We start from the raw sequence: 57,155 nt of genomic DNA, 5'->3' as shown, positions 1-57,155 counted from the left end.
CACGGCCCGGCGCTCCCCTCCCGCGCCGGGCCGTGGGCGCGCGTCGGGGCGCGCGCCGGGCAACGGGGGTGGCGGGGGTCGCCGTTGACGGAGACGGGTGCGTTGACGGGCGCGGGTGCGCCGCGTTCGTGGGCCGGGCCCGGGGCGGGTTCGCGGCCGGGCGGGCACCGGCCCGTCCGGGGGCAACCACCGCCGCGCCCGGTCCGGGGTGCGGCGCGCCGAACCGGCCCGGCCCGCCCGGACTGTGACGCGCCGTACGGCCCACCACGACCGACCACCGCCCCGGGCGGCACGACCGCGACCGAGACCACGCCCGCCGTCCCGCCCCGGGCCGGGCGGCCCACGACCGAGACCACGACAACCGCCCCGCCCCGGGGTCCACGACCACAACCGCCCCGCGCCCCAGATGCAGCACGGCCACGACCACCGCGCGCCCCGCGCCGCACGACCACGACCGGGGCCACGACCCGCACACCCCACCGCGACCACCACCGCCCGGCGCACACGCCCGGCGCGACCAGCACCCGACGCGCGCCCGCCACGCGGCGCGCCCCCGCCCACGACCGCTCGCCCGCGCCCCGCGCGGACCCGCAACTCCCGGAAGGAGACCACGAGGTGGACGACCACGTGCCCCACGAGGTGAAGGGACGGACCCGCCCATGACGTACACCGCAGCCGTGGCGGGCGCCAGCGGGTACGCCGGAGGGGAGATCCTCCGGCTGCTCGCCGCGCACCCCGGTGTGACCGTGGGCGCGCTCACCGCCCACAGCAGCGCGGGCCGCCCCCTCGGCGAAACGCAGCCGCACCTCGCCTCCCTCGCGGACCGGGTGACCGTGCCGACCACGCCCGAGGCCCTCGCCGGGCACGACGTGGTCTTCCTGGCCCTCCCCCACGGCGAGTCCGCCGCGCTGGCGGAGCGGCTGGGCCCGGACACCCTGGTGGTGGACTGCGGCGCCGACTTCCGGCTCCGGGACGCGGCCGCGTGGGAGCGCTTCTACGGCACCCCGCACGCGGGCAGCTGGCCGTACGGCCTCCCCGAACTACCAGGTTTCCGGGAGGAGTTGCGCACCGCGCGCCGGATCGCCGTGCCCGGCTGCTACCCGACGGCGGTCACCCTCGCCCTGTTCCCCGGCTACGCGGCCGGGCTGCTGGAGCCTGAGGCCGTGGTGGTCGCGGCGAGCGGGACCTCCGGCGCCGGCCGGGCGCTCAAGCCGCATCTGCTGGGGTCGGAGGTGATGGGCTCCGTCACGCCGTACGGCGTCGGCGGCGGCCACCGGCACACCCCGGAGCTGGTCCAGAACCTGTCGGCGGCGGCGGGCGAGCCGGTGGGCGTCTCCTTCACGCCCGTCCTCGTCCCCATGGCGCGCGGCATCCTGGCGACCTGCTCGGCCCGGGTGCGGCCCGGGACCGGCGCGGCCGAGATCCGGGCCGCGTACGAGAAGTTCCTCGGCGCGGAGCCCTTCGTGCGGCTGCTGCCCGAGGGGCGCCAGCCGTCCACCGCCTCCGTCCTCGGCTCCAACAGCGCGCGGGTGCAGGCCGTCCTGGACCCGGTGGCGGGCCGGCTCACCGCCGTCGCCGCGATCGACAACCTCGTCAAGGGCACCGCGGGCGGCGCGGTGCAGTGCATGAACCTCGCCCTGGGCCTGCCCGAGACCCAGGGACTTCCCGTGGACGGAGTGGCCCCGTGACCGTGACCGCAGCCCGAGGATTCTCCGCGAGCGGTGTCGCCGCGGGCCTCAAGACCTCCGGCGCGCCGGACCTCGCCCTGGTCGTCAACCACGGCCCCTCGTACGCGGCGGCCGGTGTGTTCACGGCCAACCGGGTCCAGGCCGCGCCCGTACGCTGGTCCCGCCGGGTGCTGGAGGACGGCCGGCTCACTGCCGTGGTCCTCAACTCCGGTGGTGCCAACGCCTGCACGGGCACGGCGGGCGCCGAGGACACCCGGATGACGGCCGAGCGCGCGGCCTCGGTGCTGGACGTCGAGACGGAGGACGTCGCCGTCTGCTCCACCGGCCTGATCGGCGTCCGGCTGCCCATGGACACCCTGCTGCCGGGCGTCGACGCGGCCGCCGCCGCGCTCTCCCCGGACGGCGGCGAGGCGGCGGCGATCGCCGTCAAGACCACCGACACCGTGCACAAGACCGCCGTGGCGCACGGCGACGGCTGGTGCGTCGGCGGCATGGCCAAGGGCGCGGGCATGCTCGCCCCCGGCCTCGCGACCATGCTGGTGGTCCTGACCACGGACGCCGAGGTGCCCCCGGCCGCGCTGGACACCGCGCTGCGCGAGGCGACCCGGACCACCTTCGACCGGCTCGACTCGGACGGCTGCATGTCGACCAACGACACCGTCCTGCTGCTCGCCTCCGGCGCCTCCGGAACCGCCCCGTCCGCCGGGGAGTTCACCTCCGCGGTGCGGGCCGTCTGCGCGGACCTCGCCCGGCAGCTCCTCGCGGACGCCGAGGGCGCGTCGAAGGAGATCACCATCGAGGTGGTCGGCGCGGCGAGCGAGGAGGACGCGGTGACCGTGGGCCGCTCGGTGGCCCGCAGCAACCTCCTCAAGTGCGCCCTGCACGGGGAGGACCCCAACTGGGGCCGGGTGCTGTCCGCCGTCGGCACGACCGACGCGGTCTTCGACCCGGACCGGATCGACGTGGCCGTCGCCGGGGTGTGGGTCTGCCGGGGCGGCGCGGCGGGCGAACCGCGCGAGAAGGCCGACCTGAGCGGGCGCGAGATCACGATCACGGTCGACCTGGGCGCGGGCGCCGCCTCCGCCACGGTGTGGACCAACGACCTCACGGCCGCGTACGTCCACGAGAACAGCGCGTACAGCTCATGAGCGCGCACCAGGAACCCGCGCACCAGGAACCCGCGCATCCGGAACCCGCGCATCCGGACGCCGCGCCCGTGCCCCGCGACGCGGCCAAGCCCGCCTCGCCCCCGCCACGCCGCCGCTCGGCGGACCGGCCGCCCCGGGCCCGTACCGTCATCGAGGCGCTGCCGTGGCTGGAGCGGTTCCACGGGAAGACCGTGGTGGTCAAGTTCGGCGGCAACGCGATGGTGGACGAGGAGCTGAAGCGGGCCTTCGCCCAGGACGTGGTCTCGCTGAAGTACGCCGGGCTGCGGCCCGTGGTGGTGCACGGCGGCGGGCCTCAGATCAGCGCCGTGCTCGGCAGGCTGGACCTGGAGGTCCGGTTCGCCGCCGGGATGCGGGTGACGACACCCGAGGTGATGGACGTCGTCCGGATGGTGCTGGCGGGCAGTGTGCAGCGGGAGATCGTCGGACTGCTGGGTGCGCACGGCCCGTTCGCGGTCGGACTCACCGGTGAGGACGCGCATCTGCTGACCGCGGTGCGCCGCCCGGCGTGGGTGGACGGCGAGCCGGTGGACATCGGCCTGGTGGGGGAGGTCGTCCGGGTCGACCCCGAGATCCTGCTGGCGCTGATGGACCGGGGCCGTATCCCCGTGGTCTCGCCCGTCGGCCGGGGCGCCGACGGCCAGATCTACAACATCAACGCGGACCTCGCGGCGGCGGCGGTCGCCGAGGCGCTGGGCGCGGAGAAGCTGGTGATGCTCACCGACGTGGCCGGCCTGTACGCCAACTGGCCCGAGAGCACGGAGGTCGTCTCCCGGCTGACGGCGGGGGAGCTGGAGGAGTTGCTGCCCCGGCTGGCGAGCGGGATGGCGCCCAAGATGGAGGGCTGTCTGCGGGCCGTCCGCGGCGGGGTGGGCGCGGCCCATGTCATCGACGGACGGGTGCCGCACTCGCTGCTCCTGGAGGTCTTCACCGACGACGACACCGGCACGACCGTGGTCCCCGACACCCCGGGCGACCGGGTGCCGGCGGGGACGCACAGGACGGAGACAGCACGATGACCGCATCCGGCACGACCGCGTCCGGTACCACCTCCGGCACCACCCCGCCCGCGCGCACCGGCGCCCCGGGCGCCGCCACCGACCCGCCGCCCGCGCCCGGTGTGCGGGAGCGCTGGCAGTCCGTCATGGCCGACACCTACGGGACTCCCCCGCTGGCGCTGGAACGCGGCGCGGGCAGCACCGTGTGGGACACCGGGGGCCGCGCCTATCTGGACTTCGTCGGCGGGATCGCGGTGAACGCCCTCGGCCACGGCCACCCGGCCGTGGTCGAGGCGGTGACCCGGCAGGTCGGGCGACTGGCCCATGTGTCCAACCTGTTCGCCGCCGAACCGCCCGTCGCCCTGGCCGAGCGGCTGCTCGCGCTGGACGGGCGGCCCGGGCGGGTCTTCTTCGCCAACTCCGGCGCGGAGACCATGGAGGCGGCGTTCAAGATCGCGCGCCGCACCGGCCGCCCCCGGATCGTGGCGGCCGAGGGCGGCTTCCACGGGCGGACCATGGGCGCGCTGGCGCTCACCGGCCAGCCGGCGAAACGCGAACCGTTCCTGCCGCTGCCGGGCGAGGTGGTCCATGTGCCGTTCGGCGACGCGTCCGCCCTGCGGGCCGCGGTGGACGAACGGACCGCCGCCGTCGTCCTGGAGCCCGTACAGGGCGAGGGCGGGGTGGTCCCCGCGCCGCCCGGCTATCTCCGGGCCGCCCGGGAGGCGACCCGTCAGGCGGGCGCCCTGCTGGTGCTGGACGAGATCCAGACGGGCGTCGGGCGCACCGGGCACTGGTTCGCGCACCAGGCGGAACCGGGCACGGACCCGGATGTGGTGACCCTGGCGAAGGGCCTGGGCGGGGGTCTGCCGATCGGCGCCGTGCTCACCTTCGGCACGGCGGCCGGTCTGCTGACGCCGGGTCAGCACGGTTCCACCTTCGGCGGCAACCCGGTCGCCTGCGCGGCGGGTCTCGCCGTCGTCGACACGATCGAGGCGGAGGGGCTGCTCGCGCGGGTGCGCCGGGTGGGCGGGCTGCTGCGCGCGGGCGTCGAGGCGCTGGACCACCCGCTGGTCGCACGGGTGCGCGGCGCCGGGCTGCTGCTGGGCGTGGTGCTCACCGAACCGGTGGCGGCACGCGTCCAGTCGGCGGCGGCCGGGGCCGGGTTCCTGGTGAACGCGGTCGGGCCGTCGGTGATCCGGCTGGCGCCCGCGCTCACCATCACCGAGGACGAGGTGGCGGCGCTGCTCGCGGCCCTGCCGTCAATTCTCGGCTGAATCAACACAGTTGGGCCCGCCGGCGACGGTCCGGCGGGCCCGTGACCGGCCGGGGCCGACTTGACACCGCCGGGCACCACAGGGCAACTTAGGCAAGCCTTACCTAATTAGTTGAGGTTTGTACGGTCCGGCACCCGGTGTCCCGACCGTCCCGGCACCGGCCCGACCACCGGCACCGAGCAGGACCGAGCAAAGGATGAGCATGTCTGCAGGGCACGCAGGCGCGAGAGCGCAGCAGGGCGACACCGCCACGGAGGACCTGGTCGGCATAGGCTTCGGCCCCGCCAACCTCGCGCTCACCATCGCGATCGAGGAGCACAACGCCCGGTCCGGGCCGGGCGGCGCGCTGCGGACCGCGTTCGTGGAGCGCCAGCCGGAGTTCGGGTGGCACCAGGGAATGCTGCTCAGCGGCGCGACCATGCAGGTGTCGTTCCTCAAGGACCTGGCCACCATGCGGGACCCGGGCAGCCGCTTCACCTTCCTGCGCTATCTGCACGAGCAGGGCAGACTCGCCGACTTCATCAACCAGAAGTCCTTCTTCCCCACCCGGATCGAGTTCCACGACTACTTCCGCTGGTGCGCGGCGATGCTGGCGGACCGGGTGCGCTACGGGCGCGAGGCGTACGCGGTGCGGGCCGTGGCCGGTCAGGAGGGCGCCGACACGCTCGACGTCCTGACCCGCCCGGCCGGAGCCGGCCTCGGTGCTCCCGCCGACAGCCCGGACGCCTCCGGCGAGGAGACCCTGCGCACCCGCAACGTCGTCCTCGGCACCGGGCTGCGGCCCCGCCTCCCCGAGGGCGTCACGGCCGGCCCGCACATCTGGCACAACCGGGACCTCCTCTTCCGGGCCGCCGCCGTGACCGACCGCCCGCACCGCCGCTTCGCCGTCGTGGGCGCGGGCCAGTCGGCCGCCGAGACCGCCGACTACCTCTACCGGGAGTTCCCGGACGCCGAGGTCTGCGCCGTCTTCAGCCGCTACGGCTACAGCCCGGCCGACGACAGCCCCTTCGCCAACCGGATCTTCGACCCGGACGCCGTGGACGCCTTCTACGACGCCCCCGACGAGGTCAAGCAGACCCTTCTCGGCTACCACGCCAACACCAACTACTCGGTGGTGGACGGCGAGTTGATCGAGCAGCTGTACCGCGCGGTGTACCAGGAGAAGGTGGCCGGCACCGAGCGGCTGCGCATCCTCAACACCACCTCCCTCGTCGGGGTCGAGGACCTGCCCGACGGCGTACGGGTGGCCGTCCGGTCGCTGACCACCGGCGAGCGGTACGCCCTCGACTGCGACGCCGTGGTGATGGCCACCGGCTACCGCCCCACCGACCCGCGCGAGGTGCTGGGCCCGCTGGCCGAGGAGTGCCTGACGGACGGCCGGGGCCGGCTGCGGATCGGCCGCGACCACCGGGTGGCGACCACCTCCCGCGTCCGGGCCGGCATCTACGTCCAGGGCGCGGCGGCCGAGCACACCCACGGCATCACCGCCTCGCTGCTCTCGACCCTCGCCGTGCGCTCGGGCGAGATCTGCGACTCGCTGCTGCTGGGCGAGGCGGAGCGGCAGGTGCTGACCGCCCGCTCCGTGCCCGCGCCGGCCGGGGCCGACGGCGTCGCCGTCCGCACCGCCTGACCCCGCGCCGCGCGATGAGACAGCCCACCGAGGACACCGGCGACCGGACGCGCCCGGCGCCGCCCGCGACGGAGACCGCGACCGGGGCCGCGGGCGCCGCCGGGGCCGCGGCCAAGGCCGACCCCGGGGCAAGCGCCACGGAACTGACGGCCGCCCAGCGCGAAGTGCTCGCGGCCCAGCGGGCGGACCCCGCGAACACCACCTTCAACGTGGGCCAGTACGTGGACCTGCGGGGCCCGCTGGACACCGGCCTCCTCCAGGAGGCGGTCCGGCGGACCCTCGCCGAGGCCCCGGGCCTGCATCTGCGGCTGCGCGAGGAGGACGGCCGGCTCCGGCAGGAGCCGGTCCCCTTCGACGCCCCGGCGTGGCGGCTGCCCCGGCTCGACACCTCGGGGGCCGCCGATCCGGTGGCCGCCGCCGTCGGCCTGGTCCGCGACCAGCTCGCCCTGCCGCCGCGCCTGGACGCCCTGTTCACGGACGGCGGCGGGCCCGCCGGGTCCGCCGGCACCTCCCTGTCGGGGACGGTCCTGGTCCGCGTGGGCCCCGAACGGCATCTGCTGTTCCAGTACTTCCACCATCTGGCCGTGGACGGCTACGGCGTCTCCCTGCTGACCCGGCGGATCGCGGAGCTGTACACCGCGCTGGCGCACGGAACGCCCCCGCGTCCCTCGCCGTTCGCGCCGGTGGCGGTGCTGCTGGCCGCCGAGCGCGCCTACGAGGGCTCGGCCCGGCAGGAGGCGGACCGCGCCCACTGGGCGGCCCGTTTCGCGGACCGCCCCGCGCCGGCCGGCTTCACCGGCCGCCGGGCGCCGGCCTCCAACCGGGTGCTGCGGGAGACCGTGACCCTGGACCGGGCGGCCACCGCGCTCCTGGAGACGGCCGCCCGCGGCGCGCGCGCCACCTGGGCCGAGGCGGTCACGGCGGCCCTGGTCGCCCTGCTGCACCGGGAGACCGGCACCGGCGACGCGGTGCTGCGGATGTACGCGACCGCGCGCACCGCGCCCGGCACCCTCCGCGTCCCCGGGATGGCGGTGAACGTCCTCCCGGTGCGCGTCCCGGTCGGCGGCGCCTCCTGCTTCACGGACCTGCTGCGCCTGACCGCCGGGGAGTTCCGGGACGTCCGGGCCCACCAGCAGTACCGGGGCGAGGACGGGGAGCGGCTGCCCGGACTGCGCCCGGCGGGCGGACCGCTGCTGAACCTGCGGCCCTTCGACACCGAACTCGACTTCGCCGGCGTGCCCGGACACGTCCTCACCCTGGCCTCCGGGCCGGTGGAGGACCTGTCGCTCTCCGTCGTCCGCCCGGCGGACGGCACCCTGCGGCTCGATCTCGACGCCAACGGCGCCCTGTACGACCCCGGCACCCTGCGGGACCTCGCCGGGCGCTACGAGCGTCTGCTGCGGCTCCTCGCCGCGGCCCCGGACCGCGCGCTCTCCGCGCTCGGCCCTCCCTCCTGACCTTCCGCCACCGCACCGGTTCCCCAGTGCGCCGATTCCCCTACGCAAGGAGCACGACATGACCGCCACCAACCCGTTCGAGGACGAGGACGCCCGCTACCTGGTGCTCGTCAACGCCGAGAACCAGCACTCCCTGTGGCCCGCCTTCGCCGAGGTGCCCGCCGGCTGGACGAAGGTCCACGGCGAGGACTCCAAGGAGGGCTGCGCCGCGTACGTCGAGGAGCACTGGACCGACATGCGGCCGGCGTCGCTGGCCGCCCGGTCCTGAGAAGCGTGCGCCGGGCCGGGGACGGACGTCCCGGCCCGGCGCGCACCGTGCCGTCAGCCGCTCGCGGGCAGGCGGCGGGAGAGGATCCGGGAACCGCGCCGGGGGTCGAGCGCGGCCAGCCAGGCGGCGGGGGCGCCCTGCCCGTCGCCCGGTACGAAGCCGTGGCGCAGGAACAGCTCACCGCCGCCCGCGGTGGCCGTGAACACGGCGGAGACCCGGGCCAGGGCGGCGTCGGCCAGCAGCGCGCGCAGCAGGGCGGTGCCGATGCCCCGGCCCTGACTGCGGGGCGCCACGCAGACGTTGTAGACCACGGCCACGGGGCCGTGCCCGGTGCCGTGCCCGGCCTCGGTCGGCCGCGGGTACGTCCGCAGCGCGGCGCAGCCCTGGAGCCCGCCGCCCGCGGGGTCCTCGGCGACCAGGAAGTCGCCGGCGGCCCGGACGTAGGCGTCCGCGGGGCGCTCGCGCAGGGCCCCGCCGGGCACGAACAGGCGGGACAGCCGGTGGAGTGCCGCGCCGTCCCCCGGGCCGGCGGGTCGGACCACCGGTACCGGCGCGGCCGCAAGGCCCGGTCGGGACATGGCCGTGGTCAATGGCTTCTCGCTCTCGTGGAGTTGAGGGCCGGAGGCGCCCGTCGCGGGCGCGGGATCCGGCTTGACTTCACACAACAATAGATAGTTAGGTAAGCCTTACCTAATCGATGCAATCGCACAGTGAACGGGGAGAGGACACCACGATGGCCGAAACGGCCGCGCAGCAGCCCTTCGCACTCGAACGGCTCGTATCGGACGTCGCCGAGGTCCTGTACCTCGACACCGACGAGGTGGAGGTCGACGAGAGCCTGCTCGACCAGGGCCTCGACTCCATCCGCCTGATGACCCTGGTCGAGAGGTGGCGGGCCGAGGGCGCGGAGATCGCCTTCGTCGACCTCGCCGAACGCCCGACCCTCACCGAGTGGGCGGCCCTGCTGGACCCGGCAGGAGCCTCTCGTGCGGATGCGTGACCTGCTCATCGACATCGAACCCCTGCGCACCAGCAGGGAGTTCCGGGCGATCTTCATCGCCCGGGTGGTGTCCCTGTTCGGGCTCGGCATGGCGATGGTGGCCCTCAACCTCCAGGTCTACGAGCTGGCGGGCAGCGTCCAGATCGCCGTCGTCAACACGATCATGGGCATCACGGTCCTGCTGGGCTCCCTGTGGGGCGGCTGGATGGCGGACCGGACCGACCGCCGCAACCTGATCGTCTGCGCCCGCGCCGCCGCGGCCCTCGCCTTCGCCGGGCTCGCCGCCAACTCCTTCGTGGACGAGCCCCAGATGTGGGCGATCTACCTCTGCGCCGCCTGGGACGGCCTCGCCACCGGGGTCAGCGTCACCGCCCTGATGGCCGTCGCCCCCACCCTGGTCCGCCCCGACCAACTCCCCGCCGCCGGGGCCCTGATCTCCCTCACGGGCGAGATCGGCTCGATCGCCGCGCCCTTCCTCGGCGGTGTCCTCCTCGCCCTGAGCGGCCCCGGGCCGGTGTTCGCGCTCGCCGCCTTCACCACCGCGATCACCACCCTCCTCATCTCCCGGATCCGCTCCCTGCCGCCCGTGCGGGACGAGGAGGAGGACGAGGAGGACTCCGGTTCGCCGCTGGTCGCCTTCAGGTTCGCGCTGCGCAACCGGGTCGTCGGCGGTCTGCTGCTGATGGGCTGTGTCGTCGCGGTGTTCAACCTGCCGATGGTCCTCATCCCCGAGATGGTCGACAAGGTCTTCGAGGGCGGCGAGATGACCGCCGGCCTGCTCTACACGGCGCCCGCCGTCGGCGCGGTCCTCGTCTCCGCCACCAGCGGCTGGATCAACCGGGCCGCCAAGCCCGGACTGCTGCTCCTCGCGGCCGGCTTCGGCGGCGGCCTGGCGACCGTCGCCCTCGGCCTCAGCGGCCATGTGGTGGTCGCCTTCGCGGCCCTCGCGATCGCCGGCGCGGCCGGCACGGTCTACGAGATCCTCGAATACGCCCTCGTCCAGCACAACACCCCGGACCGGCTGCGCGGCCGGATGGTCAGCGTCCTCACCACCCAGGGGACCACCGGCGGCATGGCCGGCGACATGGAGGCCGCCGCCGTCGCCCGCTGGTTCAGCCCGGCCGCCGCGGCCGTCCTCAACGGCGCGGTCGTCGCCGTGGCCGCCGTCCTGATCGCCGTCCTGGTGCCCGGCCTGCGCAACGCCGTCCTGCCGCAGGACGCGGACGAGGACGAGGACGACACGGCGGACGAGGACGACACGGCCGGCGGGCCCGGCCCGCACAAGGGCCCGGCCCCCGGCGCCGGTCCCGGTTCCCCCGGCGGCGGCCCGCCCGCCGCCGCCGTCACGGCCGGCCCCACCGCCGGCTGACCCGCCCCGCGCCCCTCGGCGCGGCTCCCGGCCGACCACCGGCAGCCGCGCCCCACCGCCTCTCCCCCGCGGCCGGTCCGACCCGATCCGGCGCAAGCCCACACTGGAGCAACATCCCATGACCGATCGTGCTGTGCGGCGTCTCCCTCTGACCGGGGCCCAGACCGGTGTCTGGTACGGCCAGCGGCTGACGCCCGACTCCCCGGTCTACAACGTCGGCCAGTACGTCGCGATCGACGCGGCCGTGGACCCCGCGCTCTTCGAGGCGGCCGTGCGCCGCACGGTCGGCGAGTGCGAGGCGCTCACCGTCACCTTCGCGGAGGACGCGGACGGCGAGCCGTGGCAGACGCCCGCCGAGGGCCCCTGGACCGGCCCGGTGCTGGAGGTCGTGGACCACACGGGCGCGGCCGACCCCGAGGCGGCCGCCCTGGCGCGGATGCGCGCCGACATGGACCGGGCCACCGACCCGGCCCGGGACCCGCTCTTCGCGTTCGCCCTCCACCGGGTGGGTCCGGAGCGGGTGCTCTGGTACCAGCGGGCCCACCACATCGCGCTGGACGCGTACGGCTTCTCCCTGGTCTCGCGCCGGGTCGCCGAGGTGTACACGGCCCTCGCGCGCGGCGAGGAGCCCGGGGACTCGCCGTTCGGGCCGCTGGCGGCCGTCGTCGACGAGGAGCGGGAGTACCGGGGCTCCGAGCGGTGGGCGGCGGACCGGGACCACTGGCTGGGCCTGCTCGCGGACCGGCCGGAGCCGGAGCCGCTGGCCGGGGCGTCGTTCCCCGCCTCGCCCGCCTTCCTGCGGGAGGGCGTCACCCTGTCCCGGGAGACCACGGACGGGCTGCTGGCCGTCGCCCGTGCCGCGCGCGCCAGTTGGGCCGACGCCGTCACCGCCGCGTTCGCCGCCTTCCTGCACCGCTCGACCGGCGGGCGGGACGTGCTGCTCTCCCTGCCCGCGATGGCCCGCCTCGGCTCGGCGTCCCTGCGGGTGCCCGCGATGGTGGTCAACGTGCTGCCGCTGCGGGTCGGGGTGCGCCCGGACGCGACCCTGGCGGAGCTGACCTCGGACGTGGCCGGCCGGATCCGCGACCTGAGACGCCACCAGCGCTACCGCGCCGAGGACATCCGGCGCGACCTGGGCCTCGTCGGCCGCGACCAGGGCCTGCTGGGCCCCATGGTGAACGTCAAGGCCTTCGACAACGCCCTCGACTTCGCGGGCACGCCCGGCGCGGTGCACAACGTGGCCGCCGGCCCGGTCGACGACATCACCCTCGGCCTGTACCACGACGCCCGGGACGGCCGGATCCGCTTCGAGTTCGACGGCAACCCGCGCGCCTACGACAGCGGCGCCCTCGCCGCCCGCTGCGCCGAGTTCGCCCGCTTCCTCGACGGCGCGGCCGCCGCCGGACCGCAGGCCCCCGTCGCCCGGCCCGACCTGCTGGACGCGGACGCCCTGCGCGCCCTCACCGACGGCGTCAACGGCACCGCCCGTACCGTGCCCGCCGGTTCCGTCGTCGACGCCTTCGCCGACGCGGTCCGCGCGCACGGCGAGCTGCCCGCCGTCGTCGCCCAGGGCGCCGGTCTGACCTACGCCGAGCTGGACGCGCGCGCCAACCGGCTGGCGCGGCTGCTGGTGCGCCGCGGGGTGGGCCCCGAGACCTTCGCCGGGATCGCCCTGCCGCGCTCCGCGGACCTGCTGGTCGCCCTGCTCGCCGTCCTGAAGGCGGGCGGCGCCTATCTGCCGCTGGACCTCGACTACCCGGCCGACCGGCTGGAGTTCATGGTCCGCGACGCCCGCCCGGTGTGCACCCTCACCACCCTGGCCGCCGCACCCGCCGCCCCCGATGTGCCCGGCACCGAGACCCTGGTCCTGGACGCCCCGGACACCCTCGCGGAGCTGGCGGACCTGCCGTCCGGCCCGCTGGAGGCCGCCGAACTGCGCGCCGAGCCGCACGGCGACCACCCCGCCTATGTCATCCACACCTCGGGCTCCACCGGCCGCCCCAAGGGCGTCGTCGTCCCGCACGCCGCCCTCGCCAACTTCCTGCGGATGCAGGCCCATGAGCTGGCCCCGGTGCCCGGGGACACCCTGGTCGCCGTCACCACGGTCTCCTTCGACATCGCCGCCCTGGAGCTGTACGTCCCGCTGATCAGCGGCGCGACCGTGGTCCTCGCCGACCGGGACACCGTGCGCGACCCGGCCGCCCTCGCCGCCCTCGTGGCGGCCCACCGCCCGGCCGTGATGCAGGCCACCCCCTCACTGTGGCACGCCCTGCTGGAGGACGGCGGCATCCCCGGCGTGCTGCGCGGCACCCGGGTCCTGGTCGGCGGCGAGGCGCTGCCCGCCGCCCTGGCCGAACGCCTCGCCCGCGCCGCCGCCTCGGTCACCAATGTCTACGGGCCGACCGAGGTCACCGTCTGGGCCACCTCCGTGGTGCTGCCGCCGGACCACACCGGCACCCCGGACATCGGCACCCCGTTCTGGAACACCCGCGCCTATGTCCTCGACAGCGCGCTGCGCCCCTCCCCCGCCGGACGCCCCGGTGAGCTGTACCTCGCGGGCGCCCAGCTCGCCCGCGGCTACCTGGGCCGGCACGCGCTCACGGCGGAACGCTTCGTCGCCGACCCGTACGGCCCGCCCGGCACCCGGATGTACCGCACCGGCGACCTGGTGCGCCGCCGGCCGGACGGCCGGATCGACTACCTGGGCCGCACCGACGACCAGGTGAAGGTGCGCGGCTTCCGCATCGAACTCGGCGAGATCGAGAGCGTGCTGACCGCCCGGGAGGGCGTCGCCCGCGCCGTGGTCACCGTCCGCGAGGACGTGCCCGGCTCGCAGCACCTGGTCGGCTATGTGACGGCCACGGCCGGCGCGGCGCTCGACCCGGCCGCGCTGCGCGCGGCCGCCGGTGAGCGGCTGCCCGAGTACATGGTGCCGTCGGCGGTCGTGGTCCTGGACGCCTTCCCGCTCACCGCCAACGGCAAGATCGACCGCCGGTCGCTGCCCGCGCCGGACCTGTCCGGTCTGACCACGGCGGGCGGCCGGGCCCCGCGCGACGAGCGCGAGGAGATCCTGACGGGCATCCTCGCCGATGTGCTGGGGCTCGCCTCGGTCGGCCCCGAGGACGACTTCTTCGCCCTCGGCGGGCACTCCCTCCAGGCGGCCCGGGTCATCGCCCGGGTGCGCGCCGCGCTCGGCGCCGAGTGCGGTATCCGGGACGTGTTCGAGGCACGGACGGCGGCCGCCCTCGCGGAGCGGCTGGCCGGGCGCACGGCCGCGGGCCGGCCGGCGCTGACCGCCGCCGCGGTGCGCCCGGAGCGGCTGCCGCTCTCGTACGCGCAGCAGCGCCTGTGGTTCCTGCACCAGATGGAGGGCCCGAGCGCCACCTACAACATCCCCTTCGTCGCCCGCTTCGAGGCCGCGCTCGACACCGGGGCGCTGGACGCGGCCCTGGGCGATGTCGTCGCGCGGCACGAGGCCCTGCGCACGGTCTTCGGCGAGCGGGCGGGCGAACCGTTCCAGCGGGTGCTGACGCCCGGGGAGGCCCGGCCGCTGGTGCGGCTGCGGGTCGTGGAGGCGGCGCGGGAGCGGTTCGACGCGGAGGCGGAGGCCGCCCTCGGGCACCTCTTCGACCTGGCGGCCGAGCCGCCGGTGCGGGTGACCGTGCTGCGGGACGCGGACAGCGGGGCGCACGCCCTGGTGGTGCTGCTGCACCACATCGCGAGCGACGAGTGGTCCATGGGCCCGTTCCTGCGCGATCTGGAGGCGGCGTACGCGGCCCGGCAGGCGGGCGGCGAACCGGACTTCACCGGACTGCCGGTGCAGTACGCCGACTTCGCGCTGTGGCAGCGGGAGCTGCTGGGCGAGGCGCGGGACGCGGAGTCCACGGCCGGGCGGCAGGCGGCGCACTGGCGCGAGGTCCTGGCCGGGCTGCCGGCGGAGTCGGCGCTCCCCGCCGACCGGCCGCGCCCGGCGCGCGCCACCCACGCGGGCGGCATGGTGCACCGGGAGGTGCCCGCCGAACTGGCCGCCGGGGTGCGGAAGCTGGCCCGGGAGAGCGGCACCAGCGTCTTCATGGTGGTGCACGCGGCCGTCGCCGCGCTCCTGCACCGCCTCGGCGCGGACGAGGACCTGCCGCTGGGCACGCCCGTCGCCGGACGCGGGGACACCGCTCTCGACGAGCTGGTGGGCTTCTTCGTCAACACCCTGGTCCTGCGCACCGATCTCTCCGGCGACCCGGCCTTCACCGAGCTGCTGCACCGGGTCCGGGCCACCGACCTGGCCGCCCTGGACCACGCCGATCTGCCGTTCGACGCGGTGGTGGAGGCGGTCAACCCCGAGCGGGCCCTCTCCCGGCACCCCCTGTTCCAGACGATGGTCGCCTACAGCACCGTCACCCAGGACGTGCGGCGGCTCTTCGGCCTGGACGCCTCGGTGGACCGGGTGGACCCGGGCGTCACCAAGTTCGACCTGGACATCACCTTCTCCGACACCGCCGACGCCGACCGGCTGGAACTGGAGGTGTTCTACGCCTCCGACCTGTTCGACCGGGAGACGGCGGCGGCCCTCGCGGACCGGCTGCTGCGGCTGCTGGCGCAGGCGGTCGCGGAACCGGAGTGCCGGCTCTCGGAGTTCGGGCTGCTGGACGAGGCCGAGCGGGCGCTGCTGGACCGGTGGAACGCCACGGACCGGCCGGTGCCGGCCGGGACCGTCGACGCCCTGCTCGCCGAGCGAGCGGCGGACACCCCGGAGGCGACCGCCGTCGTCCTCGGCGCCGAGCGGCTGAGCTTCGCCGAGCTGGACGCCCGGGTGGACGCCCTGGCCCGGGTGCTAGCGGCGGACGACGTCGGCCCGGACACGGTGGTGGCGCTGGCGCTGCCCCGGTCGGTGGACTCGGTGACGGCCGCGTTCGCGGTGCTGCGGGCCGGGGGCGCGTATCTGCCGCTGGACCTGGACCACCCGGCCGAGCGCCTGGAGTTCATGCTCCGCGACGCGGCCCCGGTCTGCGTGGTGACGGCCACGGCCACCGAGCCGGCGGTCCCCGAACTGCCGGGCGCCGCACGGCTGGTGCTGGACGACCCGGCGACCGCCGCCCGGATCGCGGCGGCCGGCGCGCTGCCCGCGCCCGCCCCGGCCTCCCCCGCCGACCTGGCCTATGTCATCTACACCTCCGGTTCCACCGGCCGCCCCAAGGGCGTGGGCCTGCACCACGCCGGTCTGACCCATCTGTTCCGGGACCACGAGCGGGAGCTGTACACGCCGGTCGCCGAGCGTCTGGGCCGCCGGGTGCGGGCCCTGCACACCGCCTCCTTCGCCTTCGACTCCTCCTGGGAGCAGCTGCTCTGGCTGGTCGCCGGGCACGAGCTGCACCTGCTGGACGAGTACGCCCGCCGGGACGCGGACGCCGTGGTCGCGTATGTACGCGAGCACCGGATAGACACCCTGGACGTGACCCCGTCCTACGGGCGTCAGCTCCTGGACGCCGGGCTGCTGGCGGGCGAGTGGAAGCCGCCGCTGTTCCTGCTGGGCGGCGAGGCGGTGCCCGACGCGCTGTGGGCGGAGCTGCGCGCTGTCCCCGGGGTGGAGACCGTCAACTACTACGGGCCGACCGAGTTCACGGTGGACGCCCTGGTCGCCCGGGTGACCGACTGCGCGACCCCGGTCGTCGGCCGGCCTCTGGACAACACCCGCGCCCATGTGCTGGACGCCGCGCTGCGCCCGGTCCCGCCGGGTGTGCCGGGTGAGCTGTACCTCGCGGGCGAGCAGAACGCGCGCGGCTACCTGGGCCGGGCGGCGCTGACGGCGGAACGCTTCGTCGCCGACCCGTACGGCCCGCCCGGCACCCGGATGTACCGCACGGGCGACCTCGCCCGGTGGCGGACGGACGGGCTGCTGGAGTTCCTGGGGCGGACGGACGATCAGGTCAAGATCCGGGGCTTCCGGGTGGAACTCGGGGAGATCGAGCGGGCGCTGACGGCCCGTGCGGACATCTCCTCGGCGGCGGTGATCGTCCGCGAGGACGTGCCGGGGGTGCCGCGTCTGGTCGCCTACGCCACAGCGGTGACCGGGGGCGCCACGGCGGGCGCGGTCGCCGACGAGGCGGAGCTGCGGCGGGCGCTGGCGGCCGAGCTGCCGGAGTACATGGTCCCGGCGGCTGTCGTGCTGCTGGACGTCCTGCCGACGAACGTCAACGGCAAGCTGGACCGGGCCGCGCTACCCGCGCCCGCCCTCACCACCGCGCTCACGGAGCCCTCGCGGGCGCCGCGCGGGGCGGCTGAGGAGCGGCTCGCGGAGGTCTTCGGCGAGGTGCTGGGCCTGGAGCGGGTCGGCGCCGAGGACGACTTCTTCGCCCTCGGCGGCCACTCCCTGCTGGCCACCCGCGTGGTGGCCCGGGTGCGCGCCGACGGCGGGGCCTGCTCGGTCCGGGACGTGTTCGAGGCCCGGACGGTCGCGGCCCTGGCGGCCCGGCTCGCCGAGCGGACGGCCGCCGAACGCCCGGCCCTCACCCGGGCCGTGGAGCGTCCGGAGCGGCTGCCGCTCTCGTACGCCCAGCAGCGCCTGTGGTTCCTGCACCGGATGGAGGGCCCGAGCGCCACCTACACCCTGCCGAGCGCCCTGCGGCTGCGGGGCGCGGTGGACGAGGAGGCCCTGCGCGCGGCCGTCGCGGACGTGGTGGCACGGCACGAGGTGCTGCGCACGGTGTTCGCGGAGAGCGACGGGGAGCCGTACCAGCGGGTCCTGGACCCGACGGCCGTGGCGGTGCCGTTCGCGGTGCGCCGGGTCGCGGACGGGGAGGACCTGGAGCGGGCGGTGGAGTCGGCGGCGGGCGAGGTGTTCGACCTGGCGGCCGAACCACCGCTGCGGGTCACCCTGCTGAGCGCGGCGGACGACGACCACGCCCTGGTCCTCGTCCTGCACCACATCGCGACGGACGAGTGGTCCACCGGGCCGCTCCTCGCCGACCTGGACACGGCCTACCGGGCGCGGATCGCCGGGCGGGAGCCGCAGTTCGCCGAACTGCCCGTGCAGTACGCGGACTTCGCCCTCTGGCAGCGTGATCTCCTGGGCGACCGCGCGGACGAGGACTCCCTCGCCGCCCGGCAGACCGCCCACTGGCGGGAAGCCCTGGCGGGCCTGCCCGAGGAGATCGCCCTCCCCACCGACAAGCCCCGCCCCGCCGTCCCGTCGCACACGGGCGACACCGTGGTGGCCGAGCTGCCGGCGGAGCTGGTGGCGGGCCTGGACCGGCTGGTGGCGGAGTCCGGCGCGACCATGTTCATGACGGTGCACGCGGCGGTCGCCGCCCTGCTCCACCGCCTCGGCGCCGGGGACGACATCCCCCTCGGCAGCCCGGTCGCGGGGCGCGGGGACACCGCCCTCGACGAGCTGGTGGGCTTCTTCGTCAACACCCTGGTCCTGCGCACCGATCTCTCCGGCGACCCGAGCTTCACCGAGCTGCTGGGCCGGGTGCGTACCGGCGATCTGGCCGCGCTGGACCACGCCGATCTGCCGTTCGACGCGGTGGTGGAGGCCGTCAACCCCGAGCGGACCCTCTCCCGGCACCCGCTGTTCCAGACGATGGTCGCCTACGAGGGCGGCGGTCCGGATCTGAGCACGCTGTTCGGGGCGCGGGCGGAGGAGTTGGCGACGCTCTCGGGGGCCGCCAAGTTCGACCTGGAGATCCTGTTCCGCCGCACTCCGGGCCCGCGCCCGGGCATGACCTGCGGGGTGCGGTATGCGACGGACCTGTTCGAGCGGGCGGGCGCGGAGCGTCTGACGGCCCGTCTGGTCCGGCTGCTGGAGAGGGTGGTGGAGCGGCCCGACGCCCCGCTGTCCTCGGTGGATCTGCTGGACGAGGCCGAGCGGGAGTCGGTGCTGCGGGGCTGGAACGACACCGCGCGTCCGCTCGACGGCCCGGCGAACCTCGCCGACCTGGTCGCGCAGGGGGCTGATGTCTCGGACGCGCCGGCGCTGGTCTTCGAGGGCGCGGAACTGTCACGTGTCGTGTTCGAGGAGCGCGTCAACCGCCTCGCCCGACTCCTCACCGACCGGGGCGTGGGGCCCGAGAGCATCGTCGCCGTCGCCCTCCCGCGTTCGTTCGAGCTGTTGGTCGCCCTGCACGCGGTGGTCCGCGCAGGCGGTGCGTATCTGCCGCTCGACCTCACCCTCCCCGCCGACCGCATCGCCTATATGACCGCGACGGCGGCCCCGGTGTGTGTGCTGACCGATCTGGCCTCCCTGGGCGCGCTGCCCTCGGACGGCGGCGCTGTGGAGCCGCTGGTGCTGGACGCGCCCGAGGTCGTCGCGGAGCTGGCGGAGCTGCCGGCCGGTGCGTTCACGGACGCGGACCGGGTGGCGCCCCTGCTGCCCGCCCACCCCGCGTACGTCCTCTTCACCTCCGGGTCGACGGGACGGCCCAAGGGTGTGGTGGTCTCGCACGAGGCGATCGTCAACCGGCTGCTCTGGATGCAGGACGCCTACCGGCTCGGCGATTCCGACCGCGTGCTGCAGAAGACGCCGACCAGTTTCGATGTGTCGGTGTGGGAGCTGTTCTGGCCCCTCGCGCAGGGCGTGCCGCTCGTCGTGGCCCGGCCCGAGGGGCACAAGGACCCGGCGTACCTCGCGGAGCTGATCCGTGAACAGGGCGTCACCGTCCTCCACTTCGTGCCCTCCATGCTCGCCGCCTTCCTGGACGAGGTGACGGTCGCGTCCTGCCCGTCGCTGCGGCTGGTGGTGTGCAGCGGGGAGGCCCTGCCGGGCGATCTCGTCGCCCGCTTCCACACGTCAACCGGCGGGGCGACCGTCGCCTTGGAGAACCTGTACGGGCCCACCGAGGCCGCCGTCGACGTCACCGCCGCCGCCTGCACCCTCGACACCGCTTCCGACGGGACCGCCTCCATCGGCGCACCCGTCTGGAACACCCGGACCTATGTGCTGGACGGCTCGCTGCGGCCGGTGCCGCCGGGTGTGCCGGGTGAGCTGTATCTCGCGGGTGTGCAGCTCGCACGGGGGTACCTGGGACGCGGTGCGCTGACGGCGGACCGTTTCGTCGCCGACCCGTACGGTCCGCCCGGCACCCGGATGTACCGCACGGGCGACCTCGCCCGCTGGCGCGCCGACGGCCGGCTCGACTACCTCGGCCGCACCGACCACCAGGTCAAACTGCGCGGCCTGCGCATCGAACTCGGCGAGATCGAAACCGTGCTGGCCTCGGCCCCCGGCATCACCCGGGCCGTCGTCCTTGTGCGTGAGGACGTGCCCGGAGTGCAGCGGCTGGTGGCCTACACGGTCTCCGCGCAGGGAGCCGTCCTCGACGCGGACGCCCTGCGCGCGCACGCCGCCACCCGCCTGCCCGAGTACATGATCCCGGCGGTGTTCGTCCCCCTCGACGCCGTACCCCTCTCCCCCAACGGCAAGCTCGACCGCCGCGCCCTCCCCGCTCCCCCCGCCGAGACGGCCGAGGGTGTCTACCGGGCGCCGAAGAACGCGCGGGAGGAGATCCTGGCCGGGATCTTCGCCGAGGTGCTGGGCGTCGAACGGGTGGGCGCCGAGGACGACTTCTTCGCGCTCGGCGGCCACTCCCTGCTGGTGGCACGTGCCGTGAGCCGGGCGCGGGACGCGCTGGGCGTGGAGTGCGCGGTGCGCGACCTGTTCGAGGCGCGGACGGTCGCCGCGCTGGCGGTCCGGCTGACGGACCGTTCGGCCGCAGGCCGGCCGGTCCTGGCGCGGGCGGCGGAGCGTCCGGAGCGGCTGCCGCTCTCGTACGCACAGCGCCGGCTGTGGCTGATCGACAGCGTCCAGGGTCCGGGTACGGCGTACAACGTGCCGCTCGCCGTGCGGCTGCGGGGCGCGGTGGACGAGGAGGCGCTGCGCGCGGCCGTCGCGGACGTGGTGGCACGGCACGAGGTGCTGCGCACGGTGTTCGCGGAGGCCGACGGGGAGCCGTACCAGCGGGTGCTGGACCCGGCGGCCGTCGCGGTGCCGTTCGCCGTGCGCCGGGTGTCCACCGGGCGGCTGGAGGCCGAGGCGGTCGCGGCGGGCGAGCATGTCTTCGACCTGGCGGCGGAGCCGCAGGTACAGGTGACGCTGCTGACGGCGGCCGAGGACCACCATGTCCTGGTCCTTCTGCTGCACCACATCGCGACCGACGAGTGGTCCACCGGGCCGCTCCTGGCCGACCTGGACACCGCCTACCGCGCCCGGATCGCCGGACGAGAGCCGCAGTTCGCGGAACTGCCCGTGCAGTACGCGGACTTCGCCCTCTGGCAGCGCGACCTCCTCGGCGACCCGGCCGAGGCGGACTCTCTCGCCGCCCGGCAGACCGCCCACTGGCGGGAAGCCCTCGCGGGCCTCCCCGAGGAGATCGCCCTCCCCACCGACAAGCCCCGCCCCGCCGTGCCCACGCGTGGCGGCGATGTGGTGATCTTCGAGGTGGGCACAGCGACGGGCGAGGGGCTGGCGCGGATCGCCCGGGAATCCGGGGCGACCATGTTCATGGTGGTGCACGCCGCCGTCGCCGCCCTGCTCCACCGGCTCGGCGCCGGGAACGACATCCCCCTCGGCACACCGGCCACGGGCCGCGAGGACGACCGGGTCGCGGACCTGGTCGGGTTCTTCCTCAACACCCTGGTGCTGCGCGCCGATCTCTCCGGCGACCCGAGCTTCACCGAGCTGGTCGGCCGGGTCCGGGACACGGATCTGGCGGCGTTCTCGCACGCCGATCTGCCGCTGGAGGCGGTGGCCGAGGCCGTCGGACAGACCCGCTCCCAGGCCCGGAACCCGCTGTTCCAGTCGATGGTGACGTACCACTCGGTCACCACCGAGGTCACCGAGCTGTGCGGTGTCCCGGCCGAGGAACTGGTCGTGGAGATCGGCGGGTCCAAGGTCGACCTGGAGTTCGCCTTCGGCGGTTCGGAGGCGGACGGCCGGATCAGCGGCGGGCTGCGGTATGCGACGGACCTGTTCGAGCGAGCGGGCGCGGAGCGTCTGACGGACCGTCTGGTCCGGCTGCTGGAAGCCGTGGCCGAGGCGCCTGAACTGCGCCTCTCCGGGATCGAGGTGATGGAGCCCCGGGAGCGGGAGTTGGTGCTGCACGGCTGGAACGACACCGCGCACCCGCTGGACGGCCCGGCGAACCTCGCCGACCTGGTCGCGGAGGGGGCCCGGCGTTCCGACGCACCCGCGCTGGTCTTCGAGGGCACGGAACTGTCACGTGTCGCGTTCGAGGAGCGCGTCAACCGCCTCGCCCGACTCCTCACCGACCGGGGCGTGGGACCGGAGAGCATCGTCACCGTCGCCCTCCCGCGTTCGTTCGACCTCCTCGTGGCTCTGCACGCCGTGGTCCGCGCGGGCGGCGCCTATCTGCCGCTCGACCTCACCCTCCCCGCCGACCGCATCGCCTATATGACCGAGACAGCGGCGCCCACGGCAATACTTACCGACACCATGTCGGTAAGTGCTCTGCCCTCGGACGCCACGGGTGAGCGGATCGTCCTGGACGACCCGGCCGTGGCCGGGGAGCTGTCCGGCCTCTCCGGGGCTCCGGTGACGGACGCGGACCGGGTGGCGCCCCTGCTGCCCGCCCACCCCGCGTACGTCCTCTTCACCTCCGGGTCCACCGGCCGGCCGAAGGGTGTCCTCGTCTCCCACGAGGCGATCGTCAACCGGCTGCTCTGGATGCAGGGCGCCTACCACCTCACCGGCTCCGACCGCGTCCTCCAGAAGACCCCGACCAGCTTCGATGTGTCGGTCTGGGAGCTGTTCTGGCCCCTCGCCCAGGGCGTTCCCCTGGTCGTGGCCCGGCCCGAGGGCCACAAGGACCCGGCGTACCTCGCGGAGCTGATCCGCGAACAGGGCGTCACCGTCCTCCACTTCGTGCCCTCCATGCTCGCCGCCTTCCTCGACGACACGGAGATCGGCTCCTGCCCGTCCCTGCGGCTGGTGGTGTGCAGCGGCGAGGCGCTGCCGGGCGATCTCGTCGCCCGCTTCCACACCTCGGCGCGCGGGGCGACCGTCGCCCTGGAGAACCTGTACGGCCCCACCGAGGCCGCCGTCGACGTCACCGCCGCCTCCTGCACCCCCGACACGGCGGACGGCGGGACCGCCTCCATCGGCGCACCCGTCTGGAACACCCAGGTGCAGGTGCTCGACGCGCGGCTGCGGCCGGTGCCCGTCGGTGTCCCCGGTGAGCTGTACCTCGCCGGTGACCAGTTGGCGCGCGGCTACCTCGCCCGCCCCGACCTCACGGCGGACCGTTTCGTCGCGAACCCGTACGGTCCGCCCGGCACCCGGATGTACCGCACGGGCGACCTCGCCCGCTGGCGCGCCGACGGCCGGCTCGACTACCTCGGCCGCACCGACCACCAGGTCAAACTGCGCGGCCTGCGCATCGAACTCGGCGAGATCGAAACGGTGTTGGCCTCGGCCCCCGGCATCAGCCGGGCCGTGGCCGTGGTCCACGAGGACCGGCCGGGCTTCCAGCGCCTGATCGCCTACGCCGTCCCGGCGCCGGGCACGGAGCTGGACGCGGACGCCCTGCGCGCCCACGCGGCCACCCGCCTGCCCGAGTACATGATCCCGGCGGTGTTCGTCCCCCTCCACGCCGTACCCCTCTCCCCCAACGGCAAGCTCGACCGCCGCGCCCTCCCGGCACCGCCCGCCCCGGCGAGCCGTGCGGCTGGCGGGCGGCGGGAGCCGGTGGCGGGGGCGAGCCCTGCCCAGGTGCTGGCCGGGCTGATGGCGGAGGTGCTGGGTCTGCCCGAGGTGGACACCGAGGACAACTTCTTCGAGCTGGGCGGCGACAGCATCGTGTCGATCCGGCTGGTCAGCCAGGCGCGCAAGGCCGGGCTCACCATCACGGCCCGTCAGGTGTTCACCCACCCGACGCCCGCCGGGCTGGCCTCCGTCGCCGCCCCGGAGGCGAAGACGGCGGCGCCCCGCGCGGCGGAGGTCCCGACCGGGCCGCTGGTGCTGCCGCCCGTGGCGCACTGGTTCGCCGCACGCGGTGGCCCGTTCCGCCGGTTCTGCCAGGCCCGTCTGGTGCTGCTGCCCGCCGGGGCGCGCCGGGACGACCTGGCCGCCGCCCTGCAGACGGTGCTGGACCGGCACGACGGCCTGCGGCAGGTGCTGACCGTGGCCCGGCCGGGCGTGTGGAGCGCGGAGGTGCGGCCCGCCGGGTCGCTCACGGCCGCGTCGGTGCTGCGCACCGTGGACGCCGCCGGGCCGGCGGACGGGGCGCTGCGCGAGCTGGTGGCCGCCGAGTCGGACCGGGCGGCGGGCGAACTGGACCCGGAGTCCGGGGCGACCGTGCGCGCGGTGCACTTCGACGCGGGTCCCGGCGCGCCGGGCCGGCTGCTGCTGGTGGCCCACCATCTGGTCGTCGACGAGGTGTCCTGGCAGATCCTGCTGCCCGATCTGCGGGCCGCCTGGGAGGCGGCCGCCGGGGGCCGGGCGCCCGAGCTGGACCCGGTGCCGACCTCGCTGCGGACGTGGACGGCCGGGCTGCTGGCGGAGGCGCAGAGCGCGCGCCGGCTGGCCGAGCTGGACCGCTGGCTGGACGCGGTCCCGGGGGCACGGCTGCTGACGGACCGTCCGCTGGACGCGGCGCGGGACACGGCGGCCACGGCCCGCCGGCTGACCGTGCGGCTCTCCGCCGAGCGGACCGGGCCCCTTCTGACGGCCGTGCCGCAGGCGTTCCACGGCACCGTCAACGACACCCTGCTCACCGCGCTGGCGCTCTCCGTCGGCGAGTGGGCCGCGCGGGCGGGCCGTCCCGCGGCGGAGCTGACGGTGGATCTGGAGGGCCACGGCCGGGAGCAGGACCTCGTCCCGGGCGCGGACCTGACCCGTACGGTCGGCTGGCTGACCAGTGTGTATCCGCTGAAGCTGGGGGCGCGGGCCTACGACCCGGCGGCGGTGGCGGCCGGGTCGGAGGACGCGGGCGCCGCGCTGAAGGAGGTCAAGGAGCTGCTGCGGGGCGTCCCGGACGGCGGTGTCGGGGCGGGGCTGCTGCGGTACGCGAACGCGGCCACGGCCGGTCTGTTCGACCGGTCGGCGCGGCCGGAGATCCTGTGGAACTACCTGGGCCGGCAGACCGCGCGGACCGCGTCCGCGTGGGGTCCGGCGGCGGAGTCCGACGCGCTGGCGGTGCGGCCCGACCCGGGGATGCCCCTGTCGCACGCGCTGGAGATCAACGCGGAGGTCGAGAACGGCCCGGACGGGCCCGAGTTGACCGCGGCCTTCATCTGGGCGGGCGAGGCGCTGTCCCAGGACACGGTGAGCGGCATCGCGGACGGCTGGCTGGCCGCCCTGGGTGCCCTGACCGCGTGGGCGGACGGCGGGACGACCGCCGGGCACACGCCCTCCGACCTCGACCTGCTCGATCTCGACCAGGACCAGATCACCATGCTCGAAGAAATGTGGAGGGCCCAGCAGTGACGCAGGCTCGTATCGAGGACATGCTTCCGCTGTCCCCCTTGCAGCAGGGCATGCTGTTCCATTCCGTGTACGACCGCGAGGCGGCCGACGTCTACACCGTGCAGGTGACGGTGGCGCTGTCCGGTGCGGTGGACGCGGACCGGCTGGAGCGGGCGGCGGGTGCGCTGCTGCGCCGCCACCCGAATCTGCGGGCCGGGTTCTGGCACGAGGGGGTGCCGCAGCCGGTGCAGTTCGTGCCGGCGGAGGTGAAGGTCGCGGTCGAGCGGGTGGACCTGTCCGGTGCCCCGGCGGGTGAGGGGGCGCTGCGCGAGGTGCGGCGGGCGGAGCTGGCGCGCCGGTTCGAGCTGCACAAGCCGCCGCTGCTCCGGCTGGTGCTGGCCCGCCTCGGCGAGGACGACCACCGGCTGGTGATCACCGTGCACCACATCCTGGTGGACGGCTGGTCGATGCCGCTGCTGGTCGGTGATCTGCTCGCGCTGTACGGGAGCGACGGGGACGCCTCCGGGCTGCCGGCCGTGCGCCCGTACCGGGACTATCTGAAGTGGCTGAAGCAGCAGGACACCCCGGCGGCCGAGGCCGCCTGGCGGACCGCGCTCGCCGGGCTGGACGAGGCGTCGTTCGTCGCCGCCCCGGACCCCTCGCGGCCGTCGGTGCGGCCGGGGGTGCACGCCCTGGACCTGTCGGAGGCGGCGACCGCGCGGCTGACGGCGGCGGCGCGCCGCCTGGGCACCACGCCGAGCACCCTGATCCAGTGCGCCTGGGGTCTGACCGTCGGCGCGCTGACGGGTCGTCAGGACGTGGTGTTCGGGCTGACGGTGTCGGGCCGGCCGGACGAGATACCGGGCGTGGAGTCGATGCTCGGCCTGTTCATCACCACGGTCCCCGTCCGGCTCACCATCCGCCCGGCGGAGACCGTGGAGGGGCTGCTGCGGCGGTTCCGGGACGAGCAGAACGCGCTGCTGGCCCACCACCACCTGGGGCTGCGGCTGATCCAGAAGCAGGCGGGCGGCGGTGAGCTGTTCGACACCCTGGTGGTCGTCGAGAACTACCCGGTGGACGAGGACGCCCGCCCGGCCCTCGGTGACGGGCTGCGGGTGGCGGGCATCGAGGCCGAGGACGCCACGCACTACCCGCTGACCCTGGCGGTGGCGCTGGACGAGCGCGCCCGCCTCCAGGTCGAGTACCGGCCGGACGTGTTCGACGCGCGCCGGGCGGCCCTGGTCGCGGACCGGCTGGCGCATGTGCTGGACCGGATCGCCGAGGCCCCGGGCACGGCGGTGGGCGCGCTGGACGTGCTCCCGGCGGCCGAGCTGGCGCGGGTCCGGGAGGGCTGGTCGGGCGCGGTGCGGGACGTGCCGGCGGGGACGGTCGCGGACCGGTTCGCCGAGCAGGCGGCCCGCACCCCGGAGGCGAGAGCGGTCGTCGCCGGGGAGGTGTCGCTGAGCTTCGCCGAGCTGGACGAGCGGGCGGCGCGGCTCGCGGGGCTGCTGGCGGCGCGCGGGGTGGGACCGGAGTCGGTGGTGGCGCTGGCGGTGCCGCGTTCGGCCGATTCGGTGGTCGCGATCCTGGCGGTGCTGAAGGCCGGGGGCGCGTATCTGCCGCTGGACCTGGACTATCCGGCGGACCGGCTGGGGCTGATGATCGAGGACGCCGCGCCGGTGTGCGTGGTGACCACGGAGCAGGCCGGGGCCCTGCTGCCGGCCGCCGGGACGGGCGCGCCGCGCCTGGTGCTGGACGCGCCGGAGACGGTCGCGGAACTCGCCGCCGCGCCCGCCGTGTTCGCCTCCCCGGCGACGGTGGACGGGCACCCGTCGTATGTCATCTACACCTCCGGTTCCACCGGCCGCCCGAAGGGTGTGGTGCTCACCCACGGCGGTCTGTCCAACCTGTATGCCAACCACATGGCGGAGGTGTTCGGGCCGGTCGTGGACGCGGCCGGCGGGCGGACCCTGCGCGCGCTGCACACCGCCTCGTTCAGCTTCGACACCTCCTGGGAGCAGCTGTTCTGGCTGATCGCGGGCCATGAGCTGCACGTCCTGGACGAAGTGGGCCGCCGGGACGCCGAGTTCGTGGTCGGCTATGTGCGCCGGCACCGGATCGACGCGATGGACGTCACCCCCACCTATGCCGGCCGGCTCCTGGAGTGGGGCCTGCTGGACGCGGCGGAGCACCGTCCGGCGCTGCTGCTGCTGGGCGGCGAGGCCGTGCCGGAGGCCCTGTGGTCCGAGGTGCGGGCCGCGAGCGGGGTCAGGTCGGTGAACCTGTACGGGCCGACCGAGTACACGGTGGACGCGCTGGGCGCGGATCTGGCGGACAGCGCCTCCCCGGTGGTGGGCCGCCCGATCGGGAACACCCGCGCCTATGTCCTGGACGCGGCACTGCGCCCGGTGCCCGCCGGCACCCCCGGTGAGCTGTACCTCGCGGGCCACGGCACCGCGCGCGGCTATCTGGGCCGCCCGGCGCTGACGGCGGAGCGTTTCGTCGCCGACCCGTACGGGCTCGCCGGAAGCCGGATGTACCGGACCGGCGACCTGGCGCGGCTGCGCGCGGACGGGGAGCTGGAGTATCTGGGCCGCGCCGACGACCAGGTGAAGATCCGGGGCTTCCGGATCGAGCCGGGCGAGGTGGAGTCCGCGCTCGCGTCCGTCGCCGGGGTCGTCTCGGCGGCCGTGGTGGTGCGCGAGGACGTGCCCGGGGTGAAGCGGCTGGTCGGCTATGTCACGGGCACCGCCGACCCGGTCGCGGTCCGCGAGGAGCTGGCCCGCTCGCTGCCGGACTACCTGGTCCCGGCCGCCGTGGTGGTGCTGGACGCGCTGCCGTTCAACGTCAACGGCAAGCTGGACCGCTCGGCGCTGCCCGCGCCGGTGCTCGGCGCGGGGGAGTCCTCGCGGGCGCCGAGCGGGCCGCGGGAGGAGGCGCTGGCCCGGGTGTTCACCGAGGTACTGGGGCTCGCCTCGGCGGGCGCGGACGACGACTTCTTCGCCCTCGGCGGCGACAGCATCGTCTCCATCCAGCTGGTGACCCGGGCCCGCAAGGAGGGCCTGGTCCTCACCCCTCGTGATGTGTTCGAGCAGCGCACGGTCGCCGGTCTGGCGGCGGTGGCCCGCACCCCCGAGGAGGCGGCCCAGGGGACGGTCCCGGCGTCGGACGCGCCGCTGGTGGAGCTGGACGAGGCCGGACGGGCCGTGCTGGAGCGGGTGTTCCCGGGTGCGGAGGAGGTCCTGCCGCTGGCGCCGCTCCAGGAGGGCCTGTACTTCCACGCGGTGTACGACGACCGCGCGCTCGACGTGTATCTGATGCAGAACTTCGTGGAACTGCGGCACGCCGTGGACACGGCCGCGCTGCGGGCCGCGTTCGACGGGATGCTGCGCCGGCACCCGAACCTGCGCTCGGCGTTCTGGCACGAGGGCCTGCCGGGCCCGGTGCAGGTGGTACCCGAGGCGTGGGAGCTGCCGTTCGAGGTGCGGGATCTGACCCATCTGGACCGGGCGGCGCAGGACGAGGCGCAGCGGGAGTTCTCCCTGCGGGACGCGGAGACCCGGTTCGACCTGTCCGCGCCGCCGCTGATGCGGGTGACACTGCTGAAGTTCGCCGAGGACCGGTGGATGCTGTGTGTGACGCAGCACCACATCCTCACCGACGGCTGGTCGGAGTCGCTGTTCTTCGAGGAGCTGTTCGCGCTGTACGGGCGCGGCGGGCGGACCGAGGGCCTGCCGCCGGTCACCCCGTACCGCGAGTATCTGCGCTGGCTCGCGGCCACGGAGGCGGACGCGGCCCTCGCCGCCTGGCGGAAGCACCTCTCGGGCCTGGACCAGGCGACCCTGGTCGCCCCGGCCGACCCGACGCGGCAGCCGGTGACCGCCGAGGTGGTGGACATCGCGCTGGGCGCGGAGACCAGCGACCGGCTGCGGGCCTTCGCGCGCGGTTGCGGGGTCACCCTGAACACGGTCCTGTCGGCCGCGTGGGCGCTGTCGCTGTCCGGGATGACCGGGCGGGACGACGTGGTGTTCGGCGCGACGGTCTCGGGCCGCCCGGCGGACATCGCGGGCGTGGACCAGATGATCGGCATGTTCATGAACACGCTGCCGTTCCGGGTCACGCTCCGTCCCGCGGAACCGCTGCGGGAGCTGCTGGTGCGGATGCAGCGCGAGCACGCGGAGCTGCTGCCCCACCACTACCTGGGCCTGGGCCGGATCCAGCAGACCACGGGCATCGGCCAGCTCTTCGACACCCTGTACGTCTTCCGGAACACCCCGCTGGACGACGCGGCCCGTGAGGAGGCCGTCGAGCAGCACCAGATCGGCTGGACGCACAGCGTCGACGGCACCCACTACCCGCTGACCCTGGCGGTCACCCCGGAACGCTCCCTGGAGCTGAGCCTCGCCTACCGGCCGGACCTGTACGACCGGGAGACGGCGGAGCTGCTGGCGGGCCGGCTGCGGCTGCTGGTGGAGCAGTTCGCCGACGGGGGCGCCACCCCGGTCGGCCGGCTGCACACCCTGCACCCCGCCGACCGCGCCGAACTCCTCGCCGTGGGCGACGACATGGGCCACGGCATCCCGGACACCCCGCTGGTGGACCTGTTCGCCCGGCAGGCGGCGGCCACCCCGGAGGCCACCGCGCTGGTCTTCGAGGACGAGCGGCTGACCTACGCCGAGCTGGACGAGCGGGCCAACCGGCTCGCCCGGGCGCTGATCGCGCGCGGCGCGGGCCCGGAGCGCACGGTCGCCCTCGGGCTGCCCCGGTCGGCGGACTTCGTGGTCTCGCTCTTCGCGGTGCTGAAGACCGGCGCCGCCTATCTGCCGCTGGACCTGGACCACCCGGTGGACCGGCTGGCCGCGATGGTCGAGGACGCGGGCCCGCTCTGCCTGGTCACCTCCTCGGCGGTGGCCGGGCGGGTGCCGGAGGTCGCGGACGTCCCGCCGCTGGTGCTGGACGCGGCGGCCACCGCCGCCGAACTGGCCGCGCTGCCCGGCGGGGCGGTCGCGGAGTCGGAGCTGACGGCTCCGCGCGACGGGCGGCACCCGGCGTACCTGATCTACACCTCCGGTTCCACCGGCCGCCCCAAGGGGGTGGTGGTGCCCGGGTCCGGTCTGGTGAACATGCTGCTCAACCACCGGGAGCGGATCTTCGAACCGGCGGTGAAGCTGGCCGGCGGGCGCCGGATGAAGGTGGCGCACACGGTGTCCTTCGCCTTCGACATGTCCTGGGAGGAGTTCTTCTGGCTGGTCGACGGGCACGAGGTGCACGTCATCGGCGAGGAACTGCGCCTGGACCCGGCCGCGCTGACCGCCCACTACGACCGGGTCGGCATCGACGTCGTCAACGTCACCCCCTCCTACGGGCAGCAGTTGGTGGACGCGGGTCTGCTGGACGCGGACCGGCACCGTCCTGCGCTGGTGCTTCTCGGCGGCGAGGCGGTGCCCGACTCCCTGTGGTCCCTGCTGGAGGAGACCGAGGGGACCATGGGCTACAACCTGTACGGGCCCACCGAGTACACGATCAACGCGCTCGGCGCGGACGTCGGCGACAGCGCCTCCTCCTGCGTCGGCCGCCCGATCTACAACACCCGCGCCTATGTCCTGGACAGCGCGCTGCGGCCGGTGCCGCACGGGGTGCCGGGCGAGCTGTACCTCGCCGGGGCGGGCCTGGCCCGCGGCTACTTCGCGCAGCCCGCGCTGACGGCGGAGCGTTTCGTCGCCGACCCGTTCGGGGAGCCGGGCACGCTGATGTACCGGACCGGTGACCTGGTGCGCTGGCGCACGGACGACCAGATCGACTATCTGGGCCGGGCCGACCACCAGGTGAAGATCCGCGGTTTCCGGATCGAGCTGGGCGAGATCGAGTCGGCGCTCGCCGCCGCGCCCGAGGTGGCCGCGGCCGCGGTCGTCGTGCACACCGGCCCGAACGGCGTGAAGCGGCTGGTCGCGTACACCGTGCCGGCCTCGGACGCGGTCCGGGTGGACGGCGACGCCCAGGCGGCGGCCCTGCGGGCGCGGCTCTCCGAGACCCTCCCCGAGTTCATGGTCCCCTCCGCCTTCGTCGAACTGCCCGCGCTGCCGCTGACGGTGAACGGCAAGGTCGACCGGACCGCTCTGCCCGCCCCGGAGTTCGCGGACGCGGGCGGCGGCCGGGCCCCGAAGGACGCCCGCGAGGAGCTGCTGTGCGGTGTCTTCGCGGAGGTGCTGGGCCTGGAGCGGGTCGGTGTGGAGGACAACTTCTTCGAGCTGGGCGGGCATTCGCTGCTCGCGATGCGGCTCGTGGGCCGTATCCGGGACGAGCTGGGCGTGCCGGTCCAGGTGGGCACGGTCATGTCGGCGCCGACGGTGGCGGACGTGGCGGCCAGGATCGGGACGGACTCCCGCCGGGACGCGCTGCGGGTGCTGCTGCCGCTGCGGGAACGGGGCAGCCGGGAGCCGCTGTTCTGCTTCCACCCGGCCTCCGGCTTCAGCTGGCAGTACACCGGCCTGCTGCGCCATCTCGACCCGGACCGGCCGGTGTACGGCGTCCAGTCGCCGGGCCTCGCGGGCGAACTGCCCGAGGTGGCGGACGTGGCCGAGCTGTGCGAGCGCTACCTCGCGGAGATCCGCGCGGTCCAGCCCGAGGGGCCGTACCACTTCGCCGGGTACTCCTTCGGCGGGACCGTGGCGCACACCCTGGCCGCGCTCCTCCAGGAGCGCGGCGAGGAGGTCGCCTTCCTTGCCCTGCTGGACGCCTACCCGCCGGAGCGGGACGACTGGTCGTACATCGACGCGCCGGACTGGCGGGAGCGGCTGGAGCGCGAGGAGAGCGGCTTCCTGCTCTCGGTGGCCGGGCTGGGCGGCGAGGCCGCTCGGGACGGTGCCGAGGCGGGCGAGGTCTCCCGCGAGGAGGCCGTCGCGGCGATCCGGGACAGCCACGGCCTGCTGGCCGGGTTCGACGACGGACTGCTGCACGCGATCGTCGACACCAACGTCCACTGCGTCCGGCTGCTGTCCCGCAGCACCACCCGCCACTACCGGGGCGACGTGCTGTTCTTCACCGCCGCGAAGAGCACCCCGGCCGAGGACGCGCCGCTCGCGGTGTGGCCCGCGTATGTGGACGGGGCCGTCACCGAGCACGTCCTGGACTGTTCGCACGACGAACTGATGGCGCCCGAGCACCTGGACCGGATCGGCCCGGTCCTGGACGCGGCGCTGCGCGGGGCGGCCTCCGGGGCCTGACCCGGGGCGGGCCGGGGCCGAAACGCCCCGGCCCGGCCGCACCGCACCGCACCGCCGACCACCGCACCCGCACCCGCACCCGCACTCACACAGCACCAGCACCCCGCACCCCCACCCGTACGGACAACACCCCGAGGAGTCATCGTGTCGACGGTCCACCAGGTCGCCGAGCACAGACAGGACACCGCCCCCGCCCACCCCGCGGTCGGCGCGGCCACGAGCATGCTGGACGCCTACCGCGCCGGCGACCGCTTCCTCGCCACGCCCAGCCGCACCCTGCTGGCCCACGGTGTGCACCGCGAGGTCCCGCACGGCCCCGGCCCGCTCGCCGAGCGGGTCGCGGAGACCCTGCGCGCCGCGGTGGCGGAACGCCACCCCTCGCCCGTGGTCGTCGGCGCCGTCCCCTTCGACCAGTCGGCGCCCGCCGCCCTCGTCGTCCCCGAGGTCCTGCGCGCGGGCCCGGCCCTCGCCTCCGACCCGCTGGTCGGCCTGCCACCGGCCCCGACCCCCCGCACCGCCTGGTCCGTCCGGCCCGAGCCCGACCCGGAGGTGTACGGCAAGGGCGTCGCCGCCGCCGTCGCCCGGATGTGGGAGGGCGAGTTCAGCAAGGTGGTGCTCGCCCGGACCCTGGAACTGACCGGCCCCGACGCCCTCGACATCCCCGCCATGGTCCAGCGGCTCGCCCGCCGGGACCCCTCGGGCCACACCTTCGCCCTGCCCACCGGCCCCGGCCGCACCCTGCTCGGCGCCAGCCCCGAACTCCTGGTCTCGCGGCGCGGGAACCGGCTGGTCTCCAACCCGCTCGCCGGGTCCACCCCGCGCAGCGCGGACCTCGCCGAGGACGTGCGGCGCGCGGCGGCCCTGCTGGAGTCGGCGAAGGACCTGCACGAGCACGCGGTCGTGGTCGACGCGGTGCACCAGCACATGGCCCGGTTCTGCTCGCGGATCGAGGTCCCGCCGCGGCCGACCCTCATCCGCACGGCGACCATGTGGCACCTGTCCACCACGGTCACCGGCGAACTCGCCGACCCGGACGTCTCCGCGCTGGAGGTCGCCTCCGCCCTCCACCCGACCCCGGCCGTGTGCGGCACGCCGACCGCCCTCGCCCGTACGGTGATCCGCGAGACCGAGCCCTTCGACCGGGGCTTCTTCACCGGCATGGTCGGCTGGGGCAACGCGGACGGCGACGGCGAATGGGTCGTCACCATCCGCTGCGCGGAGGCCGAGGGGCGCACCCTGCGCCTGTACGCGGGCGCCGGGGTCGTCGCCGGGTCGGAGCCCGACGCCGAGACCGCCGAGACCGCGGCCAAGTTCCGCACCTTCCTCGACGCCGTCGGCGCCGAACTCTGACCCGCCCCCGTCCCCCCTCTCTGACCACCTCTGTTCCACCCAGCACACCGGAGACCCTCATGGCCCTGCCCGCCGTGGCCCCCTACCCGATGCCCCGCACCGCCGATCTGCCCGCCAACCGGGTGGACTGGCGCGTCGACCCGGACCGCGCCGTGCTGCTCGTGCACGACCTCCAGAACTACTTCCTGTCCGCCTTCGACGCCGAGGCCGAGCCGGTCACCGCGCTCCTCGGCAATGTCGCCCGGCTCCGCAAGGAGGCCGCGCGCCTGGGCGTCCCCGTGATCTACACGGCGCAGCCCGGCGGGCAGACGCCCGAGGAGCGCGGCCTCCAGCAGGACTTCTGGGGCCCGGGCGTCCCGGCCGAGGAGCACGCGACCGCCATCGCCGCGGCCGTCGCCCCGGAGGCCGGGGACACCGTGCTCACCAAGTGGAAGTACAGCGCCTTCGTCCGGACCGATCTGCTGGAGCGGCTGCGCGAGCAGGGCCGGGACCAGATCGTGGTCACCGGTGTGTACGCGCACATCGGTGTGCTGATGACCGCGTGCGACGCGTGGATGCAGGACATCCAGGCGTTCGTGGTGGCCGACGCGGTGGCCGACTTCTCCGAGCGCGAGCACCGTTTCGCGCTGGAGTGGGCCGCCGGGCGCTGCGCCTACGTCACCACCGCCGACCGCGTGTTCTGAGGCCCGCCGTGCACCACGACGCACCGACCCGGCCGCTTCCGGCCCCTGCGGCCGGGCCGGGTCCGCTGCTGGACCACCGCGTCCTGCCCGGGCACCCCGGCGTGTTCGCGGCCCGGGTGGCGCCGAACACGGCGGCGGCCCGGGCCGGGCTGGGGCTGCTCGACGAGCGGGAACGGGAACGGGCCGCGGGGTTCCGCTTCCAGCAGGACGCCGACCGCTATCTCGTGGCGCACGTCCTGCTGCGGCAGACCCTCGCGGGGCTGGTCGGTGAGCGGCCCGAGCGGCTGGTCTTCGCCCGGCGCCCGTGCGCGGGGTGCGGTGGTCCGCACGGCAAGCCGTATCTCGCCCACCACGCCCTGCACTTCTCGCTCGCGCACGCCGGCGACCACGTCCTGGTCGCGACGGCCGGGGTCCCCGTCGGGGTGGACGTGGAGGCCGTGCCGTCCACCCGGATCACCGAGGACGTGGTCCCCGCGCTGCACCGGGTGGAACGCGCGGAACTGGCCGCGCTGGCCGCGGCGGACCGGCCGGCCGCGTTCACCCGGTGCTGGGTGCGCAAGGAGGCCGTGCTGAAGGCGACCGGGGTGGCCCTCACCCATGGTTCGGCCGACCCCCTGGCGGGGACCGGGCCGGTGCCCGCCGAGGTGCCCGGGGTGCGGATCACCGACCTGCCGGCGGCCGCCGGGCACGCGGCGGCCCTGGCCCTGGTCCCGGACGGCGGCTGAGCGGCCGGGCCGGGGCCCATGTCATCGGCTCATCGACGAAAGGGGACCGCCGTGGCGGACCGCAAGCGCACCCCCGAACTGGGGGAGATCCAGGAGACCCTGCTCATCCCGCTGTACGCCCGCGCCGTGGAGACCCGCAAACGGCACGGCATGCTCTCCGACCCGCGGGCCGTCGAGATGGTCGACTCCCTCGACTACGACTTCTCCCGCTTCGACGGCGCCCGCAGCCTGCTGGGCTCCAATGTGCGCACGCTGCTGATCGACGCCTGGGTGGCGGAGTTCCTCGGCCGGCACCCCGACGGCACGGTGGTGGAGATCGGCACCGGCCTCAACACCCGCTTCGAGCGGCTGGACAACGGCCGGACGCACTGGTTCGACCTCGACCTCCCCGACGTGATCGACCTGCGCCGCGCCTTCTTCGAGGACACCCCGCGCCGCCGGATGCTGGCCGGTTCCGTGGACGCCCCGGAGTGGACCGCCGCCGTGCGCGAGCGGCCCGGTCCGTACTTCCTGGCCGCGGAGGCCGTCCTCATCTACCTCGAAGAGGCCCGTGTCCGGGCGGTGTTCGAGATGATCGCGCGGGAGCTGCCCGGGGCGTGGCTGGCGCTGGAGACCGCCTCGGGCCGAATGGTCGGCACCCAGGACTCCCACGACGTGCTCTCCAAGGTGGCGGCCCGGATGCACTGGCAGTGCGACGACCCGGCCGAGATCCTGTCCTGGGTCCCGGGTCTGACCCTGGAGACCTCCTGCACCTTCGCGGCCCTCCCGGCGGCCGTCCGCACCCGGCTCCCGGCCCGCTACCGGGCGATGCTGCGGGCCGCGTCGGTGGTGAAGCGGAAGGACATCGAGTCCTACCGCTTCCATCTCTTCCGCTTCCCCTCCTGACCGTCACCCCATCCGGGGGGCGGCCGCGCCGCACCCGGCCAGAACCTCCCCGCCGGCTGCCCGTCAGGGTCCCGGGGCCTCCCCGCCCCCCTCGGCGATGCGCAGCAGATAGGTGTCCATGATCCAGCCGTGGCGTTCCCGGGCCTCGGCGCGGAGTTCGCTGATGCGGGCGGCGACCTGCGGCAGCGGTCCGGAGAGGAGGAGTTCGTCGGGGGTGCCGAGGTAGGCGCCCCAGTAGATCCACACGTCGTCGCCGGTGACCCGCCGGTACGCCTCCTGGGCGTCGAGCATCACGACCACGTCGCCGTCGCCCGCGAGGCAGGCGTCCGCGAGCCGCCGGCCCGGGGTGATGTGGACGGGACGGCCGACCTGGTTGAGGGTGATCCGGTGCCGGGCCGCGAGGGCGGAGACGCTGCTGATGCCGGGGACGACTTCCACGTCGAAGGCGAGGGTGCCGCCCGCGGTGATCCCGTCCAGGATGCCGAGGGTGCTGTCGTAGAGCGCGGGGTCGCCCCAGACCAGGAACGCGCCCGTCTGCCCGGGGGCCAGTTCCTCGCGGACCAGGCGTTCGTAGACCTCGGCGCGGCGGCGGCGCCAGTCATGGACCGCGGTGGTGTAGCCGGCGCCGTCCTCCCGGGTCCGGTCGCGCCAGGGGTCGTCCACCTCGACGACGCGGTGGGGCCCGGTGGCGTGTTCCGCCAGGATTCGGCGCCGCAAATCGGTCAGGGCGGTCTTCTCGGGGCCCTTGCCGACGAGGAAGAAGACGTCGGTACGGCGCAGGGCCTTGACCGCCGCGAGGGTCAGATGGTCGGGGTCACCGGCTCCGATGCCGATGACGAGGAGGTGGCGCTGGTCCGTGGGCGGGTCCGTGCTCATGGTGGGGGCTCTCTGGGAACGGGGAGGCGGGTGGACGGAGGCGGAGGGGCCGGTCAGGGGCGGGGCCCGGCCACCGGCCGGGCCCCGCCAAGCCGGGCGGCGGGCGCCGTCAGCCGTGGGTGAACCGCGGCGGCCGCTTGTCGGTGAACGCCGCCATGCCCTCCTTCTGGTCGGCGGTGGCGAACACCGCGTGGAACAGGCGCCGTTCGAAGCGGACGCCCTCCGCGAGGGTGGTCTCGAAGGCCCGGTTGACGGACTCCTTGGCCATCATCGCGACCGGCGCGGACATCCCGGCGACCGTCTCCGCGACGGCGAGCGCCTCGCCGACCAGGTCGTCCGCCGGGACGATCCGGGAGACCAGACCGGCGCGTTCCGCCTCGGCGGCGTCCATGGTGCGCCCGGTGAGGCAGAGTTCCATCGCCTTGGCCTTCCCCACCGCGCGGGTCAGCCGCTGGGAGCCGCCGATGCCGGGGACGACGCCGAGGCGGATCTCCGGCTGCCCGAACACCGCGGTGTCGGCGGCGAGCAGGATGTCGCACATCATGGCCAGCTCGCAGCCGCCGCCGAGGGCGTATCCGGCGACCGCCGCGACGGTCGGCGTACGCACCTGGGCGAAGCGGTCCCAGGCGGCGAACCAGTCGTCGACGTACATGTCCGGGTAGCCGCGCGGCTGCATCTCCTTGATGTCGGCCCCGGCGGCGAACGCCTTCGCGGAGCCGGTCAGCACGATGCAGCCGATCTCCGGGTCCCGGTCGAGGCGCGCGGTCGCGGTGACGACCTCGTCCATCAGCCGCAGGGACAGGGCGTTGAGCGCCTTGGGCCGGTCGAGGGTGACCAGGGCGGTGCGGCCCCTGCGCTCGACGCGGATGGTCTCGTACAGGTCCTTGTGCTCGCCGCTGTCGGTGCCCGTGCCCGTGCCGGTGTCGGTGCCGGTCATGCGGTTGTCTCCTCGATGGTGCCGGTGGTGTGACTCGTGCCCAGGGCGCCGTCCCGGATGGCGCGGATGATCCCGGAGAAGTCCTGGTCCGCTCCGGGGCCTTCGGCGAAGGCCGCGTACGCCTCGGCCGCGCGCAGCCCGAGGGCCGCGTCGACGCCTCCGGCGCGGATCGCGTTCGCCGCGAGGCCGAGGTCCTTGGCCATGAGCGGCGCGGCGAACCCGGGACGGTAGTCGCGGTCGGCGGGGCTGCCCGGGACGGGCCCGGGGACCGGGCAGTTGACGGTGAGCGCCCAGCACTGCCCGGACGCGGTGGAGGCCACGTCGAACAGCGCCTCGTGGGAGAGCCCGAGGCTCTCGCCGAGGACGAACGCCTCGCTCACGGCGATCATCGAGATGCCCAGGATCATGTTGTTGCAGATCTTCGCCGCCTGCCCGGCGCCCGCCGCGCCGCAGTGCACGGCCTTGCGTCCCATGGCCGCGAGCACCGGTTCCGCCTCGGCGAACTCGGCCTCCCCGCCGCCCGCCATGAAGGTGAGGGTGGCCGCCTCGGCGCCCACCACTCCCCCGGACACGGGTGCGTCCAGGGCCCGGTGGCCCGCGGCGGCGGCCGCCTCGTGGAGGGTGCGGGCGTCGGCGACGTCGATGGTCGAGCAGTCGACGAACAGGGTGCCGGGCCGGGCGGCGGCGAGCAGCCCCTCCTCCCGGTGGAGGGCGAGGACATGGCGGCCGGCGGGCAGCATGGTGATCACCAGGTCCGCGGCCCCGGCGGCGGCCGGGGCCGAGGCGGCGGGTTCCACGCCGTGCGCGACGGCGGCGGCGAGCGCGTCCGCGTCGAGGTCGTGGCCGAGGACGCGGTGGCCCGCCTTGACGAGATTGGCGGCCATCGGGCCGCCCATCCTGCCGAGGCCGATGAAGGCGATGACGCTCACCAGGGCACCTCCTGGGGTGATCCGGGCCCGGCGAGGCGCAGTTCGCGCTCGCCGAGCGGGGCGAAGAAGCGGTCCACGTCGGCGGCGGTGACCTCGGCGAGGCTCCCGGGCGACCAGCGCGGATCGCGGTCCTTGTCGATGACCTGGGCGCGGATGCCCTCCACCAGGTCGGGGTGGGCGAGGGCGGCGCAGGAGACGCGGTACTCCTGTTCCAGGACCCGTTCCAGCGGCCCGAGTCCACGGGCCCGGCGCAGGGACGCCAGGGTGACCTTGAGCGCGGTCGGGGACTTGGCGGCCAGGGTCTCCGCCGCCTCCTTGGCCGCCGGGTCGCCATGGGCGCGCAGCCGGTCCGCGATCTCCTCGACGGTGGCGGCGGAGTAGCAGGCGTCGATCCACTCCCGGGCGGCGGCGAGCCGTCCGGGCGGGGCGGGCCGGACGTGCTCGGTGAGTACCTCGTGCACGGGCGCGCGGGCGAGGTCCGCGAGGAGCGCCGGCAGGGCGGCGGAGGGGACGTGATGGTCGGCGAGCCCGCACAGCAGGGCGTCGGCCGCGCCGACGGGGGTGCCGGTCAGGGCCAGATGGGTGCCGAGTTCGCCGGGCGCGAGGCCCAGCAGATAGGTCCCGCCGACGTCGGGGACGAAGCCGATCCCGGTCTCGGGCATGGCGACCCGGGAGCGTTCCGTGGCGAGGCGTACGGTGCCGTGGGCGGAGACGCCGACGCCGCCGCCCATCACGATGCCGTCCATCACGGCGACGTACGGGGTGCGCAGCCGGGCGATCCGGGCGTTCAGCCGGTACTCGTCCCGCCAGAACGCGGCGGCGGCCCCGGCCGGGTCACCGTCCGGGCCGGGACCCGGGCCCGCACCACCCGCGCCCGCGCGCGCCGAGTCGTGGATCGCGCGGATGTCGCCGCCCGCGCACAGTCCCCGCTCCCCCGCGCCGGTGAGGACGACGACCTCCACCGAGGGGTCGTCCTCCCAGGCGTCCAGCGCCTCGGCGATCGTGCCCACCATCGCGTGGGTGAGGGCGTTGATCGCACGCGGCCGGTTCAGCGTGAGGTACGCCGCCCGCCCCTCGGTGCGCAGCAGCACCGAGGGCTCGCCCGCCGCCTCTCCGGGCGCCGTCACCGGGCCGCCTCGGTGAGCGCGCGGGCGACGATGACCTGCATGATCTCGTTGGTCCCTTCCAGGATGCGGTGGACCCGCAGGTCCCGGACGATCTTCTCGATGCCGTAGTCGCCCAGATAGCCGTAGCCGCCGTGGAGTTGGAGGGCCCGGTCGGCGACCGAGTACCCGGTGTCGGTGGCGAAGCGCTTGGCCATGGCGCAGAGGTGGGGCGCGCCGGGGTCGCCGCGGTCGAGGGCGTCGGCGGCCTGGCGGACCAGGGCGCGCGCGGCGGCGAGTTCGATGGCCATGTCGGCCAGCGTGAACTGGAGTCCCTGCGCCCGGATGAGGGGCGCCCCGAAGGCCTCCCGGTCCGCGAGGTGGGTGAGGCTGCGGTCGAGGGCGCTCTGCGCGCCGCCGAGGGAGCAGGCGGCGATGCCGAGGCGGCCGCCGTTGAGGCCGTGCATGGCGATGCGGAAGCCGTCGCCCTCCGCGCCGAGCCGCCGGTCGGCGGGCACCCGGACGCCGTCCAGGATCACCTGCCGGGTGGGCTGGGCGTTCCAGCCCATCTTGACCTCGTTGGCGCCGAAGGAGAGGCCGGGGTCCTCGCGTTCGACGACGAAGGCGCTGATGCCGCCGGGGCCGTCGCCGCCGGTGCGGGCCATGACGACATAGACCCCGGAGGCGCCCGCTCCGGAGACGAACTGCTTGACGCCGGTGAGGACGTAGTGGTCGCCGTCGCGTTCCGCGCGGGTGCGCAGGGCTGCGGCGTCGGAGCCGGCGCCGGGTTCGGTGAGGCAGTAGCTGCCGAGGGTGGTGGCCGCGCAGAGGCCGGGCAGCCAGCGGGCGCGCTGGGTCTCGTCGCCGTAGGCGTCGATCATCCAGGCGACCATGTTGTGGATGGAGAGGTAGCCGGCGATGGACGGGCAGCCGGTGGCGAGGACCTCGAAGACGAGGACGCCGTCGGCGCGGCCGAGCCCCGAACCGCCGTGCTCCTCGCGGACGTAGACACCGCCGAGGCCGAGTCCGGCGGCCGCGCGCAGCACATCGACGGGGAAGTGCTTGTCGCGGTCCCAGGCGACGGCGGAGGGGGCCAGGCGCTCCTGCGCGAAGTCGAGGGTCACCTCGGCGAGGGCGAGCTGGTCCTTGGTGAGGGTGGTCGTGGTCATGGTGCGCTCACCCCATCGTCGGGATGGTGAAGCTCGCGCCCTCCTTGACCCCGGAGGGCCAGCGCGAGGTGACGGTCTTGGTACGGGTGAAGAAGCGGATCGAGTCGGTGCCGTGCTGGCCCAGGTCGCCGAAGGCGGACCGCTTCCAGCCGCCGAAGGAGTGGTAGGCGACGGGCACCGGGATGGGCACGTTGACGCCGACCATGCCGGTGTTCACCCGGCGGGTGAAGTCGCGGGCGGTGTCGCCGTCGCGGGTGAAGAGGGCGACGCCGTTGCCGAAGGGGTGCTCGCTGGGCAGGCGCAGGGCCTCCTCGTAGTCGGCGGCGCGGACCACCGAGAGCACCGGGCCGAAGATCTCCTCGCGGTAGATCCGCATCGAGGGGGTGACCCGGTCGAAGAGGGAGGCGCCGGCGAAGAAGCCGTTCTCGTGGCCCGGGAGGACGAAGTCCCGGCCGTCGACGACGAGTTCGGCGCCCTCGGTGACGCCGATGTCGACATAGCGGCGGACCCGGTCCAGGGCGTCGCGGCCGACCAGCGGCCCGAAGTCGGCCTCGGGGTCGTCGGAGCGGCCGATGCGCAGGGTGCCGACGCGTTCCCGCAGGGCGGCCACCAGGGCGTCGGCGGTCTCCTCGCCCACCGGGACGGCGACGGAGACGGCCATGCAGCGTTCGCCGGCGGAGCCGTAGCCCGCGCCGACGAGGGCGTCCACGGCCTGGTCCAGGTCGGCGTCCGGCATGACGATCATGTGGTTCTTGGCGCCGCCGAAGCACTGGGCGCGCTTGCCGTGCCGGGCGGCGGTGGCGTAGACGTGCTGGGCGACGGGGGTGGAGCCGACGAAGCCGACGGCGTCCACGCGGGGGTCCTCCAGCAGGGTGTCCACGGCCTCCTTCGCGCCGTTGACGACGTTGAGCACACCGGGCGGAAGGCCCGCCTCCACGAAGAGTTCGGCGAGCCGCAGCGGCACGGAGGGGTCGCGTTCGGAGGGCTTGAGAACGAAGGCGTTCCCGCAGGCGAGCGCGGGGGCGGCCTTCCAGAGGGGGATCATCGCCGGGAAGTTGAACGGGGTGATGCCGGCGACCACGCCGAGGGGGCTGCGCAGGGAGTGCACGTCGATGCCGGTGCCGGCGTTGTCGGTGAACTCGCCCTTGAGGAGGTGCGGGATGCCCGCGGCGAACTCGACGACCTCCAGGCCGCGCTGGAGGTCGCCGTGCGCGTCGGGGACGGTCTTGCCGTGCTCGGCGGAGAGCAGACGGGCGAGTTCGTCCCGTTCGCCCTCGACGAGCTGGAGGAAGCGCATCAGGACGCGGGCCCGGCGCTGCGGGTTCCACGCGGCCCATTCGGGCTGTGCGGCCGCGGCGTCGGCGATCGCGGCGCGGGTCTCCTCCGCCCCGGCGAGCGGGACGTGCGCCTGGACGGCGCCGGTGTTGGGGTCATGGACGTCGGCGAAGAGCCCGGAGGTGCCGGGCGTGCGCTTTCCGCCGACGAAATGTGTCAGTTCACGGACCATGGAAGCCTGCTCTCGTCAGGTGAGATCCGGGGATGGCACGGCAGGCCGGCGCGGCGCACCGGTCGGGTGCGGGCGCGCGGAACCACCGTGGGACGCGGAGGCCGGAGGGCCGTCGAGGGGCTACGAAAGCGCGGGAACGCGGGTGTGCCTCGCCGGATCACCAGGATCACGGGTACGGACCGGTGCCATGCGTGTCTGCTCCATCCTCGTGGACAACACGGAACATCCCGCGGCCGGTATCCTGACTCCCGGATCAGCGCACGCCCTCCGGCCTTCCCGGCGGATCTCTCCGCCGGTGGCCTTCCTCGCTGGAGGACGCACTCCCCGGTCACAGTGGCGGGACCGCGCCGGATTCACACCGGCTTCCCTGCACCGCGGGCCTTTGGGCGCGACCATATAGTTGGACGTCCTACTAAGTCCACCCCACCGCGCCGCCCGCCGCCGCCCGCCGGGCACGGGCCGCCGCCCCCGGAGCGCCAACTTCCGTCCGCCACAAGCGGATCGGCCGGTACCGGTGGCCGCGCGACGAAGCCGCGCCCTACGATGCGTCTGCCCCGGGGGCGGGTCCCCCGGTGCGGACAACCGAATGGCTGGCACAAGCGGGGGAAGTCCGGTGGGAATCCGGCGCTGACCTGCAACCGTGTGCGGCGCGCGTGCGCCGCGAGTCGGAGCACCCGCTGTGCGAGCGGTACCGCTTCCCACTGTCACGGTCTGCAGCGCGAAGCCCCGAGCCCGGTCCGCCGGCCTCCGTACGCCCATGGGCGTGTGCGGGCGTCGTGCGTCCCGGGGGCGTCGCGGTTCGCGGACCCGCCACGCCCCAGGAGGGCCGTCCATGCACCGCACCACCGTCCACCGCGCCCTGGTCACCGCCACGGCGCTGGGCCTCGCCCTGACCACCGCGCCCGCCGCCGCCCAGGCCGTGCCGGCGTCCGCGTCCGCGCACATCGCCGCGCATCACACGTCACACGCGAACACCAACGCACCCGTCAAGGTGCGCCTGACCGTGCAGGGGCCCGACGGGCTGCTGTTCAAGGGCCGGGTCAGAACCAAGGGCCACGACGTCACCACCGCGACCGGCGGCACCCGCAAGTGCGACGGGACCAACGGCGGCGCGCACGCCACCAAGGTGCCCACACCGACCGCCGCCCTCGACGACGCCGCCCGGAGACACGGCTTCACCTGGGACGGGACCTGGTACGCGTCCTTCGACGACTTCTCGGTGGACACCGTGAAGGGGGTCTCCGGCGGCGGCTCCGCGTACTGGAACATCTCGGTCAACGGGACGCCGACGCCGGTCGGCGGCTGCCAGTTCCGGCTGAAGGCGGGTGACCGGGTGGCGTTCACCTGGACCTCGTTCTGACGCACCCGGCCCCGGAACCGGGACACCGGGCACCGGGTGCGCGGAAGGAGACACTTCGCACACCCGGTGCCCCGGGCACAGCCATGGCACCCCTGGCAAGCCGCAGAACGAAACCCCTCCGCGCGGCCACTGCGGCCATCGGACGGCAAGGTCCACCGGGCGCGATCACTCGGAGCAGTCACGACCCCGCCACCAGTATGGTTCTCGCGACGCATCGGGGGCCGATGGCGTGACGAGGAGGCTGGGGTGGAGCTGCCCGCGCTGGGAAGGGCGCCGGTGCCGACGCAGGGGGGCGATCTCCCCGCGACGGAACAGGAGGTGTCCCTCCTCCTGATCGAGGACGACGCGGGGGACGCGCTGCTGTTCGAGGAGGTACTGGCCGACGCGGAGCTGCCAGCCCGGCTGACCTGGTGCAAGAGCCTGGCCGAGGCCGAGGCCGTCACCGAGGAGCGGGGCACCGGCCTGTGCGTCCTCCTCGATCTGCATCTGCCGGACGCCCAGGGCCTCGCGGCCGTGCGGCGGACGCTGTCCTTCGCGCCGGAGGCGGCCGTGGTCGTGCTCACCGGCCTCGCCGACGGGCCCACCGGTCTCGCGGCCGTGGCCGAGGGCGCCGAGGACTACCTGTCCAAGACCCAGTTGACCTCGGAGGGGCTGAGCCGCGCGGTGCGCTACGCCCTCCAGCGCAAGCAGGTGCAGCGCGCCACCGCCGCCCTCCAGGCGGTCCGGCTGCGCGCCCAGGAGAACACCCGGCTGGAGCGCGGTCTGCTCCCCGTCCCGCTGCTGCGCGGGGACGACTTCTCGGTGGTGGCCCGGTACGAGCCCGGCCGCACCCACGGCGTCCTCGGCGGCGACTTCTACGACGTCGTCCAGACCGAGGACGGCTCGGTGCACTCCGTGGTCGGCGACGTCTCCGGGCACGGTCCGGTCGAGGCGGCCCTCGGCGTCTGCCTGCGGGTCGCCTGGCGCGCGGCCGTGATGAGCGGGCGCACCGGCCCCGACCAACTGCGGCTGCTTGAGGAGATACTCGCCGCCGAGCGGGGCGAGGACCAGCTCTTCGCCACCCTGGTCTCCTGCGTCTTTCCGCCGGACCGGTCCTGCGTACGGGTGGTGCGCGCCGGGCACCCCGGCATGATGCTGCGCGCCGGCGGCCGGGTCACCTGGTACGAGCCGCCGGGCGGGATGGCGCTCGGCTTCCTGCCGGGCCAGGCCCGCTGGAGCGAGCACACCCTGCCCATCACCCCGGACACCAGCCTGGTCGCCTTCACCGACGGCCTCTTCGAGGGCCGGACCGGGCCGGGCGGGCAGCGGCTCGGCGAGGACGGGCTCCTCGGCGCCGCGCAGCGCCACGCCCACCTGCCCCCGCAGGAGTTCGTGGACACCGTGGTGGACGAGGTCTCGGCCGCCGCCGCACCGTACGGAGGGCTGTCCGACGACATCGCCGTCCTGCACATGAATTGGGAGCACACCGCATGAGCAGCACCACGAGCGGCGCCGGGCCCGACGGGGGTGCCCGGCCCCGCCTGAGCGGGCGTTTCACCGTCCAGGGGTGGTTCCTCCTGGTCCTGGGGCTGATGGCGCTGGTGGTGGTCGTCTCGGCGGTCGTCGGCGGGGTGATGGTGAACCGCGCGGAGGAGCGGCAGGACGAGCTGGCGGACGTGATCCAGCCGGGCCGTTCCGTCTCGCTGCGGCTCCAGAAGTCCCTCCTGGACCAGGAGACCAGTGTGCGCGGCTACGCCCTCAGCGGGCGGGACGAGTTCCTGGAGCCCTACCGGCAGGGGCAGCGGGACCAGCGCGAACGCACCGCCCAGTTGCGGGAGCTGGTGTCCGTGTACCCGAAGCTGATGTCCGATCTGCGCGAGGTGGAGCGCGCCGCCGCGACCTGGCGGACCGAGCAGGCCGAGCCGCTGATCGCGAATGTGCGCGAGGAGGGCGGGGCGGGCGTCACCCCGGACCGGATCGAACGCAGCAAGCAGGGCTTCGACGACCTGCGGGCGGTCTTCGCCCTCCAGGAGACCCACTTCGACGAGGAGCGCACCCGGGCCCGCGCCGAGGCCGCCGACGCGCGGACCCAGCGCAACCTCGCCTTCGGTGTGCTGCTGGCCGCGATCGTGGCGGCCTGCGCCCTGCTGACGGTGATCGTGCACCGGATCGTCGGCCGGCCGCTGCGCCGGCTGGAGGCGGCCTCCCAGCGGGTCCGGGACGAGTCCTTCGAACAGGAGATCCGGATCGAGGGCCCGGCCGACCTGCGGGCGGTGGGCACGGCGGTCGAGGAGATGCGCCGGCGGCTGGTGGACGCCCTGCGGGAGGCGAAGGGCCGCGAACGGCTGCTGGAGGAGCAGACCGAGGAGCTGCGGCGGTCCAACGCGGAGCTGGAGCAGTTCGCGTACGTCGCCTCGCACGACCTCCAGGAGCCGCTGCGGAAGGTCGCGTCCTTCTGCCAGCTGCTGGAGAAGCGCTACGGCACCGAACTCGACGACCGGGGCCGCCAGTACATCGACTTCGCGGTGGACGGCGCCAAGCGGATGCAGGTCCTCATCAACGACCTGCTGACCTTCTCCCGGGTGGGGCGGCTGGACGAGGAGTACACCACCGTCGGGCTGGACGCCCCGCTGGAGCGGGCGCTGAACAGCCTCTCGGTGGCCGTGGAGGAGTCCGGCGCCGAGATCGTGCGCCCCGAGCGGCTGCCGACCCTCACCTGCGACCCGACCCTGATGACCATGGTCTGGCAGAACCTGGTCGGCAACGCGCTGAAGTTCCGTCACCCCGACCGGCCCTGCCGGGTGGAGATCGCCTGCGAACGGGCGGGCGACGACTGGGCGTTCACGGTCCGGGACAACGGCATCGGCATCCCGGCCGAGTTCGCCGAGAAGGTCTTCGTGGTCTTCCAGCGGCTGCACGGCCGCGACGAGTACGGGGGCACGGGCATCGGCCTGGCCCTGTGCCGCAAGATCGTGGAGCACCACCGCGGCAGCATCGCCGTGCACGAGCCCGGCGAGCGGGAGGGGACGGAGATCCGCTTCACCCTTCCCGCGGACGCGGCGGAGCCGGCGGACGCCTGGCACACGGCGGACGCCGAGGAGCCGGCCGCCGACGAGAACCCCGCGGCCACCGTACCGGCGCCCGCCGGCGAGCCCGCCCCGAACGCCCCGACCACCACCAGGACCACCAGGAGCACCGTATGAAGGCCCCCGTCGAACCGATCGAGGTCCTGCTCGTCGAGGACGACCCCGGCGACGAGCTGATGACCCGGGAGGCGTTCGAGGACAACAAGATCCAGAACACCCTGCACGTGGTCCGGGACGGGCAGGAGGCGCTGGACTTCCTGTTCCGGCGGGGCGCGTACACCGACGCGCCGCGCCCGGACCTGATCCTGCTCGACCTCAACCTGCCCCGCTACGACGGCCGTCAGGTGCTGGAGCGCATCAAGTCGGACGACGACCTGGCGCTGATCCCGGTGGTCGTGCTGACCACCTCCTCGGCGGAGGAGGACATCCTGCGCAGCTACAAGCTGCACGCCAACGCGTATGTCACCAAGCCGGTCGATCTGGACCAGTTCATCGCGGCGGTCCGGCAGATCGACGACTTCTTCGTGAGCGTGGTGCGCCTGCCCCGGCGGCGCTGACCGGGCCCCGGCGCGCGGCCGGGCCGGGCTGAACCGGGGCCGGGGGCTCAGGCGGGCCGCGCGGCCAGCCGGACGGTGATCCGCTTGCCCACCGGCTCCCGCCGCACGGCGAAGCCCTCGCACAGGGCCATCACGATCTCCAGTCCGTGCTGCCCGATCCGCCCGGGATCGGCGGGGTGCACGGTCGGCAGGGCGGTGCCGCTGTCCCACACGGCGACGGTGACACCGGAGTCGTCGAGTTCGACGTCGACCAGGCAGGGGCCGGGCGCGTACTTCACCGCGTTGGTGACCAGTTCGCTCACCACGAGCTGGACGTCGCCGACGAGACGGTCGGGCAGCGCTGCGCGCAGGGCCATGGCCATCACGGCGAGCGCCCCGGTCACCGCGTCCCGGGCCGAGGCCACGCAGTCCTGCTGACCGTCGAAGGCGGCGCTCGCGCGCTGTGCCGCCGAGTCCACCGCGAGGGCGATCTCCGTGCCCAGTGTCGTCTCCGTCATTGCTCACCCCGTGTCCCGACCGGGCTGCGTCCGATCATGTGCGATCGGCCTCCGTCTACCCCGGAATCCGCCACGCTCACCTCCCACGGGGGACCTTTTCCGCCACGCGCCGCCCGAGGCGTGCGGCACCTCGCCGCGCCGCCCCGGCCCACCCGCCGGAGGTCCACCCCCGCCCACCGCGCCGGAGGTCCACCCCCGCCCGCCGCGCCGGGGTCCGCGTCGGAGGTCCGCGTCACCCCTGCCAGGTCCAGTCGGCGACCTCGGGCAGGTCGGTGCCGTGCGCTCGCGGATCCAGGCGTGGTGGCGGGTGCGGATGTCGGCCATCGCCTGCCGGACCCCGGCGGCCCGTACCGCGAGGCCCGGGACCCGGTCCACGACGTCCATCACCAGGCGGTAGCGGTCCAGGTCGTTGCGGACCACCATGTCGAAGGGCGTGGTCGTGGTGCCGGACTCCTTGTACCCCCGCGCATGCAGATCGGGGTGCCCGGTGCGCCGGTAGGCGAGGCGGTGCACCAGCCAGGGGTAGCCGTGGTACGCGAAGATCACCGGCCGGTCCGGGGTGAACAGGGCGTCGTACTCGGCGGAGGTCATGCCGTGGGGGTGCTCCTCGGCGGGCATCAGCCGGGTCATGTCCACGACGTTGACCACCCGGACGGCGAGTTCCGGCAGCTGCTCGCGCAGCAGCCGGGCCGCCGCCAGGGTCTCCTGGGTGGGGACGTCCCCGGCGCAGGCGAGGACCACGTCCGGGTCGCGGCTGCCGTCCTCGGTGCCCGCCCACTCCCAGACACCGGCGCCCCGGGCGCAGTGGGCACGGGCCCGGTCGAGACTCAGCCAGTCGAAGCAGGGCTGCTTGCCGGCGACGACCACATTGACCCGGTCCCGGCTGCGCAGCACGCGCTCGGCCGTGCAGAGCAGGGTGTTGGCGTCCGGCGGGAGGTAGACCCTCACCACTTCGGGGCTCTTGTTGAGGACGTGGTCGACGAAGCCGGGGTCCTGGTGGGAGAAGCCGTTGTGGTCCTGCCGCCAGACGTGCGAGGTGAGCAGGTAGTTCAGGGACGGCAGGGGTGCGCGCCAGGGCAGGGCGCGGGAGGTCTTGAGCCACTTGATGTGCTGGTTGACCATCGAGTCGACGATGTGGACGAACGCCTCGTAGCAGGAGAACAGACCGTGGCGGCCGGTCAGCAGATAGCCCTCCAGCCAGCCCTGGCACAGGTGCTCGGAGAGGACCTCCATCACCCTGCCGTGCCGGTCCAGGTGCTCGTCCGTGCCGAGGATGCGTTCCTGCCACGCCTTGCCGCTGGCGCCGTAGACGGCGGTGAGCCGGTTGGACGCGGTCTCGTCCGGGCCGACCAGCCGGAAGTCCCGGCGCCCGGCAGTGTCGGCCATCACCCGGGCCAGCAGTTCGCCGAGGACGCCGGTCGGCTCGTGGGGGCCGCTGCCCGGCGCGTCGACCGGGACGGCGAACTCCTCCAGCGGGGCCAGGGGCAGTTCGCGCACCAGGAGGCCGCCGTTGGCGTGCGGGGTCGCGCCGAGGCGGCGGGGGCCCCCGGGGACGCAGGCCAGCACCTCGGGGCGGGGGCGGCCGTCGGCGTCGAAGAGGTCGTCGGGCCGGTAGGAGCGCAGCCAGGACTCCAGTTGGGCGAGGTGGGCGGGGTTGTCGCGGACCCCGGCGAGCGGGACCTGATGGGAACGCCAGGTGCCCTCGACGGGGAGGCCGTCCACCTCGGCGGGGCCGGTCCAGCCCTTGGGGGTGCGCAGCACGATCACGGGCCACCGGGGGCGTTCGGATGCCCCGGCGGCGGCCCGGGTGGACCGGGCGGTCCGCTGGATCTCCCGGATGCGCTCCAGCGCGGTGTCGAGCGCGGCAGCCAGGGCCCGGTGGACGTGTGCCGGGTCGTCGCCGGTGACGTGCAGGGGCTCGTGGCCGTAGCCGCGCAGCAGGGTGTCGAGCTCGTCCTCGGGGAGCCGGGCGAGGACGGTCGGGTTGGCGATCTTGTAGCCGTTGAGGTGGAGGATCGGGAGGACGGCGCCGTCGTGGCGGGGGTCGAGGAACTTGTTGGAGTGCCAGGAGGCGGCGAGCGGCCCGGTCTCCGCCTCTCCGTCGCCGATGACGCAGGCGACCAGCAGGTCCGGGTTGTCGAAGGCGGCGCCGTACGCGTGGGCGAGGGAGTAGCCGAGTTCGCCGCCCTCGTGGATCGAGCCGGGCACCTCGGGGGCGACATGGCTGGGGACGCCGCCGGGGAAGGAGAACTGCCGGAACAGACGGCGCATCCCGTCCTCGTCGCGGCTCACGTCCGGGTCGATCTCGCTGTAGCTGCCGTCCAGCCAGGCGCCCGCGAGGACGGCGGGGCCGCCGTGGCCCGGCCCCCAGACGCACAGGGTGTCGGTGCCGTCCCGCCGGATGATCCGGTTCAGATGGGTGTACACGAGGTTGAGGCCCGGTGAGGTGCCCCAGTGGCCGAGGAGCCGGGGCTTGATGTGCTCGGGCGTGAGCGGCCGCCGCAGCAGGGGGTTGTCCAGCAGGTAGATCTGGCCGACGGCGAGGTAGTTGGCCGCCCGCCAGTGGGCGTCCAGCACCGCGAGTTCGTCGTCGGTCAGAGGTGCTCCGGCGGGGCGGGAGGTCCGGGGGGTGTGGGGCGGGTCGGTGCTCGGGCTCAAGGGGTCCTCCGTCTGATGGGGTCCTCGGGTGGGTCCTCCGGTGGGGAGCCTCCGGCTCGGGTCCTCCGGCTGGGGGCGCGCCCCTCAGTCATGCCCCTCGGCGTTCCCCGCCGTCCCGTGCCGACACCCGATCGGGCGAGCCCTGTCCGTATCGCGCCTCCCCGCTCCGCCCGGCCGTGGTCAGGCCCGGCGTGCGCGGGTGGGAGCGCCCAGCCGCACGGGGACGCCGGGCGACCAGAGGACGCTGACCGGCTCGCCCAGCGGGGCGGTCAGTCCGGCCGCCGCGATCAGGTCCTCCTCGCAGTGCAGGAGTTCGGCGCGGTGCAGGGGCCAGCGGGGGTGGTCGTTGGGGAGGTGGGCCGGCCCGCCGGGGAGGGCGGTGTGCAGGGCCCACCGGGCGGTGAGGAAGTGCTCCAGCCCGCTGGGCTCGGCGACGGGCTCACCCTTGCGGACGACGAGCCGGCAGCGCGCACCGCGCGGCCCGGGCCAGCGGCGGACGCTGGTGTAGGTGACGACGGGCCCCTCCTCGCGGACCGACATCCGGGACCAGGTGTACGGCAGCCGGAACCCGGCGCGCCCGGCGAGGACGGGCACCAGCCGCGCGGCGTCGAGCGACCGGAAGACCACACCGCGCCGGCCCCGCCCGTCGACGGAGTACAGCCGCACATTGGTCTCGGGGAACGATCCGAAGTAGGGCACCCCGGGCAGGCGCAGCCACCCCACCTCGTGCATCCGGAAGGCGACCAGGCCGACGTAGGTGGCCCCGTCGTACACATCGGGCACGGTGCCGGGCGGCAGCAGGGGCGCCACGGCGTCCGGGTCGACGGCCCAGTGCACGAAGGCGAGGTCCAGCCACTGCTGGGTCAGCAGCGGCCGGGCGAGGACGGCGGGCGGATCGGGCGTCACGGGCTCGATCCGCGCACCGCCGGGCGCGCCGGGCGGGCGCGCCTGGGCCGGGACCTCGCCGAGCGGCGCGGGCCCGGGCTCGGCCTGCGCCGGGTCCGGTATCTGGGGTGTCGCGGGCACGGCGCCAGCTTCCCAGACGGCTCCACGGCCGCCGGGCCCGGGGGCCGAGGTCCGGGGCCGGGGTCCGGGGCCGGGCCCCGGGGCGCCCGCTAGGCGAAGCAGTCCAGGATCAGCGGCAGGTCCTCCAGCCACTCCTGGAGCCGGGCGCGTCGGCGGGCGGCGAGGAGGCAGTGGTGGGCGGTGCCGGCGTGGAGGCGGACGGTGACCCGGAGGTGTTTGGGGCCCTCGGCGGTGTACTCGACGCCGGCGATCTCCGCCCAGCCGAAGGAGCGGTCGCCGTCCGCCGTCGAACCGAGGACGACGCCGGCCGCGTCCACCAGCAGGGAGCTGTCCGGGCCGACCGCCACGAAGGCGAGGTCGGCGTCGGCGCCCGTGGACGGGTCGCCCACCGGGGCGGGTTCGGTCGGGGCACGGTGCGGCGGCGGCGGACCGGCGGGGGCCGGGGCGTAGGCGGGTGGTGGGGGCACCGCCACCGTGGGGGTGTACGCGACGGGGCGCGCCGGCGCGGTGTCCGGCGGGGCGAGGAGGTCCAGCAGCGCTCCCGGGGTGGGCCGCCCGGCCGGGTCCTTGGCGAGGCAGGACGCCACGACCGGCCGCAGGCCGTCCGGCACCGCGCTCAGGTCCGGGGGCTCGTGCACCGAGCGGTACATCAGGCCGATCGGCGTGCCCGCCCCGAACGCGCTGCCGCCCGCCGCCGCGACGAGCACGGCGCCCAGCGCGAACACATCGGCCGCGCCGCCGACTTCGAGCCCCTGCGCCTGCTCGGGCGCCAGGAAGCCGGGTGTTCCGAAGGCCGTGCCGGTGGCCGTCAGACGGGTGGACTCCAGCGCCCGCGCGATGCCGAAGTCCAGGACCCTGGGGCCGTCCGCCGCCATGATGATGTTCCCGGGCTTCAGATCGCGGTGGACCAGCCCGCAGCCGTGGATCGCCTCCAGCGCCTCCGCGAGCGCCGCGCCCAGCTGCCGCAGCCGCGCCTCGTCCATCGGCCCTTCGGCGTCGAGGAGCGCGGCGAGGGTGGGCCCGGGGACGTACGCCGTCGCCAGCCAGGGCGCGGCCGCCGACGGGTCCGCGTCCACGACCGGGGCCGTGTGGAAGCCGCCGACACTGCGCGCGGCCGCGACCTCGGCCCGGAACCGCTCCCGGAAGTGCGGATCGGACGCCAGCTCCGGGCGGGCCACCTTCACGGCCACGGCCCGCCCGCCGCGCGAGCGCGCCAGATAGACGGTGCCCATGCCCCCGGCCCCCAACTCCCGCTCCACGGCGTATCCGCCGATCCGCTCCGGCAGTCCCGGACCGCCCACCCCGTGCTCCATGCGCTGTGTGCCTCCCCCTGTGCTCCGGCGCCACAGTATGACCGAGTCCACGGGCCGCCCGAGCCGGATGCCCGTACCCCGGGGCCCGGATACGCGTGGCGGGGCCGCCCGGTAGTCGGCAGGCTGGCGTACGCACGTCCGCCCACCGCACCGCCATATGACCGGGAGGTCCCGATATGACCAGCAAGTTCACCGAGCTGGGGATCGACTGTGCCGATCCCGTCGCCCTCGCCCGGTTCTGGTGCGCGGTCCTCGGCTACGAGGTACTGGACGCGGACACGGAGGAAGGGCTCGTCACCATCGGCTCCCCCGAGGTACCGGCGGGCGGTCGGCGCGGCCCGGTGCCGCCGGTGCTGACCTTCGTGCGGGTACCGGAGGGCAAGACCGTCAAGAACCGGCTCCATCTGGACGTCAACCCGGTCGACCGGGAGCGGGACGAGGAGGTGCGCCGGCTGCTCGGCCTGGGCGCCCGGCACGCCGACGTCGGTCAGGGCGAGAGGAGTTGGGTCGTCCTCGCCGATCCCGAGGGCAACGAGTTCTGCGTCCTGGCGACCCGCCGCCCCTGAGCGTCCTTCGCGCCACGGTGCGAGCCCGTCAGTCCTCGGTCCCGCCGTCGTGAGCGCCCTCGTTCGCCCGCCGCCGTTCCCGGTTGCCCAGCACGACCTTCGCCGGGAACAACGCCAGCCAGATCCACATCGCAGCCTGCGGGAAGAAGAAGGCGATGGGCACCGAGGCGCCGAAGACGAGGACGGTCGCGCCCAGGTCCGCGGCCGTGTCCCGCCATTCGCCGATCTCGCGGACGCCGTGCCGGCCCCGCAGGGTGGCGAACATGGCCAGTTGGAGGAGGTCGATCAGGCAGATGGTGGCCGCGTAGGAGGCGACGGCGAGGGGTTCGCGGGCGCCGTACTCGGCCAGCAGGGAGGTGGGGAACGGCACGATGGCGATGACGCCGAGGACGGCGAGGGCGAAGTGCTGCGGGATGCCGCCGACCCTGGCGGACATCACCAGGATCTGGCGCTGGTCGCGCCAGAAGATGGCGAGGATGAGGAAGCTGAGCGCGTAGGCGGCGAGATCGGGCAGGGACTCGCGCAGCGCCTCGTGGAAGCGTTCGGAGTCCAGTCCGGGCGGCACGCGGACGTCCAGGGCGAGAAGCGTCATGGCGATCGCGAAAATGCCGTCGGAGAGGGCGATCAGCCGGTCGGGGCTCGCCGCTGAGGGGTTTCCGGTGCTCACCCGGACCACCCTGGGCGGCCGGTGGCGCGAGGGCCCCGGATTGCTCCGACAGCGGGCATGCCGCCGGGGTGCAGGTGCGGGCGGGACGCGTCAGCGCCGGTCCTGCACCACTCCCCGGGTGGAGTACGGCACCGGGTCGCCGAGGGTGAAGTCCCCCGGCGGGATGCCCGGATGGTGGCCGGGCGGACGGCCCGGCGCCGCGCCCGCGGGACGTCCGGGGCGGTGGTGGCCCTCGGTGCCGGGCGGGGGCGCGGGCCGTGGTCCGAGCGAGAGCCGGGAGACGATCCGGTAGCGGTCGCCGCGGTAGAGGGAGTGGACGTACTCCACGGGGCGGCCCGCCGTGTCGGAGGTGAGGCGTTCGAAGAGCAGGGCGGGCGACAGCTCCGGCACGTCGAGCAGTTCGGCCTCGGCGCGGGTCGTCACGGTGGGTTCGATGGACTGGACGGCCTCGCTGACCTCGACGCCGTGGTGTTCACGCAGGTGCTGGTAGAGGTCGCCGGTCTCCAGTTCGGCCCGGGTCAGTCCGAGGTCGGCGCGGATGTGCAGGTACTCGATGGCGACGGGCGCGCCGTCGACGAGACGCAGCCGGGCGACGTAGCGGATCTTTGCCGACGGTGAGATCCGCAGCCGGCGCCCGACCCGCGCGCCGGCGGGCAGGGTGCTGAACTCCAGCAGGCGGCTCGTCCAGACGCCCGCGGTCTGCGGGAGGACGAAGCCCTGGGGGTCGGAGACGAGTTCCTGGGTGATCTTCTCGGCGGCGACGAACATGCCCCGGCCGTGCTCGCGCACCAGCAGCCCGGCGACCACGAGTTCGTCCACGGCGGCCCGCAGGGTCGGCCGGGACACCCCGAGCCGGGCGCAGAGGACGCGCTCGGAGGGGATGGCGTCCCCGGGGCCGCGTTCCTCGATGAGTTCGAGGACGGCGTCGCGGACGCGTTCGCGTTTGAGCACCGCGCCGGAGGCGGCGGCGTCGATCTCCATGCGGGCTCCCTGCGGGCCTTCGTCCACTGGTCAGGTCGATGGTAGCCCCGAGGTCTCCGCAAGATCCACCCGTACGGGCGTCATGAGTGCCCAACTTGCCTTGTCGCGCACGGGGTTGACGGCCTCATTGGTCTATGCCACCTTCAGCGGCATCGACTGGTAAGCCCACTGGTAAGCCGAACTGGTCAGCTCCTCACCGGTCGCCCCCTCACCGGATCCCCCTCCGAAAGGAACGAGATGAGCGCTCCGCCCCCCGGCACCCGTCTCCCCGGCACGCGTCCCCACGGCACCCGTCTCCCCGCCACCCCGCGAACCGGCCGCCGCCGCACCCGTGCCGCGCTCGCCGTCGCCGCCCTGCTCGGCGGCACCGTCCTCGCCACCCTCCCCATCTCCTCGGCCGCCGCGGCCGCCGACGGCCTGGCCGTCCAGTACCGCACCGGCGCGGGCGGGGCCACCGCCGACCAGAGCGAGCCGTGGCTCAAGGTCCGCAACACCGGCTCCTCGCCCGTGCAGCTCAGCCAGGTGAAGATCCGCTACTACTTCAAGGCCGACTCCCCCGCCGCCGCCTACCGCTTCGCCTGTTCCTGGGCGGTGAAGGGCTGTTCCGTGGTCACCGGTACCTTCGGGACCCTGGCCAACCCGACCCCGACCGCCGACCGCTACCTGGAGATCGGCTTCACCCCGGCCGCCGGCGCCCTGGCGCCCGGCGCCGACACCGGGGACATGCAGCTGCGCTTCCACCGCGCCGACTGGCAGACACTGCGCCAGAGCGACGACTACTCCTTCGGCGCCGCGCAGACCTCCTACGGGGACTGGAACAAGGTCACCGCGCAGCTCGCGGGGACGACGGTCTGGGGCACGGCCCCCGAGGGCAACGACCCCACCGGCCCGACCGATCCCCCGGACCCGACCGACCCGCCGGGCGGCGGCCAGGCGCTGTTCGACGACTTCGCCTACACCTCGCACACGGACCCGGCCCTGTCCGCCCACGGCTGGAACGTCCGCGCCAACGCGGGCGGTCCGGGGGTGCCCGGCGCCATCTGGGCCCCGGAGAACGTCACCTTCGCGAACGAGGGCGGCAACAGCATCATGAACCTGGCCACCTCCTCGGCCGGCACACCGCAGTCGACGCGGCAGACCGAGATCCTCACCAAGGACATGAAGTTCAAGAACGGCACCTACGCGGCCCGGGTCCGCTTCTCCGACGCCCCGAACAGCGGCCCGGACGGGGACAGGATCGTGCAGACCTTCTTCACCATCAACGACCTCAAGGCGCCGATGGCGGACGACTACGCCGAGTACGACTTCGAGTACCTGCCCAACGGCGGCTGGGGCGAGCCCGCGAACATCCTCTACACGACCTCCTGGGAGACCTACAACCCCGACCCGTGGCAGGCGGTCAACCAGCACTCCGAGGTCCGGGCGAGCTACGCGGGCTGGCACGACCTGGTCGTCACCATCGACGACAGCGCCATCACGTACTACGTGGACGGGCAGCACTTCGGCACCCATGACGCCCGGTACCTGCCCGAGCGGCCCATGTCGATCAACTTCAACCAGTGGCTGATCGACCTCCAGGGCCAGACGTCCACCACCCCGCGCACCTACGACCAGAAGGTGGACTACGTCCTGCATGTGAAGGACCGGGTGCTGACCCCGGCTCAGGTCGCGGCCAGGGTCGCCGCGTACCGCGCCGCCGGCACCTCGTTCACGGACGAGGTCCCGGCCTCCTGAGCTGCGTCCCGACCGGTCACTGGGCCCCGCCGCCGGGGGGCGCCGGGGGGGGGGGGCTCGGGGCGGCCCCCCCGCCTCCGC

33 protein-coding genes, 1 pseudogene and 2 riboswitches are annotated in these 57,155 nt (G+C 74.8%); of the genes and pseudogenes, 21 read left to right on the top strand and 13 right to left on the bottom strand.

The features are described 5' to 3' along the window. Window positions 1-659: 659 nt before the first annotated feature. The 7 genes from argC (at window position 660) to ABZ457_RS21855 (ending at window position 8,481) form a co-directional block, all read left to right on the top strand. The gene (gene argC / locus ABZ457_RS21885) at window positions 660-1,688 is read left to right on the top strand and encodes an N-acetyl-gamma-glutamyl-phosphate reductase (RefSeq protein ID WP_359159656.1); all 1,029 of its coding nucleotides are present in this window, start codon (window positions 660-662) and stop codon (window positions 1,686-1,688) included. Next, window positions 1,685-2,836 carry a bifunctional glutamate N-acetyltransferase/amino-acid acetyltransferase ArgJ gene (gene argJ, locus ABZ457_RS21880; RefSeq protein WP_359159654.1) on the top strand — a complete coding sequence of 384 codons (1,152 nt, stop codon included), beginning with the start codon at window positions 1,685-1,687 and terminating at the stop codon, window positions 2,834-2,836. The genes argC and argJ overlap by 4 nt, the downstream gene beginning before the upstream one ends. Beyond that, window positions 2,833-3,873: an acetylglutamate kinase gene (argB, locus tag ABZ457_RS21875; protein WP_359159652.1), complete on the top strand. Its 1,041-nt coding sequence runs from the start codon at window positions 2,833-2,835 to the stop codon at window positions 3,871-3,873. Before argJ ends, argB begins: the two co-directional genes overlap by 4 nt. Window positions 3,874-3,998: 125 nt before the next feature. After that, window positions 3,999-5,126 carry an acetylornithine transaminase gene (locus ABZ457_RS21870; RefSeq protein WP_359159669.1) on the top strand — a complete coding sequence of 376 codons (1,128 nt, stop codon included), beginning with the start codon at window positions 3,999-4,001 and terminating at the stop codon, window positions 5,124-5,126. A gap of 202 nt (window positions 5,127-5,328) precedes the next feature. Further along, a complete protein-coding gene (locus ABZ457_RS21865; protein ID WP_359159650.1) occupies window positions 5,329-6,756 on the top strand; it encodes a SidA/IucD/PvdA family monooxygenase in 1,428 nt (475 codons plus the stop codon). A 14-nt stretch (window positions 6,757-6,770) separates the two neighbouring features. Then, a complete protein-coding gene (locus ABZ457_RS21860; protein ID WP_359159648.1) occupies window positions 6,771-8,213 on the top strand; it encodes a condensation domain-containing protein in 1,443 nt (480 codons plus the stop codon). Between the two features lie 58 nt (window positions 8,214-8,271). Continuing rightward, window positions 8,272-8,481: an MbtH family protein gene (locus ABZ457_RS21855; RefSeq protein WP_359159646.1), complete on the top strand. Its 210-nt coding sequence runs from the start codon at window positions 8,272-8,274 to the stop codon at window positions 8,479-8,481. Window positions 8,482-8,534: 53 nt separating this feature from the next. Here ABZ457_RS21855 and ABZ457_RS21850 read toward each other — a convergent pair whose 3' ends face one another. Further along, window positions 8,535-9,059: a GNAT family N-acetyltransferase gene (locus ABZ457_RS21850; RefSeq protein ID WP_359159644.1), complete on the bottom strand. Its 525-nt coding sequence runs from the start codon at window positions 9,057-9,059 to the stop codon at window positions 8,535-8,537. 155 nt (window positions 9,060-9,214) lie between these two features. On the opposite strand from ABZ457_RS21850, the gene ABZ457_RS21845 reads away from it, so the two are divergent. From ABZ457_RS21845 to ABZ457_RS21810, 8 genes are all read left to right on the top strand, one after another. Then, the gene (locus ABZ457_RS21845) at window positions 9,215-9,481 is read left to right on the top strand and encodes a phosphopantetheine-binding protein (protein ID WP_359159642.1); all 267 of its coding nucleotides are present in this window, start codon (window positions 9,215-9,217) and stop codon (window positions 9,479-9,481) included. Further along, window positions 9,474-10,850 carry an enterobactin transporter EntS gene (entS, locus tag ABZ457_RS21840; RefSeq protein WP_359159666.1) on the top strand — a complete coding sequence of 459 codons (1,377 nt, stop codon included), beginning with the start codon at window positions 9,474-9,476 and terminating at the stop codon, window positions 10,848-10,850. Before ABZ457_RS21845 ends, entS begins: the two co-directional genes overlap by 8 nt. A 118-nt stretch (window positions 10,851-10,968) precedes the next feature. Next, window positions 10,969-25,284 carry an amino acid adenylation domain-containing protein gene (locus tag ABZ457_RS21835; RefSeq protein WP_359159640.1) on the top strand — a complete coding sequence of 4,772 codons (14,316 nt, stop codon included), beginning with the start codon at window positions 10,969-10,971 and terminating at the stop codon, window positions 25,282-25,284. Continuing rightward, complete coding sequence (locus ABZ457_RS21830; RefSeq protein WP_359159638.1) at window positions 25,281-32,486, top strand: amino acid adenylation domain-containing protein; 7,206 nt, start codon at window positions 25,281-25,283, stop codon at window positions 32,484-32,486. The genes ABZ457_RS21835 and ABZ457_RS21830 overlap by 4 nt, the downstream gene beginning before the upstream one ends. 222 nt (window positions 32,487-32,708) lie before the next feature. After that, window positions 32,709-33,836, top strand: a complete 1,128-nt coding sequence (locus ABZ457_RS21825) for an isochorismate synthase (protein WP_359159664.1) — start codon at window positions 32,709-32,711, stop codon at window positions 33,834-33,836. A gap of 59 nt (window positions 33,837-33,895) precedes the next feature. After that, window positions 33,896-34,519: an isochorismatase family protein gene (locus ABZ457_RS21820; protein WP_359159636.1), complete on the top strand. Its 624-nt coding sequence runs from the start codon at window positions 33,896-33,898 to the stop codon at window positions 34,517-34,519. A gap of 8 nt (window positions 34,520-34,527) precedes the next feature. Next, window positions 34,528-35,244, top strand: a complete 717-nt coding sequence (locus ABZ457_RS21815) for a 4'-phosphopantetheinyl transferase superfamily protein (RefSeq protein WP_359159634.1) — start codon at window positions 34,528-34,530, stop codon at window positions 35,242-35,244. A 51-nt stretch (window positions 35,245-35,295) separates the two neighbouring features. After that, on the top strand, window positions 35,296-36,129 hold the full coding sequence (locus ABZ457_RS21810; RefSeq protein WP_359159632.1) for a class I SAM-dependent methyltransferase: 834 nt from the start codon (window positions 35,296-35,298) through the stop codon (window positions 36,127-36,129). Window positions 36,130-36,192: 63 nt separating this feature from the next. Here ABZ457_RS21810 and cobF read toward each other — a convergent pair whose 3' ends face one another. From cobF to ABZ457_RS21780, 6 genes are all read right to left on the bottom strand, one after another. Continuing rightward, a complete protein-coding gene (gene cobF, locus ABZ457_RS21805; protein WP_359159630.1) occupies window positions 36,193-37,005 on the bottom strand; it encodes a precorrin-6A synthase (deacetylating) in 813 nt (270 codons plus the stop codon). Window positions 37,006-37,114: 109 nt separating this feature from the next. Continuing rightward, window positions 37,115-37,942, bottom strand: a complete 828-nt coding sequence (locus ABZ457_RS21800; RefSeq protein ID WP_359159628.1) for an enoyl-CoA hydratase — start codon at window positions 37,940-37,942, stop codon at window positions 37,115-37,117. Beyond that, window positions 37,939-38,874 (bottom strand): 3-hydroxyisobutyrate dehydrogenase, encoded by a 936-nt coding sequence (gene mmsB, locus ABZ457_RS21795; RefSeq protein ID WP_359159662.1) that lies wholly within the window; start codon window positions 38,872-38,874, stop codon window positions 37,939-37,941. Before mmsB ends, ABZ457_RS21800 begins: the two co-directional genes overlap by 4 nt. Then, window positions 38,868-39,998 (bottom strand): enoyl-CoA hydratase/isomerase family protein, encoded by a 1,131-nt coding sequence (locus tag ABZ457_RS21790; protein WP_359159626.1) that lies wholly within the window; start codon window positions 39,996-39,998, stop codon window positions 38,868-38,870. Before ABZ457_RS21790 ends, mmsB begins: the two co-directional genes overlap by 7 nt. Continuing rightward, a complete protein-coding gene (locus ABZ457_RS21785) occupies window positions 39,995-41,143 on the bottom strand; it encodes an acyl-CoA dehydrogenase family protein (RefSeq protein WP_359159624.1) in 1,149 nt (382 codons plus the stop codon). The genes ABZ457_RS21790 and ABZ457_RS21785 overlap by 4 nt, the downstream gene beginning before the upstream one ends. Window positions 41,144-41,150: 7 nt before the next feature. Further along, on the bottom strand, window positions 41,151-42,650 hold the full coding sequence (locus ABZ457_RS21780; RefSeq protein ID WP_359159622.1) for a CoA-acylating methylmalonate-semialdehyde dehydrogenase: 1,500 nt from the start codon (window positions 42,648-42,650) through the stop codon (window positions 41,151-41,153). A gap of 213 nt (window positions 42,651-42,863) precedes the next feature. After that, a riboswitch (cobalamin riboswitch) is annotated at window positions 42,864-43,062 on the bottom strand. A 190-nt stretch (window positions 43,063-43,252) separates the two neighbouring features. Further along, a riboswitch (cobalamin riboswitch) is annotated at window positions 43,253-43,326 on the top strand. A gap of 156 nt (window positions 43,327-43,482) precedes the next feature. On the opposite strand from ABZ457_RS21780, the gene ABZ457_RS21775 reads away from it, so the two are divergent. The 4 genes from ABZ457_RS21775 (at window position 43,483) to ABZ457_RS21760 (ending at window position 47,632) form a co-directional block, all read left to right on the top strand. Continuing rightward, window positions 43,483-44,010, top strand: coding sequence for a DUF4430 domain-containing protein (locus ABZ457_RS21775; protein ID WP_359159620.1), 528 nt, complete (start codon window positions 43,483-43,485; stop codon window positions 44,008-44,010). Window positions 44,011-44,271: 261 nt separating this feature from the next. Further along, on the top strand, window positions 44,272-45,483 hold the full coding sequence (locus tag ABZ457_RS21770; protein WP_359159660.1) for a fused response regulator/phosphatase: 1,212 nt from the start codon (window positions 44,272-44,274) through the stop codon (window positions 45,481-45,483). Beyond that, entirely contained in the window at window positions 45,480-47,192 is a 1,713-nt protein-coding gene (locus ABZ457_RS21765; protein WP_359159618.1) for an ATP-binding protein, read from the top strand. Before ABZ457_RS21770 ends, ABZ457_RS21765 begins: the two co-directional genes overlap by 4 nt. Continuing rightward, the gene (locus ABZ457_RS21760) at window positions 47,189-47,632 is read left to right on the top strand and encodes a response regulator (RefSeq protein ID WP_359159616.1); all 444 of its coding nucleotides are present in this window, start codon (window positions 47,189-47,191) and stop codon (window positions 47,630-47,632) included. Before ABZ457_RS21765 ends, ABZ457_RS21760 begins: the two co-directional genes overlap by 4 nt. 47 nt (window positions 47,633-47,679) lie before the next feature. Here ABZ457_RS21760 and ABZ457_RS21755 read toward each other — a convergent pair whose 3' ends face one another. The 4 genes and pseudogenes from ABZ457_RS21755 to ABZ457_RS21740 all read right to left on the bottom strand — a co-directional run bounded on the left by ABZ457_RS21755 (window position 47,680) and on the right by ABZ457_RS21740 (window position 53,126). After that, window positions 47,680-48,129: an ATP-binding protein gene (locus ABZ457_RS21755; RefSeq protein ID WP_359159614.1), complete on the bottom strand. Its 450-nt coding sequence runs from the start codon at window positions 48,127-48,129 to the stop codon at window positions 47,680-47,682. A 232-nt stretch (window positions 48,130-48,361) separates the two neighbouring features. Next, a pseudogene (locus ABZ457_RS21750) lies at window positions 48,362-50,727 on the bottom strand (phosphoketolase family protein). A gap of 240 nt (window positions 50,728-50,967) precedes the next feature. Continuing rightward, on the bottom strand, window positions 50,968-51,702 hold the full coding sequence (locus ABZ457_RS21745; protein WP_359159658.1) for a DUF2071 domain-containing protein: 735 nt from the start codon (window positions 51,700-51,702) through the stop codon (window positions 50,968-50,970). A 200-nt stretch (window positions 51,703-51,902) separates the two neighbouring features. Next, the gene (locus ABZ457_RS21740) at window positions 51,903-53,126 is read right to left on the bottom strand and encodes a serine/threonine-protein kinase (protein WP_359159612.1); all 1,224 of its coding nucleotides are present in this window, start codon (window positions 53,124-53,126) and stop codon (window positions 51,903-51,905) included. 176 nt (window positions 53,127-53,302) lie between these two features. Here ABZ457_RS21740 and ABZ457_RS21735 point away from each other — a divergent pair, with 176 nt between their 5' ends. Next, a complete protein-coding gene (locus tag ABZ457_RS21735) occupies window positions 53,303-53,692 on the top strand; it encodes a VOC family protein (RefSeq protein WP_359159610.1) in 390 nt (129 codons plus the stop codon). Window positions 53,693-53,720: 28 nt separating this feature from the next. Here the strand turns inward: ABZ457_RS21735 and ABZ457_RS21730 are convergent, their stop codons facing one another. Next, window positions 53,721-54,368 carry a TMEM175 family protein gene (locus tag ABZ457_RS21730; protein ID WP_359159608.1) on the bottom strand — a complete coding sequence of 216 codons (648 nt, stop codon included), beginning with the start codon at window positions 54,366-54,368 and terminating at the stop codon, window positions 53,721-53,723. Window positions 54,369-54,449: 81 nt separating this feature from the next. Continuing rightward, complete coding sequence (locus ABZ457_RS21725; protein ID WP_359159606.1) at window positions 54,450-55,340, bottom strand: GntR family transcriptional regulator; 891 nt, start codon at window positions 55,338-55,340, stop codon at window positions 54,450-54,452. Window positions 55,341-55,577: 237 nt separating this feature from the next. On the opposite strand from ABZ457_RS21725, the gene ABZ457_RS21720 reads away from it, so the two are divergent. Continuing rightward, on the top strand, window positions 55,578-57,074 hold the full coding sequence (locus ABZ457_RS21720) for a cellulose binding domain-containing protein (RefSeq protein WP_359159604.1): 1,497 nt from the start codon (window positions 55,578-55,580) through the stop codon (window positions 57,072-57,074). The last annotated feature ends 81 nt before the right edge of the window (window positions 57,075-57,155 follow it).

The organism is Streptomyces sp. NPDC005805, assembly GCF_040630445.1.
GTDB lineage: Bacteria > Actinomycetota > Actinomycetes > Streptomycetales > Streptomycetaceae > Streptomyces.
The sequence above is the reverse complement of the archived record's forward strand: the minus strand, read 5'-3'. Positions and strand labels throughout refer to the sequence as shown.

Excerpts from the sequence above, each read along its gene's own strand:
- argC (WP_359159656.1), top strand. The coding sequence starts at position 660 with ATGACGTACACCGCAGCCGTGGCGGGCGCCAGCGGGTACGCCGGAGGG.
- argB (WP_359159652.1), top strand. The coding sequence starts at position 2,833 with ATGAGCGCGCACCAGGAACCCGCGCACCAGGAACCCGCGCATCCGGAA.
- ABZ457_RS21870 (WP_359159669.1), top strand. The coding sequence starts at position 3,999 with ATGGCCGACACCTACGGGACTCCCCCGCTGGCGCTGGAACGCGGCGCG.
- ABZ457_RS21865 (WP_359159650.1), top strand. The coding sequence starts at position 5,329 with ATGTCTGCAGGGCACGCAGGCGCGAGAGCGCAGCAGGGCGACACCGCC.
- ABZ457_RS21860 (WP_359159648.1), top strand. The coding sequence starts at position 6,771 with ATGAGACAGCCCACCGAGGACACCGGCGACCGGACGCGCCCGGCGCCG.
- ABZ457_RS21855 (WP_359159646.1), top strand. The coding sequence starts at position 8,272 with ATGACCGCCACCAACCCGTTCGAGGACGAGGACGCCCGCTACCTGGTG.
- ABZ457_RS21850 (WP_359159644.1), bottom strand. The coding sequence starts at position 9,059 with ATGTCCCGACCGGGCCTTGCGGCCGCGCCGGTACCGGTGGTCCGACCC.
- ABZ457_RS21845 (WP_359159642.1), top strand. The coding sequence starts at position 9,215 with ATGGCCGAAACGGCCGCGCAGCAGCCCTTCGCACTCGAACGGCTCGTA.
- entS (WP_359159666.1), top strand. The coding sequence starts at position 9,474 with ATGCGTGACCTGCTCATCGACATCGAACCCCTGCGCACCAGCAGGGAG.
- ABZ457_RS21835 (WP_359159640.1), top strand. The coding sequence starts at position 10,969 with ATGACCGATCGTGCTGTGCGGCGTCTCCCTCTGACCGGGGCCCAGACC.
- ABZ457_RS21825 (WP_359159664.1), top strand. The coding sequence starts at position 32,709 with ATGCTGGACGCCTACCGCGCCGGCGACCGCTTCCTCGCCACGCCCAGC.
- ABZ457_RS21820 (WP_359159636.1), top strand. The coding sequence starts at position 33,896 with ATGGCCCTGCCCGCCGTGGCCCCCTACCCGATGCCCCGCACCGCCGAT.
- cobF (WP_359159630.1), bottom strand. The coding sequence starts at position 37,005 with ATGAGCACGGACCCGCCCACGGACCAGCGCCACCTCCTCGTCATCGGC.
- ABZ457_RS21800 (WP_359159628.1), bottom strand. The coding sequence starts at position 37,942 with ATGACCGGCACCGACACCGGCACGGGCACGGGCACCGACAGCGGCGAG.
- ABZ457_RS21785 (WP_359159624.1), bottom strand. The coding sequence starts at position 41,143 with ATGACCACGACCACCCTCACCAAGGACCAGCTCGCCCTCGCCGAGGTG.
- ABZ457_RS21780 (WP_359159622.1), bottom strand. The coding sequence starts at position 42,650 with ATGGTCCGTGAACTGACACATTTCGTCGGCGGAAAGCGCACGCCCGGC.
- ABZ457_RS21775 (WP_359159620.1), top strand. The coding sequence starts at position 43,483 with ATGCACCGCACCACCGTCCACCGCGCCCTGGTCACCGCCACGGCGCTG.
- ABZ457_RS21765 (WP_359159618.1), top strand. The coding sequence starts at position 45,480 with ATGAGCAGCACCACGAGCGGCGCCGGGCCCGACGGGGGTGCCCGGCCC.
- ABZ457_RS21760 (WP_359159616.1), top strand. The coding sequence starts at position 47,189 with ATGAAGGCCCCCGTCGAACCGATCGAGGTCCTGCTCGTCGAGGACGAC.
- ABZ457_RS21755 (WP_359159614.1), bottom strand. The coding sequence starts at position 48,129 with ATGACGGAGACGACACTGGGCACGGAGATCGCCCTCGCGGTGGACTCG.
- ABZ457_RS21740 (WP_359159612.1), bottom strand. The coding sequence starts at position 53,126 with ATGGAGCACGGGGTGGGCGGTCCGGGACTGCCGGAGCGGATCGGCGGA.
- ABZ457_RS21735 (WP_359159610.1), top strand. The coding sequence starts at position 53,303 with ATGACCAGCAAGTTCACCGAGCTGGGGATCGACTGTGCCGATCCCGTC.
- ABZ457_RS21725 (WP_359159606.1), bottom strand. The coding sequence starts at position 55,340 with ATGGAGATCGACGCCGCCGCCTCCGGCGCGGTGCTCAAACGCGAACGC.
- ABZ457_RS21720 (WP_359159604.1), top strand. The coding sequence starts at position 55,578 with ATGAGCGCTCCGCCCCCCGGCACCCGTCTCCCCGGCACGCGTCCCCAC.